The organism is Methylobacterium sp. 092160098-2 (assembly GCF_028920805.1).
Taxonomy (GTDB): domain Bacteria; phylum Pseudomonadota; class Alphaproteobacteria; order Rhizobiales; family Beijerinckiaceae; genus Methylobacterium; species Methylobacterium fujisawaense.
Map to the genome: position 1 here is coordinate 1 of NZ_JAQPZJ010000005.1, position 57194 is coordinate 57194.

The following is a 57194-nucleotide window of genomic DNA, read 5'->3' on the forward strand; positions in this document are numbered from 1 at the left end:
GTTGCGCCCCGTCACGTCGACCTGAGGCCTTTCGTGCTGTGCGGGGCGGACAAGATCCGGATCGTGCCGGGCGGTCTGACCCGGGTGGCGCTGAAGGAAGGGTCCCTGGTGGTCAATTCCAGCCAGGGCGGTGGCACGAAGGACACGTGGGTGCTCGACGCCTAAGGTCCGCGACGTCCGGACGTTCCGAGGCGCGGACACCGTGGTCCGCACGACTTGGCTGAAGACCGATGCTTTCCAGGACTGCCGACAATCTCTTCTGGCTCTCGCGCTACGTGGAGCGGGCCGACTTCGTCGCCCGTATCCTCGATGCGGCCCACCGTTTCGCCTCGCTGCCGACGAGCTACGGCGGCGGCGGGAGCAACGAGTGGGAATCCGCCCTCGCCTCGGCCGGCGACCCGGACGCGTTCAAGACGCACTACAGTGCGGTGAACGCCGACACGGTCTGCGATTTTCTGGCCTTCAGCCCGCACAACCCGTCCTCGATCCGCTCCTGCATCGAGGCGGCCCGCGAGAATGCCCGCTCGGTGCGCACGGCGCTCACCACCGAGATGTGGGACGCGATCAACGGCGCGTGGCTGGAGTTGCGCAACTACGCCGGCAAGGACCTCAACCGCGACGAGTTCGGCCGCTTCCTCGACTGGGTGAAGACCGTCTCGCTGACCTTCGATGGCTCGGCCTTCCGGACGATGCTGCGCAACGACGCCTTCTGGTTCACACGGCTCGGCACGGCGATCGAGCGGGCCGACAACACCGCCCGCATCCTCGACGTGAAGTACCAGATCCTGCTGCCGCACGACGAGACGGTGGGCGGCAGCCTCGACTACTTCCAGTGGACCACGATCCTGCGCGAAGTCTCGGCGTTCAATGCCTATCACTGGGTGTATCGCGAGAGCGTCAAGCCGCTGCTGGTGGCCGACCTGCTGATGCTCAACAAGCAGATGCCGCGCTCCTTCGCCAACTGCTACGGCGTGATCGTCGAGTATCTGGATCTCATCGCCGACGCCTACGGGCGCCGGGGCCCGAGCCAGCGGCTCGCCGGCAACATGCTGGCGAAACTGGAAGGCGAGGATATCAACCGAGTCTTCGCCTCAGGGCTGCACGAATTCGTCGAAGCGTTCATTGCCGAGAACAACAGGGTGGGCGAGGCGATCGCCAAGCAGTATCTGGTCGGCTGAACGAGACGGACAGGACAGCGCATGCGCATCCGCGTGGTTCACGAGACCATCTACACCTACGAGCAGCCGGCCCGCGGGCTCGTGCAGGTCCTGAGGCTGACGCCCCGGGATCATGACGGCCAATACGTCCGCACATGGCGGATCGACACCACCATCGACGGGCGGCTCACTGCCCGCGAGGACGGGTTCGGCAATGTCGTCCATTGGTTCACGCCGGACGAGCCGGCCGACGCCCTCACCATCCGCGTGACCGGCGAGGTCGATACCGATGACACGAACGGTGTCGTGCGCGGCACTGTGGAGCGCCTGCCGGATCAGTTCTTCCTGCGCGACACGGACCTGTGCGCGGCGAGCCCCGAGCTGCACGCCTTCGCGGAACGCGTCGCCGCGGAGGGCGACGGTGCGGTTCTGGCTCTCCTGCACAGGCTGATGGGCGCCGTCCGCGGCGCGGTGACCTACGAGCCCGGCCCCGCCTCCAGCGCGGTTCCAGCCGCCAAGGCCTTCGCGGCCGGGAGCGGCGTCTGCCAGGATCTCGCCCACGTCTTCCTCGCCGCCGCCCGCCACATCGGCATCCCGGCCCGCTACGTGGCCGGTTACCGGGCCCGGGACGACGGGCAGGCGGATGTCGAGGCGCCCCATGGCTGGGTCGAGGCCCTGGTGCCGGATCTCGGCTGGGTGGCGTTCGATCCGTGCTACGACGTCAGCCCCTCGGACAATTACATCCGCGTCGCAACGGGCCTGGACTATCTCGGCGCAGCCCCGATCCGCGGCAGCCGCACGGGGGGTGGCACCGAAACACTGGACGTGAAGCTCCGGGTCGAGCAAGGCAGGACCGCCGCCCAATCCTGATCGTTCAGACACCGGTCCGCCGGCCGTAGGAGAACCCGAAGACGATGACCTACTGCGTCGGTGTCCTGGTCGAGGAAGGGCTGGTGATGGTCGCCGACACCCGCACCAATGCGGGGCTCGACGATATCTCGACCTACAGAAAGCTGCACCATTTCAACGTACCGGGCGAGCGGGTGATGATGCTCGCCTCGGCCGGTAATCTCTCGATCACCCAGTCTGTTCTCAGCATGCTTCAGGAGGGCGTGCCCGGCGAGGAGGACGACGAGCCGCCACAGAAGCTCGTCGAAGCGCCGACCATGTTCCAGGCCGCGCAGCTGATCGGCCGGGCCATCCGACGGGTGCGGGCGATCGAGAAGGACGGGTTCGAGGCGGCCAACATCCGGTTCTCGATCTCGCTGCTGTTCGGCGGCCAGATCGGGAATGGCGAGATGCGCCTGTACCTGATCTATTCGGCCGGCAATTTCATCGAGTGCAGCACCGATGCGCCCTTCCTTCAGATCGGCGAGCACAAGTACGGCAAGCCGATCCTCGACCGGGCGGTGAGATACACGACCGAGCTGTACGACGCCCTCAAGGTCAGCCTCGTCTCGATGGATTCGACCATGCGGTCGAATCTCGGCGTGGGGCTGCCGATCGACATCGCCCTGGTTCGCCGGAACGCGCTGACGCTGGAAGTGAATCACCGGATCGAGGCTGGTGAGGGCTACTTCCACGACCTGCGCGAGCGCTGGTCGGCGGCGCTCCGGGCCGCGCATCGGGCCATCCCGCGGCCGCCTTACGGGCCGACGGACAAATAGGGCTTGCGCGAAGATCCGATCCGGCGCCGTGTCCGCGCGGACTTGCGGCTGATATCGCCCCGCCCGTCGTCCCGAGCGGAGCAAAGGGCCCCGGGTCCGTGCCGGTCGCGAGGCCCGTGCGCCGACCGGCTGGCGCCCCTCAGACGGGGGCGCGATCGGCCGAGCTCCAGGCTTTCAGGACGGCCTGCGCGGCCTCGGCCGGCTCGCGCGCTCGCATCAGCCCACCCATGACAGCGACCGCCGCCGCCCCGGCGGCCCGGCATCCGCCGATTCGGTCCGCGTCGAGACCGCCGAGCGCCACGATCGGAAGCTCGCGATCGCAGGCCGCCGCGAGCCCCGCGAGGCCGAGCGCCGGGCCGTAGCCAGGCTTGCTGGCGGTCGCATAGATCGGGCTGAGGGTGGCGTAATCGGCACCGGCCGACGCCGCCTGGGCGACCTCGTGCGCCGCATGGGCCGACACGCCGATCAGCGCCCGCTCTCCCAGCGCCGCCCGTGCCGCCGCGATGGCCTCCGGTCCCGAGCCGCCGCCGAGATGGACGCCGTCTGCCCCGAGGGCGCGCGCCAACGCGACGTCACCGCCGACCGTCAGGACGCCTTTCGCGGCCCGCACGCGCTCTGCCACGGCCTCGCCGAGGCGCCGACGGGCGTCCATCTCCAGATCGCGATCCCGGAACCAGATCCAGCGCCCGCCGCCATCGAGGATCGCCTGCACCGTCTCGGCGAGCGGCCGTGGATGCCCGTGCCGGTCCGTCACCGCGAGCAGCGGCGACGGCAGTGCCCTCACGAGCCGACGAGGCCGAGCTGCGGGCTCGATGGCTCGGCCCGGCCGCGGCGGGGAATGCGCCCGGCGCAATACGCGTCGCGTCCGGCCTCCACCGCCCGGCCCATGGCGCGGGCCATGCGCACGGGATCGTCGGCCTTGGCCACCGCGGTGTTGATCAGGCAGGCGGCGGCGCCGAGTTCCATGGCGATCACCGCATCCGAGGCGGTGCCGATCCCGGCATCGACCACGACCGGCACCTTCGCCCGGCGGCAGATCAGTTCGAGATTGGCCGGGTTGGCGATGCCCATCCCGGACCCGATCAGCGAGCCCATGGGCATCACGGCGGCGCAGCCGATATCCTCCAGGCGCTGGCATACGATCGGGTCGTCGTTGCAGTAGGGCAGCACCACGAAGCCGTCATCGACGAGATGGCGGCAGGCCTCGATCAGCTCCATCACGTCCGGGTAGAGCGTCTCCCGGTCACCGATCACCTCGACCTTGATCCAGTTGGTGTCGAGCGCCTCACGGGCGAGTTCGGCGGTCATGATCGCGTCGCGGGCCGTCTCGCAGCCGGCGGTATTCGGCAGGAAGCGCTTGCCCTTCAGGATCTTGACCGTGTCCGAGCCGTGGCCCTGCAGCGAGACCCTGCGGATCGAGGCGGTGACCACGTCGGCGCCGCTCGCCTGGACGGCGTCGCGCATGATCGCCTGCGTCGGATAGCCGGCGGTGCCGATGAACAGTCGCGACGACAGGCTCACGCCGGCGATGGTCAGGCTGTCATCCCCACCTTCGGGACGCAGCGGCGTATGGGTCTGATCCATGCTCAACCTCCCTGCATGGCGCGAACGATCTCGACGCGGTCGCCCTCCGCGATCCGGGTTTCCCCCCAGTCGCGGCGGCGCAGCACCCGGCCGTTCAGCGCGATGGCGACGCCCTGCGGGCTCTCGATGCCGCTCTCCGTGGCTTCGAGGCGGAACAGCGCGTCCACCGTCTCGGCCGCGCAGTCGCGCGGCTCACCGTTGACGACGAGCTTCATGCCGAGGCCCTCAGCGCGTCCGGCTGGCCGAAGCGCAGGCGGGTGAAGGGACGGGCGACCTCGGGTAGCGCGCCGTGCAACACCAGCGCGGCGATCGCCTCGGCGGTGACCGGGGCGAGCAGGTAGCCGTTGCGGTGATGCCCCGTGGCGGCGACGAGGCCCGGTGCGATGGTGTCGAGGATCGGCGCGTCGTCGTCCGAGGTCGGGCGGTAGCCGCTCCAGACGGCCTCGACTTCCATCTCCTCGATACCGGGCAGCACCCGGCGGGCACCCTCCAGCAGCGCGTAGAGCCCGCCCGCGGTAACGCCAGGCCGGAAGCCGCAATCCTCCACGGTCGCGCCGACGATGAGCTGGCCGTCGCTCTTCGGCGCCATGTGGACCTGCTCGGTCCAGACCATCCGCGCGAGGGTGCCGGTGCGGGCGGTGGTGCGCAGCGCCAGGGACTGGCCTTTCAGCGGACGGACCGGAAGGGCGAGCGCGTCGAGGAGCAGACCGCCCTCCCCGCTCCAGGCGCCGGAAGCCAGGATGACGGTCTCCGCGGCGACGACGCGGTCGCCGGCGCGGATCCCGGTCACGCGGCCGCCCGACCAGTCGAGGGTAGTGACGGCGGTCCGCTCCGCCAGGATCACGCCGGCCCGGCGACAAGCCTCGGTGAGGGCCTCCATGACCAGACGGGGATCGACCTGATGGTCCAGCGGGCAGTGGATCCCGGCGGTGACGGAGGGGCGCAGGCCGGGCTCCAGGCGCCGCACCTCGCTGCCCGGCAGCCAAGTGGCGTCGAGTCCCGAGCGGCGCTGCAGGTCGTAGCGGAAGCGCAGGCGTTCGACCTCGTCGCGGCCGACCGCCAGCACCAGGGTGCCGTCGGCCCGATAGTCGATGGTTCGGCCGGACTCGGCCTCAAGGGTGTCGCGGAAGCCGGGCCAGAGCCGGAGCGAGTCCAGGGCGAGCGGCAGAAGCGGGTCCGAGCCGGGCTCGTGCTCGGCGGCCGGAGCCAGCATGCCGGTGGCCGCGAGGCTCGCCCCGGCGCCGATCGTCTCCCGCTCCAGCACGGTCACCGTGCGGCCGGCCCGCGCGAGCCGCCACGCGATCGACAGACCGATCAGCCCGCCGCCGATGACAGCGACGTCGGTCCGCGCCGGCAGGACGGCGGGCGCGACGCCGCCCTCGGGATTGCGGCGGCGGCCGATCGGTGAGGCAGGTCGGTCGAAGGGCACAGGCATCTCCGCGGATTGCCGTCGCGGGGAGCGGGCCGTGCGCTTCTGCCAGAAGCTGTGGCCTGCCTTACGGGCGGCCGCGGTCCAATCCCTACGCCGGTATGAGCCGGATCAGGTTCGAAGGATTTCCGCGCCGCAGGTCCTAAGGGACGTGCCAGCGGTTTCTCAGCCCCTTGCCGGGGATCTCCCTGGAACAGACGCAGATGTGGCGTCACGGCTTGTGTCGGTCAACCCCGCGCCGCCGCCCCTGCATCATTCCCGTGACAATCCGCGGGTCGCGGTGACAGTCCAGACACCAAGCGGACCGGAATCGGCGCGCGGACAGCGGTCGCGATAGGCGGCGCGCACCATCCCTTCACGCGTCTGGGATCTGATCGCCGGGATCCCGGACCTTCTCCGGGCGCCGGCACTCCACGTCACGGGCGAATTTGCGTGCGCACAATCCTGTTGATCTGCATGCTCGGCTTTCTCGGCGTCACGGCCATCCTGAAGGTGCGCGATGGCATGCGGGCGGCGCCGGTCGCGCTCGCCGTCGCACCGCTGCCGGAGCCGGATCTCGCAGGCCGTGCCGCTGCCGGTGTGGCCCTCCAGGCTGGCCGCAACGGCCATTTCTTCGTCAACGCTCTGCTGGACGGCCGTTCACTGCCGATGATGGTGGATACCGGGGCGAGCGCCTGCGCGTTCTCCGAGGAGGACGCCGCGCGGATCGGGATCCAGGTCGCTGCGTCCGACTTCACGCGCGTCTGGAACACCGCGAACGGGACGGTTCGCGTGGCGCCGATCCGGATCGCGATCGTGCAGATCGGATCGATCACGGTGCGTGACGTCGATGCGGTCGTGATCCCGCGCGGGCTCCTGTCCACCAGCCTGCTGGGCATGTCATTCCTCAGGCGCCTGCGCGAGTTCGGCGTCTCCGGCAGCACGATGACCCTCAGGGGCTGAAACGCCCGAACGCCCATGCCGATCTCTGGGGTCGCGGTGCGCCAACGGCGGCCGGCGCGGCCCGTCTCCCCGGGATCGGCTGCGGGACCAGGTCGATCACGCGGCCGATCCTGCGCGGAAAATATTCGGTGCGCAGGCCACGGGCGGCCCGATGATGGATCGTCCCCGACCGGTTGAATAATTCAATTCTTCCCGGTTGATTTATAGATCTTAGGTCATTGTGTTTAAATATTTCTGAGTTTGACCCCGATAAAGCTGCAAATACGCCGATCAATCAGATTGATCATGGAGCAATCGGTCGTTTTGTCAATGCGCTGATGTGGTGCTAGGAGCCGTGATGACTGCGCGTTCAAGGCGTGAGTGCATGACGGGGCGGCTTCAGGATGAAGAATCGCGAATCCACGATCTGCTTATCGATGATCGTGAAGAACGAAGCCCACGTGATCCGTCGGTGCATCGACTCTGTTCGTCCGATCATCGATCATTGGATCATCGTTGACACTGGATCGACGGATGGAACACAGGATATTGTCCGTGCCGCGCTCGCGGACATACCGGGGGCCCTGGTCGAGCGCCCCTGGGTCGATTTTGCCTTCAATCGGAACGAGGCCCTGAAACTCGCGCGGCGTCACGCGCAGTACGCTCTGATCATCGATGCGGATGATGAGTTGGTCATCCCGGCCGACTTCACGATGCCGAAGTTGCATGCGCCCGGCTATCGGTTCGAGATCATCGACGAGCAGACGCGATACTGGCGCACCCAGTTGGTCAGATGCCGGGAAAACTGGCGCTACCGGGGCGTCCTGCACGAATTTCTCAGCTGCCCCGGCGTCTCCGAGACACCGGTCCTTCCCCTCGCGATGCGCCGGGGTGATGACGGCGCCCGTCACCGAGACACCGCGGCGGACGCGCGGGATATCGCCGTTCTCAAGAAGGCGTTGGCGGTCGAGACCGATCCCCACATGATCGCCCGATACACGATGTACCTCGGGACAACGTATAATGCTGCTGGAGAATACAGGAAAGCTCTCGAATGCTTTCTGAAAAGAGCAGAGCTGGGCGGATGGGACGAGGAGGTCTATTACAATCTGCTGATGGCCGCCGTGAACGCGGAGCGCCTCGATGAGCCGGAGGACAGGGTGTTGCAGCTCTACGAGCGCGCGACCTCCGTCCGCCCCGCGCGGGCGGAAGCGCGCCACGGGGCCAGTCGGTTCTGCCGGTTAAGGAAGCGGTTCGCGGACGGATATCGATACGCGGAGGCGGGCCTGGCACTCGAACTTCCGAGCGAGGGGATTTCCCTGAATCCGTGGGTCTACGAATACGGCATACTCGAAGAGTTCGCCATCAACGCGTACCATATCGGCCAGTACAGCGCGTGCGGACATGCCTGCCTGAAGATCCTCGAACGGAGGCATGTCCCGAAGGAGGTGGCCATACATGCCGGCGCCTTGGCCCGGGAGGTGATGGCGAGGATGATCGACCCGGTCTGGGGTTGCCGGCACAACCCCTACACTCTGCCGTTCGTGCCGACGTGGTGAGCCGAGCGGCGCACGGATCGGCTGCGAGCCCGGGTTCACGGCGGACGGGTGGGACGGCTTCCTGACGCCGAGAGCCGATCGAGGACGCGATCGGAGAGGGGCTCAGCTGGATTTGCGCGGGCGCAGGAACTTTGGCCGGAAGACTGCCATCGGCTCGTCGAACCCGTTGAGCCGGTGCTCGCCCAGCGGGATCGGATCCCCCCAGAGGAAGTCCACGAAGGGCTTGGACATCAGCAGCGGCTCGCCGAGGGTGCGATTCAGCTGCGCGATGCGGCTCGCGAGGTTCACGTCGCGGCCGATCACCGTGAAGTCGAGGCGGGAGCCGGACCCGACATTGCCGTAGGCGGCCTCGCCGTGGTGGAGCGCGATGCCCGCGGCCACCGGTACCGGGAACTGGTGCAGGGCGTTCGCTTCGTCGAGGGCCGCCAGGGCGTGCTGGGCCGCCGTGAGCGCACCTTTGGCCGCACCGCCGAGGTCGTCACCGGACTCCCGGAAGATCGCCAGCAGACCGTCGCCGAGATACTTCAGGACCTCGCCGCCCTCTCGCTCGATCGGCGGCACGAGGCAGTCGAAGAACACGTTGAGCAGGCCGACGGCCTCCTCGGGCGTCATGTCGGCGGAGGTCCGGGTGTAGTCGCGCATATCGGCGAACAGGATCGCCGAGCGGATCCGCGTCACCTGTCCGCGGCGGATGTCGCCGGCCAGGATCGCCCGGTGCGGCTCGTCGCCGACATAGAGCCGCAGGACGTGGTCGAGCTGCTTGTTGAGGACGCGCATCTCCATCACGGCCGCCAGCGCCGGCATGACGAAGCGCAGGATCGCGATGTCGTCGTCCCGGAACCCCTCAGGGGCCCGCGTGGCGAAGGTGATGCCGTTCTGGGTGCCGTTCGTGAAGAACAACGGCGCCACCACGTAGTGGGTGTAGCCGCCGGCCTTCAGGTCCGGAACGATCGCGTAGGCGTCGTCCGGCGTCTTGGACAGGTCGAGGATCAGCCAATCGCCGGTGGCGTGGACCGTATGGAACGGGCTGTTGAGATAGGCGTCCGTCGAGCGGGCGCCGTGCGGGAACAGCCGCACGGTGGTGCCGCCGTCCCGGGTCCAGATCCGGCCAACGCCGGCATATTCCGAATGCAGGGTGTCGATGGCCGTCGATGCCCGGTCCACCGGTACGCCGACGGCGATCAGACGCTCTGCGAGTCCGGTGAGCATCTCCTCGGCGTTGGGCATCCGCGCCCCCTCGCCGAGCAGCCAATCGCGGATGCCGACGGAGGGCTGGAGCGCGCCGAAGGGCACGTCGTCAGCCTCCGATCCGTCCGCGAAGGCCGTCGGGGATCCGGGCGGTGGCGGGCGGCGTTCGAGCATGGCGCCAGAGTGGATGCCGCGCAGCGCCGAAGCAACGCGGTCGACGGGAAAGCGCCGCGTAATCCGCGGCGTGGGCTCAGTTGTCCAGGAAGCTCCTGAGCTTCCGGCTGCGCGACGGGTGCTTCAGCTTGCGCAGTGCCTTGGCCTCGATCTGACGGATGCGCTCGCGGGTCACCGAGAATTGCTGGCCGACCTCCTCGAGGGTGTGATCGGTGTTCATCCCGATGCCGAAGCGCATGCGCAGCACACGCTCCTCGCGGGGCGTGAGCGAGGCGAGTACCCGGGTCGTGGTCTCGCGCAGATTCGACTGGATCGCCGCGTCGATCGGCAGGACGACGTTCTTGTCCTCGATGAAGTCGCCGAGGTGGCTGTCCTCCTCGTCGCCGATGGGCGTCTCGAGGGAGATCGGCTCCTTGGCGATCTTCAGGACCTTGCGGACCTTCTCCAGCGGCATGGCCAGCTTTTCGGCCAGCTCTTCCGGGGTCGGCTCGCGGCCGATCTCGTGCAGCATCTGGCGCGAGGTCCGGACGATCTTGTTGATCGTCTCGATCATGTGCACCGGGATGCGGATCGTGCGGGCCTGATCGGCGATCGACCGGGTGATCGCCTGCCGGATCCACCACGTGGCATAGGTCGAGAACTTGTAGCCGCGCCGGTACTCGAACTTGTCCACGGCCTTCATCAGGCCGATGTTGCCCTCTTGGATCAGGTCCAGGAACTGCAGGCCGCGGTTCGTGTACTTCTTGGCGATGGATATCACGAGGCGCAGGTTCGCCTCGATCATCTCCTTCTTGGCCTGCCGGGCTTCGCGCTCGCCCTTCTGGACCATGTTGACGATCCGGCGGTACTCGCCGATCTCCAAGCCCGTCTCGGAGGCGAGATCGAGGATCTGCGCGCGCAGCTCCGCCACCTGCTTCGAGCCGCGCTCGACCAGGTTCTTCCAGCCCTTGCCGCCCAGCGTGCCGACGCGCTCCATCCAGTTCGGATCGAGTTCGTAACCCTGATAGTGGCGCAGGAACTCGTCGCGGGCCACGCCGTGGCTCTCGGCGAAGCGCATCAGCCGGCCCTCGTGGCCGATCAGCTGCTTGTTGATCGAGTAGAGCTGACCGACCAGCGCCTCGATGCGGTTGTTGTTCAGCGACAGGGACTTCACGTCGGCGACGACGATGTCCTTCAGCTCGGCCTGTTTCTGATTCTGGGCCGGGGTGTTCTGCTCCCCCGCCGCCTTGCGCTCGGTGCCCTCGATCTGGAACTTGCGCAGCTTGCGGTAGTTCGCGGCGATCGCGTCGAAGGTCTCGAGGACCCGCGGCTTGATCTCGGCTTCCATGGCGGCCAGCGAGACGTTGTTCTCGAGGTCGTCCTCGTCGTCGCCGCCCTCCGGGGGCGCCGGCGGCTCGCCGTCCTCGGATCCTTCCTCGCCTTCGCCGAGCTGCGGCGCGTTCTTGCCGTCCGGCCCCGCGTAGGTCGCCTCGAGATCGATGATGTCGCGCAGGAGGACCTTGCCCTCCACGAGCTCGTCCCGCCAGATGATGATCGCCTGGAAGGTCAGCGGGCTCTCGCAGAGCCCCGCGATCATCGCTTCGCGCCCGGCCTCGATGCGCTTGGCGATGGCGATCTCGCCCTCGCGGGACAGGAGCTCCACCGAGCCCATCTCGCGCAGGTACATCCGCACCGGATCGTCGGTCCGGTCGGTCGGCTCCTTGGTGGTCGTGGCGACGGTGACGGCGCGCGCCGGCGCGACCTCGGCGACCTCGCCGCCTTCGGCCTCCTCTTCCTCGCCTTCGGCGGCCTTCTCGCCGGCCGCCTCGTCGGTCTCCTCGGCCTCGACGACGTTGATGCCCATCTCGGAGAGCTGCGACAGCACGTCCTCGAGCTGGTCCGGATCGGACTGGCCCTCAGGCAGAACCTCGTTGACCTCCTCGTAGGTCACGTAGCCGCGCTTCTTGGCGAGCTTCACCATCCGCTTGACCGAAGCATCCGTCAGGTCGAGGAGCGGCCCGTCGGTCTGCTGCTCGGGGGCAGCGTCCGTCTCGTCCCGTTCCGTTGCCTTCGTCGCCATGATCAGCCTATTGTTTCGCACGCGGCGCGTTGCGGAGGCCCCGATGGGGCCGCTCCACGCCGTCGGCGCCGCTGTATGAGATCGGCGCCGGATTGCTCCAGTCGCCTTGAGTCGTCGGTTTCCGTATGCAAGCCTGAGGCTTGACCGATTGTTAACTATGGCGAGACTCCGTCCGCCGCCACCGCCATGACACAGGGATCACGCGGCCGTCGAGTCGCTCGACACCGGTGCGTCGGCCTCCGCCTCGGCGGCGATGACGGTTTCCAGCCTCGCCTTCACTTCGCAGAGCCATGCCCATCCGGCATCGGTCGGATCGTCTTCAAACGCCTGCCGTGCTTCGCGAAGTTCGCTATGTAGCGCTCCTGCCTGCCGGTGCAAGATCATCGCCTGTCTCAGGGCGTCTGCGCGGTGTGCGGGATCGGCGTGCGGGGCCAGGGTCGTGCGGTCGCGAGAGCGGGCCAGGGCGAGGATTCTGTCAGCAGCCGCAGCAAGTCCGGCGCGATTGATGCGATTCTGCAACACTTCCGGCACCGGATGCTCGTCCTCGGCGGCGCAGGCCAGGAGGACAGATAGAATCCCTCGCGCATCCGGATCCTCGAAATCGAGATCGGCGGTCTCTTCGCCGAACTCCGCGATCATCTCGGGATGGGCGAGCAGGGTGCCCACGATGACCGCCTCGCGCACCGAAGCGGCGCCCGTGAAGCCTGCCGAGGCCGTCATGGAGGGGCTCGGACTCCCGGTGATGCGCGGCGAAACGGGCTCGCCGGGCCGGGTGAAACGCAGGCGTCCGCGCGGAGCCCCGCCGGCGGCGGCTCGCGCGCTGCGGGGTGACAGGCTCCGCAGGCGCTCTTCGATATCGTCGCGGTAATAGCGCCGCACGGTCTCGTCGCGGATCGTCGCGACGGTGGTGCGCAGGGTCTGCGTCAGGCCGGCGCGCCGCTCGGGCGTGTCGACCGGCCCCGCTTCGAGGGCGCGCCGCCACAGCAGCTCGGAGAGCGGCAACGCCGCCGTGAGCACCTGATCGATGGCCGCCGGGCCGCCCGACCGCAGCAGGTCGTCGGGATCCTGGCCACCGGGCAGCAGCGCGATCCGGAGCGAGCGGCCGGGCGCGAGGAGCGGGAGCGCGATGTCGAGGGCCCGGAAGGCCGCCCGCTGGCCGGCCTTGTCGCCGTCGAAGCAGAGAATCGGCTCGTCGGCGTGGCGCCAGAGCAGGCCGAGCTGATCCTCCGTCAGCGCGGTGCCGAGGGGCGCCACGGTCTCGGGATGGCCGGCTAGCGTCATGGCGATGACGTCGACGTAGCCCTCGACCGCGATGATCGACCCGCGCTCGTGCGCGGCCTTCCGCGCGCCGTGGAGGTTGTAGAGCGTGCGGCCCTTGTGGAAGAGCGGCGTCTCGGGGGAATTCAGGTACTTGGCGCGCACCTCCTTGGCGAGAGCCCGCCCGCCGAAGGCCACGACCCGGCCGCGTGTGTCGGTGATCGGGAACATCACCCGGTCGCGGAAATAATCGTACGGGACCGAGACGCCCTCTCCGGCCGCGATGAGGCCGAGTTCGACCATCAGCGCCTTGTCGACCCCCTGCCCGGCGAGGTGGTCGCGCAGGGCGTAGCGATCGTTCGGCGCGTAGCCGAGGCGGAAGGCTCGCTGCGTCTCGTCCTTGAGCCCGCGGCGTTCGAGATACGCGCGGGCCTCGCTGCCCTGCCCCGCCCGAAGCCGGTCCTCGAACCAGCGCGCGGCCATCTCCATGACCTCGATCGCCCCGGCGCGCTTGCGTTCGCTGGCGCGGTTGTCCTCGGTGGGGGCCGGCAGGCTGACGCCGGCCTCGCCCGCCAGCCGCTCGACCGCCTCGGGGAAGCTGAGACCCTCCGTCTCCATGAGGAAGGTGAAGATGTCGCCGTGCTTGGAGGACGAGAAGCAGTGATAGAACTGCTTCTGGTCGTTCACGTAGAAGGACGGCGTCTTCTCGGCGTTGAACGGCGACAGGCCGCGCCACTCGCGGCCGGCCTTCTTCAACTGCACGCGGCGGCCGACCACCGACGAGGCCGGCAGCCGGGAGCGGATCTCTTCCAGGATGTGGGGCGGATAGCGCACGGGGCCTGGGATGGGTTGCGTGAACCCGCACCTATAGCGCGTGAGGCGTAACGGAGTCCCTCACGCGCTCGAAATCCGGTGGAGGATTGCGGGGAGAGGCTCAGCCCTTCGCGGCCAGCGCCGCCTTCACCAGACCGCTCGCCTTGCCGAAATCCATCCTGCCCGCGAAGGTCCCCTTCAGGGCGCCGATCACCTTGCCCATGTCCTTGGGCCCGGCCGCGCCGGTCTCGACGATCGCCGCCTCGACGGCCGCCTTCATCTCGGCCTCGTCCATCTGCTTCGGCAGGAAGCTCTCGATGATGGCGATCTCGGCGCGCTCGTTGGCGGCGAGTTCCGGGCGGCCGCCCTGCTCGTAGACCGACGCCGATTCGGTGCGCTGCTTGATCATCTTCTGGAGCAGCGACAGGATCTCCTCGTCGGAGGCCGGCTCCTTGCCGAGACCCCGCGCCTCGATATCCTTGTCCTTGAGGGCGGCCTGGATCATGCGGACGGTGGCGAGCCTTTCCTTGTCGCCGGCCTTCATGGCCTCCTTCATCTCGGTGGTGAAGCGCGCGCGCAGCATCTCGGTGAACCTTCCAACGGTCGAAGCGGGGGACTGGCCTGCGGTTTGCGGGTGTTGAGCCCTGCGGGCGCCGGGACCACATTGACCCCATCGCGGGCCGCTCGCTAAGAGCGCCGCACACGATCATGCTGCAAGCCGAGAGCGCCGCAACCCGGTGCCCGCCTTCGGCCGGACATAAGCGAGACTCAGCCCATGCTGCAAGACGCCGCCGCGCATGCCCCCGAGACTCGGGCGCCCGAGCCCTGGGCCGAGCCCGTCGCGACAGCTCTGCTGGTGCTGGCTGACGGCACCATCCTGGAGGGCTTCGGCATCGGTCAGACCGGCGTGGCCGACGGCGAGGTCTGCTTCAACACCGCGATGACCGGCTACCAGGAGATCCTGACGGACCCCTCCTATGCCGGCCAGATCGTCACCTTCACCTTCCCGCATATCGGCAATGTCGGCACCAACGACGAGGATCTGGAGAGCCTGGAGGCGGCGCCGGCCTCGGGCGTGCGCGGCACGGTGATCGCCTCGGCGGTGACGAAGCCGTCGAACTGGCGCTCGTCGTCGCATCTCGACGGCTGGCTCAAGGCCCGCGGCATCGTCGGCATCACCGGCGTCGACACCCGGGCGCTCACCGCCCGGATCCGCGACCAGGGCATGCCGAACGCGGTGATCGCCAACGATCCCGAGGGCAAGTTCGACCGCGAGGCCCTGAAGGCCCGGGCGGCGGCCCTCGCCCCCATGGAAGGGCTCGACCTCGTGCCGCCGGTGACCAGCCGTGCACCGTCTGAATGGTCGGAGACCGTGTGGGCGCTCGGCAACGGCTACGGCAAGCGCGCGCCCGGCGAGGGCCTCAGGGTCGTCGCCATCGATTACGGCGTGAAGCGCAACATCCTGCGCCTCCTCGCCCAGGCCGGCTGCGATGTCACCGTGGTTCCGGCCACCACCGCGGCGGAGGAGATTCTGGCGCTGAAGCCGGACGGTGTGTTCCTGTCGAACGGCCCCGGCGATCCGGCGGCGACCGGCGCCTATGCGGTCCCGGTGATTCGCAAGCTCCTGGACGCGAAGGTGCCGACCTTCGGCATCTGTCTCGGCCACCAGCTCATGGGCCTCGCCCTCGGCGGCCGGACCGTGAAGATGGGCCAGGGCCACCACGGCGCGAACCATCCGGTGAAGGACAAGACCACCGGCAAGGTCGAGATCGTCTCGATGAACCACGGCTTCGCGGTCGATCCGAACAGCCTGCCGGAGACGGCCGTGGAAACCCACGTGTCGCTGTTCGACGGCTCGAATTGCGGCCTGACGCTCACCGACCGCCCGGCCTTCTCGGTGCAGCACCACCCGGAGGCCTCCCCGGGCCCGCGCGACAGCCACTACCTGTTCGAGCGTTTCGTAACGTTGATGCGCTCCGGCACGCCGGAGACCGTCAAGGGCGCTTGAGACCGGATCCGAGCCCGCGTTGCTCCCGCGGCCCGATCCCAATCGGGCCGCGGCGGGGCCATAAAATCCGCCAGATCGGGCAGCTTAAGAGAGCCCACGACGGCCCCTGAACGGCGGCGCATCCGCGTCCCGCGCATTCGGCCCGTCGCAGGGGATTGCCGGATGACCATCGACGAGGCGCGCGACGATTTCTCCCGCCTGCATCGCAGTTTCACGTTCCACCTTGGCGTCGCCGTGGGTCTGTCCTGGCTGACCGCCGTCTATGCCGCCTTCTACGCCCCCTGGGTGCGCAACATCCGAGCCCTCATCGATCCGACGGGCGGGCTCGACCGCGTCGAGAGCACGGAGTCCTACCTGTTCGCCTTGCCGGCGGTCCTCGCCCTCGCCTGGGTTTCTCTCTATTTCGGCCGCGAGGCGCTGCGCCGCGCGCAGACGCTCTCGAACGTCGCCGTCGAGTTCGCGGCCGCCGCCGTGGTGGCCTTCGGGGTTTTCTATCTCTCGATCGACCGGGCCGTCGCGGCGCTTCACGCCGGCCTCTGAGTCGGGACGGGGCGGCCTGGCGCCACCCCGTTTGCCTACTCGACCTTCGCGAACAGCGGTTCGAAGCGCTTGGCGGCCAGCTTGTTCTGCGGGACCGCCTTGGCCGCCTCCAGATTGTCGGGCTTGTCGCCGACCTGGACCAGGCCGACCATGCCCATGATGTAGTGCGGCGAGCACTTGATTCCGTAGAGGCCGGGCTTGTCGAAGGTCACGGTCTCCTCCTTGCCGACCACCGTCTTGAACGGCGCTGCCCCCTCGGGTGCCATGCCCTTAATCAGCTCGGCATTGTGCCCCTTGTCGGCCGGCACGAACCGCACCGTGTCGCCGGGCTGGATTTTCACGTAGGCCGGATCGAAGACCATCATCCCGCCCGGACCGCTGTTCAGGGTCTTGATGGCGACTTCCGAAGCGTTCGCGCCCAGGATCGATCCGATCAGAAGCATTGCGGAAATAGGGGCTGGCCAGAGCATCTTCGGTCTCGACTCGTTGTGGTATCGATCGACGGATCGGCCGATCGATCAAGGCCTACAAATCGCTCCGGAACCCAGCAAGAAATCTTCCCGCGCGGGCGTTCATTTATAAGAGCTCCAATTCGGCCGACCGGCGTCGCATCCATGCGTCGAACGCACCGTGAGGATGCGCGGTTGTCCCGGCCTTCCAATGCGCCCGTGGCCCGTGTAAACGCGGGGCTCAACGACAATCCCGCCACGCGCGTCCGGGAGCAGGGCTGAAGTCAGCCCTGCCCGATCGGGCGCGCTTGGCCCGACAAGGCCGCAGATGCCCAAACGCACCGACATCTCCTCGATCCTGATCATCGGTGCGGGTCCGATCATCATCGGACAGGCCTGCGAGTTCGATTACTCCGGCACCCAGGCCTGCAAGGCGCTGCGCGAAGAGGGCTACCGGATCGTCCTGGTGAACTCGAACCCCGCGACCATCATGACCGATCCGGACATGGCGGACGCGACCTATGTCGAGCCGATCACCCCCGAGATCGTCGCCAAGATCATCGAGAAGGAGCGCCCCGACGCGATCCTCCCGACGATGGGCGGCCAGACGGCGCTGAACTGCGCCCTGTCGCTCCAGAAGATGGGCGTGCTGGCGAAGTACGGCGTGCAGATGATCGGCGCCACCGCGGAGGCGATCGACAAGGCCGAGGACAGGAGCCTGTTCCGCGACGCCATGACCAAGATCGGGCTCGACACCCCGAAATCGGCGCTGGCCAACGCCTCAACGGCCAAGAAGGCCGACCGGCAGGCCTACCTCGCCGAGATCGCCCGCATCGAAGCCGCCAACGCGGAGCCGGAGGCGCGGCAGAAGGCGCTGGCCGCCTTCGAGAAGAGCTGGGCCGCGGGCGAGACCGACCGGCGCAAGCGCTACGGCGAGCATGCGATCGGGCAGGCGCTGATGGCGCTGGCCGAGGTCGGACTGCCGGCGATCATCCGCCCGTCCTTCACCATGGGCGGCACCGGCGGCGGCATCGCGTACAACCGCGAGGAATTCCTCGACATCGTCGAGCGCGGCATCGACGCGTCTCCGACCAACGAGGTGCTCATCGAGGAGAGCGTGCTCGGCTGGAAGGAGTACGAGATGGAGGTCGTTCGAGATAAGAACGACAACTGCATCATCGTCTGCTCCATCGAGAACATCGACCCGATGGGCGTCCATACCGGCGATTCGATCACCGTCGCCCCGGCGCTGACGCTCACCGACAAGGAATACCAAGTGATGCGCGACGCATCGCTGGCGGTGCTCCGCGAGATCGGTGTCGAGACCGGCGGCTCTAACGTGCAGTTCGCGATCAACCCCGAGAACGGGCGCATGATCGTGATCGAGATGAATCCGCGGGTGTCGCGCTCCTCGGCGCTGGCCTCGAAGGCCACCGGCTTCCCGATCGCCAAGGTCGCCGCCAAGCTCGCGGTCGGCTACACGCTCGACGAGATCGCCAACGACATCACCGGCGGCGCGACCCCGGCCTCGTTCGAGCCGACGATCGACTACGTCGTCACCAAGATCCCGCGCTTCGCCTTCGAGAAGTTCCCGGGCGCCGAGCCGACGCTGACCACCGCCATGAAGTCGGTGGGCGAGGCCATGGCGATCGGCCGCTGCTTCGCCGAATCACTCCAGAAGGCCCTGCGCTCCCTGGAGACGGGGCTGACCGGCCTCGACGACATCGAGATCGAGGGCCTCGGCAAGGGCGACGACCACAACGCCATCAAGGCGGCGATCGGCACGCCGACCCCGGACCGGCTGCTCAAGGTCGCGCAGGCCCTGCGGCTGGGTGTCAGCCACGAGCAGGTCTATGCCTCGTGCAAGATCGATCCGTGGTTCCTGGAGCAGCTGCAGGCGATCATCGACCTGGAGAACCGGGTGAAGGCGCATGGCCTGCCGAAGACCCCCGGCGCCTTCCGCCAGCTCAAGGCCGCCGGTTTCTCGGATGCGCGCCTCGCCGTCCTCGCCAAGACCGACGAGGCCGCGGTCAGCGCGGCTCGGCGTGCGCTGTCCGTGCGCCCGGTCTACAAGCGCATCGACACCTGCGCGGCCGAGTTCAAGTCGCCCACCGCCTACATGTACTCCACCTACGTGGCGCCCTTCGCGGGCGCGGTGGTGGACGAGGCGCAACCCTCTGACCGCAAGAAGGTCGTGATCCTCGGCGGCGGCCCGAACCGGATCGGCCAAGGCATCGAGTTCGACTATTGCTGCTGCCACGCCTGCTACGCGCTGTCGGAGGTGGGCTACGAGACCATCATGGTCAACTGCAACCCGGAGACGGTCTCCACCGACTACGACACGTCCGACCGGCTCTATTTCGAGCCGCTCACCGCCGAGGACGTGCTGGAGATCATCGAGACTGAGAAGCAGGCCGGCACGCTGCACGGCGTCATCGTGCAGTTCGGCGGCCAGACCCCGCTGAAGCTCGCCCGGGCCCTTGAGGCCGCCGGGGTGCCGATCCTCGGCACCTCGCCCGACGCCATCGACCTCGCGGAGGACCGCGACCAGTTCAAGCGGCTGCTGGACAAGCTCGGGATGAAGCAGCCGAAGAACGGCATCGCCTATTCGGTGGAGCAGAGCCGGCTCGTGGCGGCCGATCTCGGCCTGCCCTTCGTGGTGCGCCCGAGCTACGTGCTGGGCGGCCGCGCCATGGCGATCATCCGCGACGAGACGCAGTTCGCCGACTACCTCCTCGATACCCTGCCGAGCCTGATCCCCTCCGAGGTCAAGGCCCGGTACCCGAACGACAAGACCGGCCAGATCAACACGGTGCTGGGCAAGAACCCGCTCCTGTTCGACCGCTACCTGTCGGATGCGGTCGAGGTCGATGTCGACGCGGTCTGCGACGGCAAGGACGTGTTCATCGCCGGCATCATGGAGCACATCGAGGAGGCCGGCATCCATTCCGGCGACTCGGCCTGCTCCCTGCCGCCGCGCTCCCTCTCGCCCGAGATCATGGACGAGCTGGAGCGGCAGACCAAGGCGATGGCGCTGGCGCTCAACGTCGTCGGCCTGATGAACGTGCAGTACGCCATCAAGGACGGCGTCATCTACGTGCTGGAGGTGAATCCGCGCGCCTCGCGCACCGTACCGTTCGTCGCCAAGGTCATCGGCGAGCCGATCGCCAAGATCGCGGCCCGGCTCATGGCGGGCGAGGCGCTGTCCACCTTCGGCCTGAAGCCGAAGACCCTGCCGCACATCGCCGTCAAGGAAGCGGTCTTCCCGTTCGCCCGCTTCCCCGGCGTTGACGTGCTCCTCGGTCCGGAGATGCGCTCCACCGGCGAGGTGATCGGGCTCGATACCAGCTTCGGCGTGGCCTTCGCCAAGAGCCAGCTCGGTTCGGGCACGCAGGTCCCGAAGGCAGGCGCCGTGTTCGTCTCGGTGCGGGATGCCGACAAGGCCCGCATCCTGCCGACCATGAAGCTCCTGTCCGATCTCGGCTTCACCATCCTGGCCACGGGCGGCACGCAGCGCTATCTGGTCGAGAACGGCGTTCCGGCCGAGCGGATCAACAAGGTCCTCGAAGGCCGGCCGCACGTGGTCGACGCGATCAAGAACGGCGGCATCCACCTCGTGCTGAACACCACCGAGGGGGCCGGCGCCCTCTCGGACTCGCGCTCGCTCCGGCGTGCGGCCCTCTTGCATAAGGTGCCGTATTACACCACTCTAGCCGGCGCGATGGCCGCGGCCGAGGGGATCAAGGCCTATCTAGAGGGCGATCTCAAGGTTCGCGCGTTGCAGGAATACTTCGCGGCCTGAACCTGAGGGTTCCGCTGACTTTATCTCGTGGCCCGGAGAGAGTGCTCCACTCTCGGCCGGGCCTCTTCATTGTGGCGCGAGACGATGACGATAGACAAGGTTCCGATCACGGTGCGCGGCTTCGCAGCCCTCGAAGAGGAGCTGAAGCACCGGCAGCAGGTGGAGCGTCAGCGCATCATCCAGGCGATCGCCGAGGCCCGTGCCCTGGGCGACCTGTCGGAAAATGCCGAATATCACGCCGCCAAGGAGGCGCAGTCCCATAACGAGGGACGCGTGATGGAGCTGGAGAGCATGATCGCGCGGGCCGAGATCATCGACGTCACCAAGCTCTCGGGCAACAAGATCAAGTTCGGCGCCACCGTGAAGCTCGTCGACGAGGACACGGAAGAGGAGAAGACCTACCAGATCGTCGGCGAGCCGGAAGCCGACGTGCGCTCCGGGCGCGTGTCGATCACGTCTCCGATCGCCCGCGCCCTGATCGGCAAGGGCGTCGGCGACACCGTCGAAGTCACCACCCCCGGTGGCGGCAAGTCCTACGAGGTCGTCGCCGTCCAGTACGGCGGCTGAGGCATGCGCCCGCGTTCCTGGGGCTGGCTTGCCGGCCTGATTCTCGGTGTCGTCGCGGGATCCGCGGCGGCAGGCGATTTTCCCGCCACCGCCGTCTTCTCCGACATCCGGGTCGATGTGCGGCCGCTCGTGGACAAGGGCGCAGGCCTGCAGGCCGAGGCGCTGGCTTCCGATCTCACATCGGCCCTGCGGAAGAATTTCGCCGGTCGCATCGGCGGCCGCGGGCCGCGCCTCGTCGTGGTCGTCACCAGTCTGTCGCTGCGCCCCTATGTCGGCAGTGGCGACCGGCCCGGCTTCGGCAGCAATTTCCAGACCGACTACATGGAGGGCGAAGCCCTGCTGGTCGGGCCCAAGGGCCAAGTGCTGGGACGCTATCCGCAGATGACCGCGACGCCGTCCAGCTACGGGGGCGCGTGGTACGATCCGCAATTCGAGCAACGCCGGCTGGCCGCGATCGCCGACATTTATGCCCAGTGGCTCGCCCGCGACCTGCCGCGGGATTAGAGAAGGGCCGTCCGCCCCGGCCCGCGGCGTAGGGCGTTTCCGGTGAGGAGCATGGCAAGCATCGACGTGACGGAGTCGCAGACCGCGCCGCTCAGCCGCTTGGACTCGCGGCCCGGGCGCCTGCCCGAACTCGCCCGCGCCCGCGCCTGGATCGTCACCGACGGCAAGGCCGGCGACGAGAACCAGTGCGTCGGCATCGCCGAGACATTGGGTCTCGCCTTCGAGACCCGTAAGGTGCCCGCCTCCGGGCCGTTCGGGTGGATGGCCCCGTGGGGGCCGATCGACCCCCGTGAGGGCCCGCGCCGGCGCGCCGGCGCCCTGTCGGGCCCCTACCCCGACATCCTGATCGCGTCCGGGCGCCGGTCCGTGCCCTACCTGCGGGCGGTGCGCCGCGCTACGGGCGGCCGGACCTTCACGGCCTTCCTGAAGGATCCGCGGATGGGCGCGGACAGCGCCGACTTCATCTGGGTGCCGGATTACGACGACCTTCGCGGCCCGAACGTCTTCACGACCCTCACGGCTCCGCATCTCGTCACGGCCGCACGACTGGCCGCCGCCCGGGCCCACCCGGATCCGCGCCTCGCGCGCCTCGACGGCCCGCGGGTGGCGGTCCTGGTCGGCGGCGACAGCCGGCATCTGAGCTACCGCAAGACCGACATGATCCGTCTCGTGGAGGATCTGCGCGGGCTGGCGGCGCAGGGCTGCCGGCTCATGGTGACGATATCCCGCCGGACGCCCAACCCGCTCCGCGAAGCCGTGAAGGCCCTTGCGGCAGAGACCGGCGGCTTCCTCTGGGACGGGTCCGGCGACAATCCCTACGTCGCCATGCTGGCGCTCGCCGAGGCGATCGTGGTCACCTCCGACTCGGCCAACATGGTGAGCGAAGCGGTGGCGACCGGCGCGCCGGTCCTGCTGTTCGACCTGCCGCGCACCTATATTCGGCATCGGCGGATGTTCGCCGGGCTTGCCATCGCCGGAGCGCTGCGGCCGTTCACCGGTCAGTTGGCGGAGCTGACGTACAAGCCGATCGACGCGACGCCGGTGATCGCTCAGGCGCTCGCCGACGTCTATGCCGCACGACGCGCGGCCGGACCGGCCTGAGGAGGCCGAGACAGATGGCCCACACGTACGCCAAACGCGTGATCGTCGGCTCCGGGCACGCCGCCGGCACGGTGGGCTTCTGTGCCGCCCGGCCCGACATGAAGCCCATCCCCGCGCCGCCCATTCAGCCGGCCACGGCGATCAGCGACGGGTCTTTGCCCATGCGCCACGGTGGCTCCCGGAGCGAGACGCCCGGCACCGCCGGGACCGAGATCCCGAACGTGCTCGTGACGATCTCCGAACCGCTGGTGTCTCGGATGTGTGTGGATCCTAACACCTGCCCGGCGAACGACGACCGTCCGCGGCCCGTGCTTGAAGCTGCGGCGTAGAGCACATTCAAGACATCTCCGCTCCCTCGCTACGTCCAGGCTCGCCATGACCACTCACAAGACGAAGGTCCTCATCATCGGGGCCGGACCGGCCGGCTACACCGCGGGCATCTACGCCGCCCGGGCCAACATGAAGCCCATCCTGGTGACGGGCATCCAGCCCGGCGGCCAGCTGACGATCACCACGGACGTGGAGAATTATCCGGGCTTCGCGACCGCCGTTCAGGGGCCCGACCTGATGGAGCAGATGCGCCTGCAGGCCGAGCACGTCGGTACCCGGATCCTCTCCGACACCATCGTGTCGGTCGACTTGTCTCAGCGCCCCTTCGTGGCCCAGGGGGATGGCGGCGACACCTACGTCGCCGATACCCTGATCGCCGCCACGGGCGCCCAGGCCCGCTGGCTCGGCCTGCCCTCCGAGATCGAGTTCAACGGGGCAGGCGTGTCAGCCTGCGCGACGTGTGACGGCTTCTTCTATCGCGGCAAGGAGGTCGTCGTGATCGGCGGCGGCAACACCGCCGTCGAGGAAGCCCTGTACCTCGCCAACCTGGCCTCGAAGGTCACCGTCATCCACAGGCGCGACCGCTTCAGGGCGGAGCCGATCCTGCAGGATCGGCTGTTCGCCCATCCGAAGATCGCGGTCATCTGGAACCATGTGGTCGAGGAGGTCCTCGGCCGAAGGGAGCCGGTGAAGGCCGTCACCGGCGTGCGGTTGCGCGACACCGGCAGCGGCGCCACGCGGGACGTGCCTGCCGACGGCCTTTTCGTCGCCATCGGTCACGACCCGGCGACGAAGCTCTTCGCTGGCCAACTCGAACTGCTGGAGGGCGGCTACATCAAGATCGTGCCGGGCACGACGCGGACCAGCGTCGAGGGCGTCTACGCCGCTGGCGATTGCGCCGAGTTCGTCTACCGGCAGGCGGTGGTCGCCGCCGGTATGGGCTGCATGGCGGCGCTCGAGGCGGAGAAGTTCCTCGCCGAGCACTCCCCGGATCCGAAGGTCAGGACCGAGGAGTTGCAGGAGCCGGAGATGATCGGCGCCTACGACTAGGCGAGCGGACGCGCGCCCTGCATCCAGCGCCGCACTGACGTGGCGGCGCCGGGCTTCGACGCGCTGGAGGTCACGACCCTGGCGCGCGCATGGCCCGGCGGCCCCATCCTCTGGCTCTTGCCCCAGGGTACCAGCCCGTCCTTTCTTGCCTGAAGCGGCCTCAAAACGCTCCTCGGCACCGCGCAAGCCGACCTTTACGGCTCGAAGCGTTCCCGGAACGGCGTGCCTCGCCTCCACGACACCGACAGGTCCCCGAGGACCGAACTTGGCCGGAGGCGGTCAGTCCGCTTCGGCCGTCGGGTGTGGGTAAGCGGACGTTCTGCGGGCGTCGGAAGAAGGTCTCGAAGCGATCCGAGGCCGCTCGCCCAGATCGCCAACCTGGAGATCCGCAATGCGGACGCGGTGCTCGAGACCGACATCCGCGTGCCGGGTGAAGTCCCCGACGGCAAGCCTCCGCCGGAAATCCACGCGCCGATCGTCCCCGAACGCACCGCGATCGAGGCGAAACGTCCGCCAGCTATTGCATAGCTACCGCCCGCGCTGGGGCAGAGAACGCGACAGCCGATCCCTTCAAAAATGATACTAAACATCTAAATTGAACATGGTCGCGGCGCACTGAGGATCCGGGGATGCCGAGAGTTTCGCAGGAGCAGGCCAAGCTTAACCGCCAGCGTGTGGTCGAGGTCGCGGCGACCCTGTTTCGTGAGCGGGGGCTCCATGGCGTCGGCGTCGCCGACATCATGGGTGCCGCGGGGCTCACCCATGGCGGCTTCTATGGCCAATTCGCCAACAAGGACGCGCTGGCGGCTGAAGCCTTCGAGACCGCGCTGACCGACAATGGGCGGGGACAGTTGGACAGCCTCGTGTCCAACTATCTGTCGATCGCCCATGTGCGCGCCCCCGGGATGGGCTGTCCCGTCGCCGCGCTCGCCAACGACGTCGCACGGGAAGCCCCGGACAGCCCGGTCCGATCCCGCTTCACGCGAGGCGTGCGCGGGATGGTGGACCTGATGGCGGCCCTCGTGCCCAAGACGCCGAAACAGAAGAGGCGGCAGCGTGCGCTGTCCTCGCTCGCGACGCTGGTCGGTGCCGTAGTCCTGGCCCGCGCGGTCGACGATGAAGCGCTGGCCGAGGAGATACTCGGAGCGGCTCGCGCCTCGCTGGGTGCCGAAGCGCCCGAACGCGATACGCCGGCGGGACCCTCCAACAGCGGATAGGGGCACGCCTCCGCGGCGACAGGGCACGCTTTCCCCTTGCCATTATAAATTATGATCATAATTTATATGGGGAGCGGTTGCGATGCAGGCCGCGTCGGTAGGAGACCACCGTGCAGCAGAGCGAAACCAGGATCGCGGTCGTGACAGGGGCCGCTTCGGGCATCGGCCTCGAGACCGCGAGAGCTTTGAAGGCCGCGGGCTACCGGGTGTTCGGCACGAGCCGAACGGTCGACCGTGTCGTGGAAGGCGGCATCACGATGCTGCCCTGCGACGTCACCTCGGATGCGTCGGTCGCGGGCGCTGTCGAGGCGATCTTCGCCCGGACGGGGCGGATCGATGTGCTGGTCAACAACGCCGGCTTCGGCATCAGCGGCGGCGCGGAGGAATCCACCACCGCGCAGGCTCAGGCCCTGTTCGACGTCAACCTGTTCGGCGCCATCCGCATGACCCGCGCCGTCCTGCCCCTGATGCGGGCAAGCGGTGGCGGTCGCATCGTCAACATCAGCTCGGCCTTCGGGCTCGTCCCGGCCCCGTACATGGCGCTCTACGCTGCGAGCAAGCATGCGCTCGAAGGCTATTCCGAATCCCTCGACCACGAGGTCAGGACCCAGGGCATCCGGGTCGTCCTCGTCGAGCCCGCCTATACCCGCACGGCCTTCGACCGGAACCTCGTCACGCCGGATGCGACGCTCGCCGTCTACGACGCCGCGCGCGCCGGCCAGGAGCGGCTGATGCGCGACGTCATGGTGGTTGCCGACGCGCCGGGGATCGTGGCCGAGAGGGTCGTGACGGCGGCGACCGCGGCGGTACCGAAGAGCCGGTACACCGCCGGCAAGATGGCCCGGCGGGTCAGCCTGCTGCGCCGTTTCGTGCCCGCAAGCGCCTTCGATAAAAGCTTCCGCAAGCAGATGCGGCTCCCGCAATGACAGGGGAAGCACCTCCGCTCGGACGGCAGCGCGCGGTGCCGCCGGACAGGGCGGGCGAGACGGCGCTCTTCGCCGCCGGCATGGGCTGACGGGCGGCGCCGGAGGCCGAGACATTCCTCGCCAGCCGCACGATCGACGAGAGCCCGGTCCAGGCCGGCGCAGCGGAATGCCGGCGGCACAGGCCGCGGCGCTTCGCCCGCAGCGCCCACCATTTCAACAACTTCCCGCCTTCACCGCTTGCGTCGCATCATGCGCTGTGTGCATAGGAGTGCTGACTGCGCCGGGATGCACCGATTGCATGCCCGCGCGGTGCCGCGAGCGGTCATCCGCCCACGGCGCCGCGCAGTTCGCCCGGTGATCTGCCCGCCGCTTCGTGCCCATCCTGACCCGGGCGCGACCCGCGGGCGCGCGCTGGTAGGGGTTCTTGCCTTGGACTGGGATAAGATCCGGATCTTCCTCAACGTCGCGGAGGCGGGGAGCTTCACCAAGGCGGGTGACGATATCGGGCTCAGCCAATCGGCGGTGAGCCGCCAGATCAGCGCCCTGGAGCGCGAGCTGAAGGCGCCTCTGTTCCACCGCCATGCCCGCGGCCTGCTGCTGACCGAACAGGGCGATCTCCTGTTCCGCGCCGCCCGGGACATGAAGCTGCGCCTGGAGAATACCCGCGCCCGGCTCGTGGAAACCTCCGAGCGTCCGACCGGCGATCTCAAGGTCACCACCACGGTGGGCCTCGGCACCTCCTGGCTGTCGCAGCGCGTGGGCGAGTTTCTCGACCTGTACCCGGATGTGCGCATCGAGCTGATCCTCACCAACGAGGAACTCGATCTCGCCATGCGCGAGGCCGATGTGGCGATCCGCATGCGGCGACCGGCCCAGCCGGACCTGATCCAGCGCCGGCTGTTCACCGTGCACTACCATGCCTTCGCGAGCCCGGATTACGTCAAGCGCTTCGGCGAGCCCAAGACCATCGAAGAACTCGACGATCACCGCCTCGTCTCGTTCGGCGGAAACGAGCCGTCGTACCTGCTCGCGGCCCACTGGCTGGCGGATGCCGGCCGCGATGGCCGGGACCGGCGTCAGGTCCACCTGACCGTCAACAACATCGGCGCCCTCCAGCGCGCGATGGAGGCGGGAGCCGGGATCGGGATTCTGCCCGACTACGCGGTGGATGGCGGCCAGCAGCTCGTGCAGGTGCTGCGCGAGACCGAGATGCCGAGCCTCGAGAGCTACCTCGTCTATGCCGAGGAGATGCGCTCGGTCGCCCGGGTCCAGGCGTTCCGCGACTTCCTGGTCTCCAAGGCGCAGCGCTGGACCTACTGAGCATCCGATGCTTGAGTCGCGTCTTCTCACGGAGACGATTCGATGCGCGCTGCCCTCTACGCTCTGATCCTCGTCGCGGGTTCGACCAACGCGATGGCGGATGACTGCGCGGAAGCTTGGTACCAGCGCAACCTGATCTACAAGCAGGCCGGCTATTGTTTCAGCACGCCACGGGCGATCCGGACCTTTGGCAATACCGATTGCCGGTACGACGCCATGGACCGCATACCGCTCTCGCGCCAGGAACAGGCGACCGTGGCGGAGCTGCAGGCCTTCGAGCGCGCCCATGGCTGCCCGCGCTAGCGTGCGCGCCGCCGCAGTGGACGCCGATACCGCGTACAGACGCGTGACGACCCGGATCTGAAGCCCCGCCCGGTGGGGCGAGGCTCGGGCGGGTTTGCCTAGGCGGGTGTCGCCGAGCAGCCCCTCACACGAACAGGCGTTCGCCTTCGAGGCCCTTGTAGAGGCCGGCGACCTGCTCGCCGTAGCCGTTGTAGATCAGCGTCGGCACCCGCTGGTCGGTCCCGAGTACCCGCTCCGTGGCCTGGCTCCAGCGCGGATGCGGCACGGCCGGGTTCACGTTGGCCCAGAAGCCGTACTCGGAGGCCTGCAGCCCCTCCCAGAAGGTCTTCGGCCGGTCGGCGGTGAAGGAGATCTTCACCAGCGACTTGGCCGACTTGAATCCGTATTTCCACGGCACCGCGACGCGGATCGGCGCCCCGAACTGGTTGGGCAGCGGCTTGCCGTAGACCCCCGTCACCATGAAGGCGAGATCATTGCCGGCCTCGGCCAATGTCAGGCCCTCCGTGTAGGGCCAGGGGTAGAAGAAGGCCCGCTGGCCCGGGGCCATCGCCTTGTCCATGAAGGTCTCGAAGCGGATGTACTTCGCGCCCGAGGCGGGCTTGGCGAGCGCCACGAGCTTCGCCAGCGGGAAGCCTGTCCAGGGCACCGCCATGGACCACGCCTCGACGCAGCGGTGGCGGTAGAGCCGCTCCTCCAGACCCACCTTCCGGATCAGGTCGTCGACGCCGATCTCAAACGGCTTCTCCACGAGGCCGTCGATCTTCAGGGTCCAGGGTTGCGTCTTGAGGGCGTTGGCTGCCGGTAGCACCGTCTTCGACGTGCCGAACTCGTAGAAATTGTTGTAGTCGGCGCTGAAGCGCTCGGGCGTCAGGGGCCGGTCGAGGGTGTAGGCCGGGTTCTGGGGCGCCGGATAGAGCGACGGGTCGCCTGCGGCCGCCAGGGCCTGACGGGGGCCGAGGAGCGAGCCGGCCGCGAGCCCGGCCGCACCGCCGATCAGGGCCCGCCGGTTGATGAAGACGGCCTCCGGCGTCGCCAGATGCTCCGGAATCTCCCAACCGCGCTTGCGCTTGATCAACATGGCCGTCTCCTCGGATGTCCTGCGCGCACAACCCACAGATCGGCCGCAGCCGACAGGGGCGCAAGCGCCGCAGCCTCACCTTTCGGCGACCCGCATCCCGGCGTTACGCCGCAGGTGAGCGGCACCTGGACGCAGGCGGGTGCCCGACGATCGGCCGAGGCTCAGGCCGGCGGGGTCTCGTCGCGCAGCATCCGCCGCAGCACCTTGCCGACATTGGTCTTGGGCAGCGTCTCGTGGAACACCACGCGGCGGGGCACCTTGTAGCCGGTGAGCTGGGTGCGCGCATACGCCCGCAGGGCCTCGGGGGAGACCGACGGATCCTTCAGGACCACGTGGGCCACCACCATCTCGCCGGTTTCCTCGCTCGGTGCGCCGACCACCGCGCATTCGAGCACGGCGGGGTGGGCCGCCAGGACGTCCTCGACCTCGTTGGGATAGACGTTGAAGCCGGAGACCAGGATCATGTCCTTCATCCGGTCGACGATCCGGATCTGGCCGTCCGCCTGCAGGATCGCCACGTCGCCCGTCCGGAAGAACCCGTCCGCCGTCATCGCCCGGGCCGTCTCCTCCGGTCGGTTCCAGTAGCCGCGCATCACCTGCGGGCCGCGCACGCAGATCTCGCCGGGCTGCCCGATCGGGACCGGTTCGCCGGCGACGTCGCGGATCGAGACCTCGGTGGAGGGCAGCGGGTAGCCGATCGTGCCGGAGAAATCCCGCATCCCGTGCGGATTGACGCACACGACCGGGGAGGTCTCGGACAGGCCGTAGCCCTCGATGATCGTGTTGCCGGTCAGCGCCTTCCAGCGCTCGGCGACCGCCCGCTGCACGGCGGTCCCGCCGCCGACCACGAAGTCGAGGTTGGCGAAATCCACCGTACCGATCTTCGGGTGGTTGATCAGCACGTTGAACAGGGTGTTCACGCCCATCAGGTGGGTGAAGCGGGTGCAGCTCAGCGTCTTGACCATGCCGTCGCAATCGCGCGGATTGGGGATCAGGAGGCAGGATCCGCCGCTGCGCATGAACTGGAAGAAGCACGCCGTGAGCGCGAAGATGTGGTAGAGCGGCAGGGCCGTGACCACGCAGCGCGGGACGCTCGGATCCTTCGAGTTGAACCAGAGCTGCGACTGCTCGACATTCGCCATGATGTTGCGGTGGCTCAGCATCGCCGCCTTGGCGATGCCCGTGGTGCCGCCGGTATATTGCAGGAAGGCGAGGTCCTCCGGTTCGACCGGGACCGTCGCCCGCGGCATCGACCGGCCCCGGCGCAGGACGGTGGCGAAGGGGATCGCGAGGCCCTCCGGAAGGCGGAACGGCGGCACGGCCTTGCGCACATGCCGGCTGGCGAGCGTGATCACGTGGCCCTTGAGCCCGAGCCCGTCGCCCGGGCCCACGAGGACGACCCGCTCCAGGGCGACGTCCGGCAGGGCTGCCGCGACCGTGGCGCCGAAATTCTCCAGGACGATCAGGATCCGCGCACCGGAATCGTTGATCTGCTGCGCGCATTCCCGGGGTGTGTAGAGAGGGTTGGTGTTGACCACCGTCCCGCCCGCCAGGAGAACGCCGAAGATCGCGACCGCATAGGCCGGGACGTTCGGCAGCATGATCGCAACGCGGTCGCCCTTTGCCAGGCCCTGTCCGCGCAGCCAGGCCGCGAGGTCGCGCGCCTGCTGGCCGAGGGTCGCGTAGGTCATGGTCGAGCCGAAGCACAGCATCGCCGGCCGGTCGGCGAAGGCGGCCATGCTGGATTCGAACAGGCCGACCAGGGTCCCGAGGGCCGCGACGTCGATCTCCGCCGGAACCCGGGACGGGTAGGAGGCCAGCCAGGGTCGGTCGGAGGACCCGCCGCTTGGCGTGGCCGGCGACGCGCCGGCCGTAGCGGCTTGAGCGCCGTGCTCGATCACGTTCGCCTCGTGCATCGCGATGCCTCCCGCGGGCCCGACTCTCGGTGGCCGGGTCTCGCTACGCCTGTCGCGCAGACTCTGCGGGAACGGAGGCCGGCCCGCAAGGCAGGGGGCTCAGACGCCCCGACGATGCCGGCGCAATGTCGCCAGAGCGGTGTGGGGCAGAGCAGCGGCGATCAGCAGGCCCGCGGCGAGCGCGGCTTCCTCCGGTCGCATCGCCCGGCGCGGCCAGGGGCCGACGCCCAGGTCGCCGGCGAGGCCGATCAGGATCGCGCCGAACCACAGGGCCAGGAAGGCGAGCGCTCCGAAGCCGATCCGGCGCAGGCGCGGCCGCAGGGGCCGGTTGGCCGCGACCGCGAACAGCCCGAGGACGCCGCCGAACAGCAGGGCACCCACAGCGGCGCCGAGTCCGAAAGCCAGCCACAGGGGCTGATGCGTGAGGAACGCCATGCCGCCGGTGGCGAAGGCACCGCGCAGGATGAGGCCGCCGAAGGTGGGATAGAGCCCGGCGGCGAGAAGGGCAGCCGCCCCCGCGAGGCCGAGCAGGACCCGGCGCGGGACGGAGGCCGGACCCGGCTCCGCCGCCGCGCGCGCGAGATGCCCCAGCCCGTAGACCAGCGCGAAGGCGAAGAGCGGGTAGCGGCCGATGAAGTAGCCGAAGATCCAGGGCTCGAGGGCCTCCGGCACGAAACCACGCTGGCTCAGGCCGGTGACGGCGACGAGCGCCAGGGCGGCCAGCATGGCGAGAATCGGCCCGACGGCTGCCAGGAGGAGGCCGCCGACGCGGCCTCCGGACGTCCCGTCACCCGGATCGGCCCGATCGCGCGCGGCGTTGGCGAGTGCGGCCATGCTGAGATTGCCCGGACCGGCGCGCGGCGTCTGGACCGTCGCGGCCGCCTTAGCGGGCCTCGTAATGGTCGCGAATCAGCCGGTCGAGGAGGCGCACGCCCCAGCCCGCGCCCCAGCTGCGGTTGATCTCGCTGGCGTTCGACGACATCGCCACGCCCGCGATGTCGAGATGCGCCCACGGCACGTCCTCGACATAGCGCTTGATGAACGAGGCCGCGGTGGCGGCGCCGCCGTGACGGCCGCCGGTGTTCTTCATGTCGGCGAACTTGGAATCGATCGCCTTGTCGTAGGCCGGGATCAGCGGCATCCGCCAGACCTTCTCGCCCGTCGCCTCGCCGGCGGCGTGGATGTTCCCCGCCAGCGTGTCGTCGTTCGAGAACATGCCGGCGATGTCCTGGCCCAGCGCCACGATGATCGCGCCCGTCAGCGTCGCGAGGTCGACCAGCGCCTTCGGCTTGGTGCTGCGGATGACGTGGGTGATCACGTCGGCCAGCACCAACCGGCCCTCGGCGTCGGTGTTGATCACCTCGATGGTCTGGCCGGACATTGAGGTCAGGATGTCGGAGGGGCGGTAGGAGCCGCCATCCGGCATGTTCTCCACGATGCCGATGGCGCCGACCACGTTGCAGCGCGCCTTGCGCGCGGCGAGGGCATGCAGGGCACCGACCACGGCGGCCGCGCCGCCCATGTCGCCCTTCATGTCCTCCATGCCGCCGCCGGGCTTGATCGAGACGCCGCCGGAATCGAACACGACGCCCTTGCCGATGAGGGCCACGGGCGGCTCCGCCGCGGGGCCGCCGTTCCAGCGCATGATCACGATCCGCGGCTCGCGGGCCGAGCCCTGCGCCACCGCGAGCAGCGCGCCCATGCCGAGTTCCCGCATCCGGGCCGGCTCCAGCACCTCGATCTCGACGCCGAGCTTGGCGAGTTCCGAGGCGCGGCGGGCGAATTCCGCCGGGAAGAGCACGTTCGGCGGCTCGTTCACGAGGTCGCGCGCCAGGATCACGCCGTCGGACAGGCTCCGGGCGCCCTCGCCCTCGCGGGCGGCCGCGCCGTGATCGGCGAGCAGCAGGGTCAGCGCGGTGACGGACTTGTCGTCGGCGTCGGGCTTCTTCTTGGTCTTGTAGCGGTCGAACGCGTAGGTCCGCAGGCGCGCGCCGAGGGCGAACTCGCCGGCCTGCGTCGGCGTGACCGTCGTGCCGGGCCAGTCGAGCACGACCCGGGCGGTCCGCCCCGCCACCTTGCCGGCGGTGAAGCCGCCGAGCGCCGGCCAGTCGGTCTTGGCCCGATCCTTCTCGGAGCCGAGGCCGACGACCACGAGGCGGTCGGCGCCGACGCCCGAAGGGGCCGGCAGCGTCAGGGCGCTGAGCGCGCGGCCCTTGAACTTCTCGGAGGCCGCGGCGCGGGCCACCAGATCCGCCCCGGAGGCGCCGAGCACTTCCCGGGCCGCCGATCCGAGCGACAGGTCGTCGCCGACGAAGACCACGAGATCGCCGGATCCGCCGGGGCCCTGGCCGCTCTGCTCCAGGGGACCGAAACCGATCTCGATACCGTCCGCCATACCCGTCGCCCTGCCCGTTATCCCGGAGCCGTACTACGTACCCGCGCGCCGAGGCGCGGGCCATCCGCTCTGTGTAGCCGCTGAGACGGAGAACGCAACGCGGCGTGACAGCCCTGGAATCGCCCCTTTTGTCGGGTCCCTGCCGCTCCGAGGGCGCAAGAGGATGGGACCATCATGCCGGATTTGAAGGATCCGGCACGACGGGCTCGAGCTTTGGATTCGCATCGTCTTTGCCCGAAAGCCGGCACAACCTTTCGGGACGATGCTGAAGCGGGACTGCCGGGCCGATGAGGCAGATCGAGCGCTACATCTTTCGGATCGCCCTGGGCGCCACCCTCGCCTGCCTGATCGGGCTGACGGGCACGATCTGGCTGACGCAGGCCCTGCGCGAGCTCGACCTCGTGACCGCCAAGGGCCAGACGCTGCTGGTCTTCCTCTTCGTCACGGGCCTGTCCCTGCCGACGCTTGTGGTGGTGATCGCCCCCGTCGCCCTGTTCATCGGCACGATCTACGCCCTCAACAAGTTGAACGGCGATTCCGAGCTGATCGTCATGTCGGCGGCCGGGATGCCGCCCCGCTCGCTCCTGCGCCCCTTCCTGACCCTGGCGCTGTTCGTCAGCTTCCTGGTGGGATTCCTGGTGGTGGTGGTGATGCCCGCGAGCTTCCAGGAGCTGCGCGACGTGATCACCCGGGTCCGCGGCGACTTCATCGCGAACGTCGTCAAGGAGGGGCAGTTCACCCAGCTCGACAACGGCATCACCTTCCACTTCCGCGAGCGCGGCCCGGGGGGCACCCTGAAGGGGCTGTTTATCCAGGACCGGCGTGAGGCCGGGAAGACGAAGGTCTACCTCGCCGAGCGCGGCAACGCGGCCGACGTCGAGGGACAGAGCTATCTGATCCTGGAGAACGGCAGCGTCCATCAGCAGCAGAAGGATTCCCGCGATTCGTCGATCCTGACCTTCGAGCGCTACACGATCGACCTCGCCGCCTTCGCGCCCCCGGATTCCGACACGATCTACAAGCCCCGGGAGCGATCGACGGCGCAGCTCATGTTCCCCGACACGACCGAAGGCTACTACAAGCTGCAGAAGGGCCGGTTCCGGGCGGAGCTGCACGACCGGCTTTCCGCCTGTCTCTACCCGCTGGCCCTGGTCTTCATCGCCTTCGCGGCGCTGGGCGACCCACGCACGACACGGCAGGGGCGCGGCGTCGCGGTCGCCGGGGCGATCCTCGCCGTGGTGGCCCTGCGCATCGGCGGCTTCGCGGCGGTCAGCGCCGCCGCGCGCAGCCCGGCGGCCGTGGGGGCGGTCTACGGCGTGCCGCTTCTGGCGATCGTCCTGTCGAGCCTCCTGATCTTCTTCGGACCGCGGGTGCGCGCATTCAACGCCGCCCTGGCCCGCTTCGTGCGCGGCCTGTTCCGCGGCCCGCGCCTGGCGCCGGCGGCCTGAACCCGATGATGCTGATCGGCCCCACCCTCGGGCGGTATTTCGCCGCCCGGTTCCTCCGCACGGTGCTCGGCGTGTTCGTCACCGTGTTCGCCCTGGTCTACACCCTGGACTTCGTCGAGCTCCTCCGCCGCGCTGGCGAGGCCCAGGGCGCCTCCGCGGGGCTGATGGCGCAGCTCTCGCTCTATCGCACCCCCGCGGTGGCCGAGGGCGTCCTGCCTTTCGCGATCCTGTTCGGCTCCATGGCGGCCCTGCTCCAGCTCTCGCGCAAGCTGGAGCTGGTGGTCGCGCGGGCGGCCGGGATCTCGGCTTGGCAGTTCCTGCAGCCCGGCTTCTTCGTGGCCCTCACCCTCGGTGCGCTGGCGGTCGGCGTCTACAACCCGGTCTCGGCGCTGCTGAAACAGCGCTCCACCGAGATCGAGGCGAAGATCTTCGCCAAATCCACCAAGGCGAGTTCGGGCAAGGACCTCTGGATCCGCCAGAAGGGCCTCGACGGCGAGGCGATCCTCCGCGCCGAGACCGCCATCGAGGGCTCGACCACCCTCGCCGGCGTGTCGGTCTTCACCTTCGACGCGGCCGGCAAGTTCGCCGAGCAGCTCGTCGCGGCCCGCGCCACGCTGCACGACGGCTACTGGGAACTCTCCGATGTGCGCGTTCTCACACCGGACACGCCCCCTGAGTCGTTCGACACCTACCTGATCGCCTCGAACCTCGACCCCGCACAAGTGCGTCAGGGGTTCACGCCCCCCGAATCTGTGCCTTTCTGGCAACTTCCCACAACGATCGCGCGGACCGAGCGGGCCGGTTTGGACGCCACCCGATACCGGCTCCAGTACGATGTCCTGTGGGCAAGGCCGGTGCTGTTCGTGGCCATGGTCATCGTCGCCGCAACCGTTTCCTTACGGTTCTTCCGCTTTGGTGGTGTCGGAAAACTCGTGCTCGGTGGCGTCGCGGCCGGCTTCGCTCTCTACGTGGTCCGACAGGTCATGGAGGGGCTCGGGGCGTCCGGACTCGTCGCCGCACCGGTGGCGGCCTGGTTCCCGGCCGTGGTAGGCAGTCTTCTCGGTACGCTCACGCTTCTGTACCAGGAAGACGGCTGACTTCCGCGAGCCTTCGCGGGACGGGAGACGGGTGTTGAGGTTGGTGGCGGCAGACGTCACAGGGGTTGGGACGCGCGTTGCGTAAGGTCGCCGACATCCTGCGGAAGGCTGGTTTCCGAGCTGTGCTGGCGCTCGCCGCGCCGCTGGCGGGGGGCCTGTCCGCCTATGCCCAGGGCCTGCCCGCCGTGACGGCCGGCAAGCCCGGCGACAAGCTCCTCGTCGAGGCCGACGAGCTGATCTACGACAACGACCACGGCACCGTGACGGCGCGGGGCAACGCCGAGCTGCATTACGGCCCGCGGACCCTGCAGGCCGACCGCGTGCGCTACGACCGGACTTCCGGCCGGGTCTTCGCCGAGGGCAATGTCCGCCTCACCGAGGCCGATGGCGGCGTCGTGACCGGCGCGCGCATGGAGCTCACCGACGACTTCAAGACCGGCTTCGTGGATGCCTTCCGCGGCCAGCAGACCGTCCAGCGCAAGTTCGAGACCGTGCGCACCCGGTTCTCTGCGCCCCGGGCCGAGCGCCTGAACGGCGAGCAGACGAGCTTCGAGTCCGGCAGCTACACGGCCTGCGAGCCGTGCAAGGACAACCCTGAGACGCCGCCGCTGTGGCAGATCAAGGCGAAGAAGATCATCCACGACAACGAGACCCACACGGTCTACTTCGACGACTCGACGCTCGAGATCGCCGGGATCCCGGTGGCCTACCTGCCGTATTTCGAGGCGCCGGATCCGACGGTGAAGCGCAAGACCGGCTTCCTGACGCCGCGCTTCATCACGACGACCGCCCTCGGCAACGGCGTGTCGCTTCCCTACTTCATCAATCTGGCGCCGAACTACGATCTGACGGTGACGCCGACGCTGCTCAGCCGGCAGGGCCTGCTCGCGCAGGGCGAGTTCCGCCAGCGGATCGACAACGGCTTCTACAACATCCGCCTGTCGGGCATCTCGCAGACGACGCCCTCGGCCTTCCTGCCGAGCCCCCTCGGCGCCGGCGAGCGCGATTTCCGCGGCTCGGTGGAGTCGCAGGGCCGGTTCTACATCAACCCGCGCTGGCGTACGGGTTGGGACCTCGTCGGCGTCACCGACAAGTGGTTCCTCGACAATTACCGGATCCGCAACCAGAACATCACCACGGACTATTTCCGTGAGGCGACCTCGACGGCGTACCTGATCGGCCAGGGCGACCGCTCGTGGTTCGAGGCGCGGGGCTACTACTTCAAGGGCCTGTCGAGCTTCGACTGGCAGAAGCAGCAGCCGATCGTCGCCCCGGTCATCGACTACGACAAGCGGGTCAACGGTCCCTCGGAGATCGGCGGCGAGGTGCGCTTCCAGGCGAACATCACCAGCCTGACCCGCGAGACCACGCAGTACCAGGGCCTGCCACGGACCTCGAGCTACCTGTTCTCGCCGAGCGTCAACGGCGTCAGCTTCCCGCTCTACCAGACCTGCACGGTCTTCCAGCGCGGCCTCTGCGCGATCGACGGGCTCGCCGGCACCAACACCCGCGCCTCCGCGGAACTGTCCTGGCGCCGCAGCTTCATCGACGACTGGGGCCAGAAGTTCACGCCGTTCGCGTATCTGCGCACGGACGCGTTCTTCACCAATCCGAGCTTCTCCGGCTACCAGAACGATCTCGCGCCGCAGGTGGCGAAGATCGACGACGGCTTCGCCGGCCGGGTCATGCCGGCGATTGGCCTCGATTACCGCTACCCGTTCGTCGCCAATTTCGGCGCGCTCGGCGTCCACACCCTGGAGCCGATCGGCCAGATCATCGCGCGCCCGTCGGAGACCCGGATCGGCCGCCTGCCGAACGAGGACGCGCAGAGCCTCGTCTTCGACGACACGTCGCTGTTCGAATGGGACAAGTTCTCGGGCTACGACCGGGTCGAAGGCGGCGTGCGCACCAATCTCGGCGGCCAGTACTCCGTCGTGACCCCGTCCGGCTGGTACGCGAACGTGCTGTTCGGCGAGTCCATCCAGCTCGCGGGCGTCAACTCGTTCCGTCGCGGCGACATCGCCAATACCGGCCTGGATTCCGGGCTCGAGACGCAGCGATCGGACTTCGTCGGCCGGTTCCAGGTCTCGCCGAACCAGAACATCACGTTCATCAGCCGTGCCCGGTTCAACCAGGCCGACTTCCACGTGGCGCGGTTCGAGACCGGCGTGACGGCACGGTTCGCGCCGTTCGCGCCGCTGACGCTGTCAGCCTTCTATTCCTACTACGAGGCGCAACCGCTGCTCGGCTACAGCCATTACCGTGAAGGCGTCACGGCGTCCGCGACCTACAACATCACGCCGAACTGGTTCGTGTCGGGATCGCTGCTCGTCGACCTCACGCACTACCTGGACGTGCGCAACACCTATACGGATGCCCTGAGCTCCTATCTGGCGAACCCGATCGGAACCGTGCCGATCTACCAGAATCCGGGGCGCTTCTATCTCTCGGGGGCGAGCTTCGGCGGCGGCTATCAGGACGAATGCACCACCGTCTCGCTGAACTACATCAATTCCCCGATCGCGACGGCCACCGGCGTCCGCGAGCGCAACCAGACCGTCCTGCTGCGGGTCGAACTCAAGACGCTGGGTGAGGCGGATCTGCGCCAGAACGTCGGCACCGCCACCACCGCGGACGGCATCGCCTCGGTGCGGTAAAGTCCCGCTCTCCGCGTCTGTGGGCCTCAGGATCCGTGGACCTGCGATCTCCGGCGGCTCGGACCCGTGGCGCCGAGGATGCGCCCGCGGCCCGCCGGCGCTATAGACCGCCCATGCCGCCCCTCGCCCTCACCCTCGGAGATCCTGCCGGCATCGGTCCGGAGCTGGCGCTCAGCGCGTGGCTCGGACGGGGCGGCACGGAGCCGCTGCCGCCATTCTTCCTCGTGGCCGATCCGGACTTCGTCGAGCGCCTCGCCCACCGCCTCGGCCGCCCCGTTCCGGTGGCCGAGGTCGATCCCGAGACCGCCGCCGAGGTGTTCCCGCGCGCCCTCCCGGTGGTGTCGCTGCCGAGCGGCGCCCGCGTCGCCGCCGAGCCGGGCGTGCCCGATTCCGTCAATGCCGGCGCGACCATCGAGTCGATCACGGCGGCGGTGGCGTTCGTGAAGGCCGGACGCGCGAGCGCGGTGGTCACCAACCCCATCGCCAAGTTCGTGCTGACCCGGACGGGGTTCGCCCATCCGGGCCACACCGAGTTCCTGGCCGCCCTCTCGGTCCCGCCCGGCCAGACGCCGCCCAGGCCTGTGATGATGATCTGGAGCCCGGAGCTCTCGGTGGTTCCGGTGACGATCCACGTGCCGCTGAAGGACGTGCCGGCTCTCCTCACCCAGGACCTCGTCGAGGAGACCGCCTTGATCGTCGCCCGGGACCTGCGCGACCGGTTCGGTCTGCCGGAGCCGCGCCTCGTCCTCGCGGGCCTCAACCCGCATGCGGGCGAGGCTGGGACGATCGGCCATGAAGACCGCGACGTCCTCGCCCCCGCGGTGGCGCGGCTGCGGGCACAGGGCATCGACATCCGCGGGCCGCTCCCGGCCGACACCCTGTTCCACGCCCGCGCCCGGACCGCCTACGACGTCGCCCTCGCGCCCACGCACGACCAGGCCCTGATCCCGATCAAGACCATCGCGTTCGACGACGGCGTGAACGTCACCCTCGGCCTGCCCTTCGTGCGGACCTCACCGGACCACGGCACGGCCTTCGATATCGCCGGTCAGGGCATCGCCCGGCCCGACAGCCTCGTGGCGGCTTTGCGCCTCGCTGATCGGCTGGCCGCCAACGCGGCGGTGCGACGCGGTCCGTTGGGCGGTGCCGAAATCATCCCGTTCAGCGTCTATGCCGGGCGGCCGCGATCCCCGGGCGCCCACCACTTCGACGCCGAGGACGAGCTGTGAGGGAGCCATCATGAGCGCCGGGGACGGTCTTCCGCCGCTGCGCGACGTCGTCGCCCGCCACGGCCTGGAGCCGAAGAAGGCGCTCGGCCAGAACTTCCTGTACGACCTCAACCTGACCGGGCGGATCGCCCGGTCAGCGGGTCCCCTCGCGGGTGTGACCGTGGTGGAGGTCGGCCCCGGTCCGGGCGGCCTGACGCGCGCGCTCCTCGCCGAGGGCGCCGCCCGCGTCGTGGCGATCGAGCGCGACCCGCGCGCCCTGCCGGCGCTCGCCGAGATCGCCGCCCATTATCCGGGACGCCTCGAGGTGGTCGACGCCGACGCCCTCGCCTTCGATCCGAGGCCGCTGGTGGGCGATGGTCCCGCCCGGATCGTCGCCAACCTGCCCTACAATGTCGGCACGGCGCTGCTCACCGGCTGGCTCGACGGCGAAGCCTGGCCGCCCTGGTGGGATCAGGCCGTGCTGATGTTCCAGCGGGAAGTCGCCGAGCGCATCGTCGCCAGCCCCGAGGAGCGGGCCGATTACGGCCGGCTCGGCGTGCTCTGCGGCTGGCGGACCGATGCCGAGATCCTGTTCGACGTCAGCCCTTCGGCGTTCGTGCCGCCACCGAAGGTGACGTCGAGCGTGGTGCGGCTTGTGCCGCGGGCGGAGCCCTTGCCCTGCCGCGCCGGTGCGCTGGAAGCCGTCACCCGCGCGGCCTTCGGCCAACGCCGGAAGATGCTGCGTCAGAGCCTCAAGGCGCTGACGCCCGAGCCCGGCATCCTGCTGGCCGCGGCCGGGCTCGTCGAGACGGCGCGGGCCGAGGAAATCCCGGTGGCAGGCTTCGTCGATCTGGCGAACCGGTGGGACGCGCACAGAAAAGCCGGCACCGCGGGGGCGGCGCCGGCTTGAAAGCCTGCACGGCGGCTCCGGCCCGAAGGCCGGAGCGCGGCGCAATCAGCGGGTCTGCTGGATCGCCGAGAGCACCCAGCCGCGCCCGGGCTGGCGCAGGAAGGTCCAGAGCTCCGTCGCCTCGGACGTATCCGTCGAGACGACGCGGCCGCTAGCCCGCTCCACCATCACGTCCTTAAGGGCGTAGCGCATCGCCACGGTGGCGTAGTCGGTGCGATCCTCACCCCAGGCTTCCGCAAGATCGCCCTGCAGCAGCTTCACGTCCGAGATCGTGTTCACCACGCCGCGGGCCGCGTTGTTGCGCAGCTCCTCATCGAAGTAGCCGACCATCTCGGGCGTCGACAGGTTGCCCAGCGTCACCCGATCCTCGCGGGAATAGGCATCCTGAACGTCGCCGAGCAGCCGCTCGAACGCCTGATAGTCGGCCGGGCCGATCTGGACCGGGCGTGTCTGCGGCGGCCGCTGGCCACCGCCGAACATGCCGGCGGCGGGGCCGGCCGGAGCACCGCCCATCGGGCCGCGCGCGCCGGGCTCTTCGTTGAGCGACGAGCGGGCATAGGGGGCACCGGCGCCGGCCGGCTCGTTCCGGCGGCGGAAGAAGCGCAGGGCCAGCATCACCACGAGCACGACGAGCCCGACCTGGAACAGCAGGCCGATCATCGAGGCGAGGCCACCGAGGCCGCCGAAGAAGCCGCCGCCGAGGAGTGCGCCGATCAGGCCGGCACCCAGCAGGCCCGCGAAGAAGCCGCCGCCGAACCGCCGGCCGGGCGCGGCCGGAGCCTGCATGCCGGGGCTGCCCATGCCGGGGGACGGCGCGGTCTGCGAACGCTGCATGGTCATGCCGCCGCCCGGGGCCGTCGGCGTGGCCGAGGGGGCCGTGTAGGTGCGCGAGCCACGGGATCCGAACGATCCGCCGCCGCCCGGACGGGCTTCGACGACGGGCGCCGCGACGGTCAGCGCAGCGGCCAGCGCCAGGAGGGCGGCCACACGCCGGCGGCGCGAAATCTCAGTAAACATGTACACGCCTCAGAGGACGAGAACCGAAGAGCGCGGAGCGCCAGTGACGATATGGGAACGGCCCGGCTCGGGTTTTAGTCCTGCCCGACGGCGCCGGGATGACGTTTTCCACGGGAGCGCCCCCCGTCCATGGACGCGGTGAACGGCGATCCGGCCGAGCCGGGCACGCCGAAGGCCTGCTGCCCGGGGTTGCGTTGCGCCGCGCGTCGGACCCGGCGGCTCAGTGGAGAGTGCGCTCGGGAGCCGCCGGAAAGACGAGGCGCACCTGGGTCCCCTCCCCGCTGCGGCTGTCGAGGGTGATGGTGCCGTTCTGGCGCTTCATCAGCCCATGCACGATCGCGAGGCCCGCGCCGCGCCCCGCCTCGTGACTGGTCTGAAACGGCGCCAGGGCCCGGGTGAGCATCTCGGGCGACATGCCCAGCCCCGTATCCCCGACCGCGATCCCGACGCTGCCGAGGCCCGGCTGCTGCAAGGACCGGTCGCCGGGATCGATCCGAAAGGTCGACAGAGTCAGCGTTCCCCCGGACGGCATGGCCTCGCAGGCATTGGCGACGAGATGCCGCAAGGCGAACTCAATCTGGGTCGGATTGCTGATCGCCCGGGGCAGGCCCGGCGTCGCCGCGACGGTGAGACGGATGCCCGGCGGCAGATCGGGCTCGAGGCGGCCTGCGAGATCCGCCACGATCGCGTCGAGGTCCACCGCCCGGACGTCGGGCGCGATGCGTCGGGAATAGGCCAGCAGGTGCCGGGTCAGGATCGCCGCCCGCTCGGTGGCGTCGGCTGAGCGGGCGATTGCCCGCTGGATGAACGGCTCCTGCCGGTCTCCGAGGCGACGTTTCAGCCCGTCGATGTAGCCGATCAGGATCTGCAGGAAGTTGTTGAACTCGTGCGCCACGCTGTTGGTCAGCAGCCCCAGTGCCTCGCGCTGGCGGGAGAGGGCGAGCGCCCCCTCGGCCTCGCGGCGCGCCGTGACGTCGAGGATCTGGCCGATGCGGTTGCGGGTACCGGGAAGCGGCGCCGTGTCCAGATGGGCCCAGAAGGTGGTCCCGTCCGCGCGTGCGGCCAGGAATTCCTGACTCGCGGGGCCGGCGGGATCGAGCGCCGTCGTGCGATGGGCCAGCATGAGGTCCAGACCCTGCGCGGCGAGCCGCTCGGCCGGATACCCGGCGAGATGCTCCAGGGCCGGGTTGGCGTGGAGGACACGGCCCTGCGGATCAAGCAGGAGGCTGGGCGTCGGCAGCGCGTCGAGGAGCGAGCGGGCCTCGCCGCCGAGCGGCTCCCCCCTGCCCGCACTGTGATCCGTCCCGGGCTGCACCATGCTGCGTTCGCGCTCAGCGGATGCGGAAGGTCCGCGACGGGCCAGCGATAGCGATGAACGGCGTCATGGCCAAGCGCCGGCCGCCGTGAGCACCGTCTACTGGCGCACCCACATGACCCGCGCCATCCAAGCGATCTCGCCGAGATTCAGGACTCGGTCCTCGTGTTCGGGGTTCAGGGAGGCCAGCTCCACGGTCCGGGCCGTGCGCCGCTTCAGCTCCTTGGCCAGTACCTCGCCGCCATGCAGGCGGACCACGACGCGGTCGCCCTTGCGGACGCTGGCCGTGGGCGACACGATCAGCACGTCGCCGTCCCGGAACAGCGGCAGCATGGAATCGCCCTGGATCTCCAGCGCGAAGGCCCGCTCCTCGCCGAGATCTGGAAACTCGATCTCCTCCCACCCCGCGCCGCCAGTGGGCATGCCCTCGTCGGTGAACAGGCGGCCGGCGCCGGCCTGCGTCAGGCCGATCAGCGGAACCATGGTGCGGGCGGGAATCTCCCGCGCCTCGATGAGCCGCAGGAACTCGTCGAGGCTCGATCCGGTCGCAGCCAGGACCTTGGACACCGATTCCGTGGAGGGCCAGCGCTTGCGGCCGTCGGCGCCCACGCGCTTCGAGCGGTTGAAGCTCGTGGCGTCGAGGCCGGCGCGGCGGGCGAGCCCGGAGGCCGAGTAGCCGTGGCGCTCGGCGAGCCGGTCGATGGCGTTCCAGATCTGCTCGTGCGACAGCATCGCGGACTCGGAGGCTCACCCTCAGCGGGCCGGCACCCCCGTCTCACCAGCCGGGATCCGGCTGCCTCGGGGGCACGGAGACGGTTTGTCCGCCGGGTCCGTTCAAAACCCGCCGGGTACGCACGGAGATACTTGACAATTTACTTTCCGGATCCGCTCTGCCGGTCCGGACAGGGCTGTGTGACGTCCAGCCTAGTTGTAGGAAAGTAGAACTACGGGCGTCGGATTGCAATCGCTCCTCGAATCGGCAGAGCGCATCGGTGTTGCCGCCGGCGCCCGGCGCCTCTATCGACGCGTCGGTTCCGGGGAGCTTCGATGCCGCTCATCTACAAGATCTGTCCGCGTGCCCTGTGGCGCGAGGCCGAGGCCGCGGGCCAATTCACGGGGGCGCCGATCGACCGCCAGGACGGCTTCATCCATTTCTCGACGGCCGCCCAGGTCGCCGAGACGGCCGCCCGACACTTCGCCGGACAGGACGACCTGCTCCTCGTTGCAGTCGAGGCCGAGGCGCTCGGCGACGGCCTGCGCTACGAGCCCTCCCGGGGGGGCGACCTGTTCCCGCACCTCTACGGTCCGCTGCCGCTCTCGGCCGTGGTCGCGGTGGACGAAATGCCGCTGGACGGCGACGGGCGGCACGCATTTCCGGCCGGGATCCTGCCGGCATGATCGACGCCGCCTTCCCGCTCGTCCGGCCGCTCCTCCATCGCCTTGACGCGGAGCGCGCGCACGACCTGACGCTGCGCGCCCTGGCGCTCCTTCCGGCGGCTGGCCCGCCGACGGACGACCCGCGGCTCGCCGTCGACCTGCTCGGGCGCCGCTTCCCCAACCCGGTCGGCCTCGCCGCCGGCTTCGACAAGGGCGCGCGCGTTCCCGACGCGTTGCTGAGCCTCGGCTTCGGCTTCGTCGAGGTGGGCGGGGTGGTGCCGCGACCGCAGCCCGGCAACACGCGGCCGCGGGTGTTCCGCCTGACCGCCGACCGGGCGGTGATCAATCGCTTCGGCCTCAACAGCGAGGGGGTGTCGGTGGTGGCCGGCCGGTTGCGTGCCCGGAAAGGCCGCTCCGGGATCGTCGGCGTCAACATCGGCGCCAACAAGGAGTCCACCGACCGCCTCGCCGACTACGCGGCCTGCACCGCCGCCCTCGCGCCGCTGGTCGATTTCGTCACCGTCAACGTCTCCTCGCCCAACACCCCGGGCCTGCGCGACCTCCAGGGCGAGGCCTTCCTCGACGAACTGCTCGCCCGGACGGTCGAGGCCCGCGACGCGGCGGGTGCCGACGCGGCGATCCTCCTGAAGATCGCCCCCGACATGGCGTTGGACGCCCTCGACGCGGTCTGCGCAACGGCGCAACGGCGCGGCGTTCAGGCCCTCGTCGTGTCCAACACCACCGTGGCCCGTCCGGCGAGCCTCCGCGAGCAGGGGCTCGCTCGGGAGACCGGCGGGCTGTCGGGCCGGCCGCTCTTCGGCCCGGCGACCCGGATGCTGGCCCAGACGCGCCTGCGGGTCGGAGACACGATTCCGCTGATCGGCGTCGGCGGCGTGGATTCGGCGGAGGCCGCCTGGGCCAAGATCCGGGCCGGGGCCAGTCTCGTGCAGCTCTACTCCGCGCTCGTGTACGAGGGCCCGGGACTGGTCGGGCGCATCAAGGCGGGCCTGCTGGCGCAGATGGACCGGGCCGGCGTCACCAGCCTCGCCACGGTGGTCGGACGGGACGCCGCGGAACTCGCCCGCACCGCGTGAGAGGGGACGCGCCAGTTTAGAAAGGCTTTGCGGAGTGGGAGCTTAGCCTGTGCCCCATGCATGAGGGGCCTGCGCCCGCACGCCATTGTGAGGGACCTGGAGAGCCGCTTATCTCGCGTCTGCGAGACACGTCGCGTCAGCCAATCCAGGACGGTTCATGGCCCAATCTGAAGGGTCTTCCAAGCGCTCATCCGCCGCCGGCGGCTGGGGTGCTCTGAAGAGCTGCGGCAAGCACCTGCTCGGCAGCCGCGCGCCCCTCACCGGCGCCCGCGCGCTGTTGAAGGCCAACCAGCCCGACGGGTTCGACTGCCCCGGCTGCGCCTGGGGCGACCCGGAGCACGGCTCGTCTTTCGAGTTCTGCGAGAACGGCGTGAAGGCGGTCTCCTGGGAGGCCACCGACAAGCGCACGAAGCCGTCCTTCTTCGCCAAGCACACGCTGACCGAGCTGCGGGACTGGAGCGACTACGCCCTCGAGGGCCAGGGCCGCCTGACGCATCCGATGCGCTACGACGCGGCGAGCGACCGCTACCTGCCGGTGAGCTGGGACGCGGCCTTCGCGGAGATCGGCGCGACCCTGCGCGGGCTCGACCATCCGGACCAGGCCGAGTTCTACACCTCGGGCCGCGCCTCCAACGAGGCCGCCTACCTGTACCAGCTCTTCGCCCGGGCCTACGGGACCAACAATTTCCCCGACTGCTCGAACATGTGCCACGAGGCGAGCGGCGTGGCGCTGATCGATGCGATCGGCATCGGCAAGGGCACGGTCCTGCTGGAGGATTTCGAGAAGGCGGACGCGATCTTCTGCGTCGGCCAGAATCCCGGGACCAACCATCCGCGGATGCTCGGCGACCTGCGCCGGGCGGCCGAGCGCGGCGCCCAGGTCGTGGTGCTCAACCCGGTGCGCGAGCGCGGCCTGGAGCGGTTCGCCGATCCGCAGAACACCGTCGAGATGCTCCGCGGCTCGAGCCGCCCCATCGCCAGCCACTATCTGCAGCCGCGTTCGGGCGGCGACATGGCGGCCTTCCGGGGCATCGCCAAGATCGTGTTCGCCCGCGACGCCGAGGCCCTGGCGGCCGGCCGGCCGTCGCTCCTCGACCAGGCCTTCCTGGAGCACCACACCGCCGGTCTCGACGCCTATCGGTCGGCCGTTGAGGCGACTTCCTGGGACGCGATCCTCGACCAGTCCGGCCTCACGATGGACGAGATCGCCGCCATGGCGGACGTCTATCTCGGCGCGCAGCGGGTCATCGCCACCTGGGCGATGGGCGTGACCCAGCATCGGCACTCGGTGGCGACGATCCGGGAGATCGCCAACCTCCTGTTCCTGCGCGGCCATATCGGCCGCCCCGGCGCGGGCCTGTGCCCGGTCCGGGGCCACTCGAACGTGCAGGGCGACCGCACGGTCGGCATCAACGAGCGCCCCTCCGCGTCCTTTCTGGACGCCCTGGAGCAGCATTTCGGCCTCGCCATGCCGCGCCGGCACGGTCACAACGTGCTCGCGGCGATCCGCGCCATGCGGGACGGCACGTCCAAGGCCTTCATCGGGCTCGGCGGCAACTTCCTGCGGGCGACGCCCGACACGCCGGTGGTGGCGCAGGCGCTGGCGTCGTGCCGGCTCACCGTCCACATCGCCACGAAACTCAACCACGCCCATCTGGTGCCCGGCGCGGTCGGCTACCTGCTGCCCTGCCTCGGCCGCACCGAGATCGACCGGACCGAAGAGGGCAAGATCCAGATCGTGACCGTCGAAGATTCGATGAGCATGGTCCACGGGTCGGGCGGCATCAACAAGCCGGCCTCGAAGGAGCTGCGGTCCGAGATCGCCATCATCGCCGGGATGGCGCAGGCGACTCTCGGCGCCTCCGCCATCGACTGGGCCGGCTTCGCCGCGGATTACGACCGGATCCGCGAGGCGATCGCCGCCACGATCCCGGGCTTCACCGGCTACAACACCCGCGTGCGCAAGCCCCGCGGCTTCATGCTGCGCAACCTCGCCGCCGAGCGGGTATTCGAGACGGCCACCGGCCGGGCCAATTTCTCGGCGGATGCCCTTCCGGCCGAAACCGAACATCAGGCCGCCCGGAAGGCCCGTGACACGTTCGTGCTGCAGACGTTCCGCAGCCACGACCAGTACAACACCACGATCTACGGGATGGATGACCGCTACCGCGGCGTCTACGGCGAGCGCCGCGTCCTGTTCGCCCATCCGGACGACCTTGCGGCGATCCGCGACCGGCTCGGCGAGCGCGTCGACATCGTGGGCACGCACGACGACGGCATCACCCGCCGCGCGGAGAATTTCCGCCTCGTGCCCTTCGACATGCCGCGGGGATCGCTGGCCGGCTACTATCCGGAGCTGAACGTGCTGGTGCCCCTGTCGACCTTCGGCGAGAAGAGCGACACGCCGACCTCCAAATCCGTGCTGGTGACCCTGCAGGCGCCCGTGGCCGCGTGAGCCAGGGCCCCGACGAGGCGGCGTTCGTCGCCGCCCTCGACCGGGTTTCGGCCGCTCATCCCGGCCTCGACCCGCTGTCGGCGGGTCTCCTGGCGGCGCTGGATCTCGGCCTGCCGGGCGACAGCCGCGCCTTCGCCCGCACCGTCGGGGTGGAGCACGCGCTCGTGCTGCGGTCGCTGGTCGGCCTGGAGGAGGCCGGGCTCGTCGTGGTCACGGCGCGCGATGGGCGCACCCAGCGGACGCGCTACGAATCCGCCGGATGCGCCACATGATGAACAAGTGCGGACCCGTCATCACGAGGGTCGCGCGATGACCCAGGCCCGCGCGACACGGCAGAGGGTGGCGCTGCGGGCTGGAAGACGGTTCAGAACCCCTTCGCCTTGATCGCCTCGGCCCAGGTGACCGCCCGGCGGTTCACGCCGAGGTGCTGCCGCTCGTAGAGCCGACCCTCCAGCTTGATCGCGCCGCGCTTGGCATATTCCGGGCGCTCGAACGCCTCGATCACCAGCTTGGCCCGGCGCACCTCCTCCTCGGTGGGGGCGAAGGACGTGTTGGCGGGCTCCAGCTGCGTCGGGTGGATCAGCGTCTTGCCGTCGAAGCCCAGGTCGCGGGCCTGACGGCACTCTTCGCGACAGCCTTCGGTATCGGCGATGTCGTTGTACACGCCGTCGAGGATGGCCAAGCCCTCCGACCGGGCCGCGGCCAGCGCCATCATCATCCAGGGCAGCATCGGCACGCGGCCGGGCACGATCTTGGCCCAGGTGTCCTTGGCGAGGTCGTTGGTGCCCAGCACAAGGCAGGTCAGGCGGTTGCGCGGATCGCGCTTGGCCCGTGCGATCTCCTGGATGTTGAGGATCGAGGCCGGCGTCTCGATCATCGCCCAGATCGCGATGCCCTCCGGGGCGTCGAGGGATTCGAGCCGGTCGGCGATGCTCTCTAGCACCGCCGGCGACGAGACCTTCGGCATCAGGATCGCGTCGGGCTTGGCTTCGATGGCGGCGTGGAGATCCGCCTCACCCCAGGGGGTCTGCGGGGCGTTGACCCGGATGATCAGCTCGCGGCTGCCGTAAGCGCCGCTCTTCACGGCTGCGCAGACCTGCTCCCGGGCGATCTCCTTTTCCTCCGGACCGACGGCATCCTCGAGGTCGAGAATGATGCTGTCCACCGGCAGGGTCTTGGCCTTGTCGAGCGCCCGCTGGTTCGAGCCGGGCATGTAGAGCACGCTCCGGCGCAGGCGCAGATCGGTCGTCGTGGCCATCGGCTTCTCCCTCCTGGGCCGTCGCGCGGCCTCCTGTCGTTGCACTGCACCCTAAAGCACGAAACCGGCCGCGCCACACCCTGACGATCGGGGCCGGTGAGTTCCCGGGCGGTTTGATACCGCGGCCTCTCTGCGCAGATCGAAGCCGCGGTTTGGTCATGTTCCGCCGCTTAAAGGCCGGACGAAACCAATTCTTGGAACCCGGAAACTCGACGATGCGCAAAGTCTTGGTCACCCTGGCCTTGCTCGGGACATTGGCGGCACCCGAGGCGGCCCGGGCCCAGAGCCGGACCACCCTCGGCGTCGGCTCCGGCGCGGTCGCGGGGGCGCTGGTCGGCGGGCCGATCGGTGCCGTCGCGGGCGCCGTGGTCGGCGGCTTCGTGGGGAACTCGACGGAGCGCGGGCGCCGCCATGTCCGCCGGGGCCGCCGCTACGGCTCCGCGGCGCCGCGCCGGTCCTACCCGCGTCGGGCGGAGGCCGTCATGCCGCGCACCACGGGCACCGTCGCCCGCGCCGCGCCGTCCGCCCAGCCCACCACCTGGAAGGATCCGCGCTAGCAGGCCGCTCGCCTCGCACGGACGCGGAATCCGCCTAGGCCGCCTGTTCGCGTGCGGATGACGCTGGTTCCCGGAACGTGTCCCGGGCGAGGCCCGGGAAGGCGATCGCCTGTCCGAGGCCCCGGGCGCCCAGGAAGCCCACGAAGGCGAGCCACAGCCCGGTATTGCCGAGGCCCAGGCTCTCGACCAGCACGAGGATCGCGCAATAGGCGGCGAGCGCGCACGCCATCAGGTTGCGCATCGCCCGGGTCCAGGTCGCGCCGATGTAGATCCCGTCATACGCGAAGGGCGCAGCGGCGGCGAGCGGCGCCAGGGCCGCGAGGACGAGGTAGGAGCGCGCCGCCTCGCGCACCGGCCCGTTCGTCGTCACGGCATCGATGAGGGCCGCGCCGCCCGCCAGCGACAGCAGGCTGACCGCGAGCCCGAAGCCGAGGCACCAGCGCAGGCACAGGGTGGCGGCCGCATCGAACGCGTCCGCGTCCCGGGCGCCCACCGCCTGGCCGCAGAGGGTCTCGGCCGCCGTGGCGAAGCCGTCGAGGAAGAACCCGCCGATCAGGAAGAGATTCCACAGGACCGAGTTCGCCGCCAGCACCACGTCGCCCTGCCGGGCGCCCAGCGCCGAGAACAGCACGATGCTGGTGATCAGGGCGAGCGTCCGCAGGATCACGTCGCCGTTGACGCTGACCGTCCGGCGAAGCGCCGTGGCGTCGCGGAGATCGCGCAGCGGCACCCGGAACGGCCGCGCGCCGAGGCGCGCCAGGAGGACCAGCCCGAGGCCGAGCCCGAGGGCCTCGGCGCCCAGCGTCGCCAGCGCCGCCCCGGCGAGCCCGAGGCCGAAGCCCAGGACCAGGGTGAGCGTCAGCGCGACATTGGTCAGGTTGATCGCGACCTGCAGCAGCAGGCCCAGATCGGTGCGCCCGCGCCCCAGGACCGAGCCGAGCACGCCGTAGCTCGCCAGCACGAAGGGCGCGGACAGGATGCGGATGTGGAAATAGGTCGCAAGGCCCGCAATCACGGCCTCGCTCGCTCCGCTGATCCGGAAGGCGAGCTGGGCGAGCGGCCCCTGCAGGACCACCAGGACGAGGCCGATCAGGGCGCCCGCCGCCAGCGCCCGTGCGAGGATGCGGTCGACCTCCGGCTCGTCTTGTCCGCCGACCGCCTGCGCGGTCAGGCCGGCGGTCGCCATGCGAAGCGCCCCGAACGACCAGAAGATCGCGTCGAAGATCACCGCGCCGAGGGCGATGGCGCCGAGCAGCGCCGCGTCGCCGAGCCGGCCGATCACCGCCGCCCCGACGAAGCCGAGCATCGGCGTCGTGACGTTGGCGACCGTCATCGGCAGCGCCAGAGCCAGGACGCGGCGGTTCGTCGGGCGGCCGGGGCTGGCGGCGTGCATCAGGCCTCACGCTGGTAAGCTGCGCCGTCCGCGCAAAGCCGGACGAGGGCATCGGCGGGTCAGGCTCCCAGGCTCCGCTCCGCGGCGCCGGGATGACGGGCCTGACCGTGCCGGTCGGCCTCGGATTCGGTCAGCGCGAGACGGCGAAGAGGCGCGCGATCAGCCAGAGCGGCACGACCACGATCGCCCCGGCAAGGATCCAGCCGCCGAAATCGTGGAGCGAGGCGAGCCCGACATCGATCAGCGCCCGCGCCGAATCATAGACGTGCCAGAACAGCCGCCCGGGCGTGAGGCCGAGCATCGACATGAAGGCGCCGACCAGCACCGACAGGAACAGCAAGCGCAGGAACACGCCGGCGGGCGAGCCGCCGAGGAAGCGCCGGAGCGCCGAGGGTCGTGACCGGTAGGTCTCCGCCCCGTAGGGGGCGTTCGGCGGCGCGCCCTGCTGATAGCCTTGCCGGCGCCGGTCGTGATCGACGAGCATTGCGTCCTCGTGAAGCCTCAGGGCCTTCGGATCGGCGACGAAGCGGGCGGAACCGTGGCCGGCGCACCACACCGCGTCGAAACCGGAACGCGGATCGGGCGTTGGCGGGTTTCTCCTGCGCCGTGCAGATGGCAAGCGGCGACGCGCACGCCAAGATGCAGGGCCAAGATGCAGGACGGGGTGGGGCGCGACGCCGGGTTGTCGCAGCGCCCCCTCGACCAAAGGGAGAACTCCCGGGATATGGGAGTGTTGTGAGAGGCTCGAGTGCCGACGGGACCATACGCACGATGATCGACCACGCCCTGTTCGACCCGGCGACGATCGATCCCGAGACGATCCGGATCAACGCCGAGATCGTGGCGGCGCATGCCGCCCTGCCCGATCCCTGGTCGCTGCCGATCGCCGAAGTCCGCGAGCGCCGCCGCCTGGGCACCAAGGCGGCGCCGGCCATGCCGCACAGCGCCCGGGCGGAGTGGCTGACGATCGACGGGCCCGGTGGTCCTCTCAAGCTCCGCGTGGTCCGGCCCAAGCCCGGTACGAAGCTGCGCGGCGCCTATCTGCACATCCATCGCGGCGGCTGGGTCTGGGGCTCCGCCGACGAGCAGGATCCCTGGCTGGAGCGGATCGCCGACACCTGCGGCTTCGTCGCCCTCTCGGTGGAGTACCGGCTCGCCCCGGAGCATCCCTATCCGGCGGCGCTGCACGATTGCGAGGCGGCGGCCCTCTGGCTGGCCGGCCCCGGCAAGGTCGAGTTCGGCATTCACGCCCTGACGATCGGGGGCGAGTCGGTGGGCGCGCACCTCGCCGTGATGGTGCTGCTGCGGCTGCGCGACAAGCACAACCTGCCGCGGGCCTTCCGGGGCGCCAACCTGAATGCCGGCTTCTTCGACCTCGGCCTCACCCCATCGGTCCGGAACTGGGGCGAGGAGCGGCTCGTCGTGAACACCCGCGACCTGACCAAGTTCGCCGACGGCTATGTCCGCGAGGGTATCGACCGGCGTCGGCCGGACGTGTCGCCGATCTATGCCGACTTGAAGGGGCTGCCGCCGGCCCTGTTCACCATCGGCACTGCCGATCCCCTCCTCGACGACACGCTGTACATGTCGGCGCGCTGGGCGGCGGCCGGCAATGGCGGCCACACCGCGGTCTATCCCGGCGAGTGTCACGTGTTCGCTCGCTATCCGAGCCCGATGAGCGAGAGGGCCTTGGAACTGATCGACCGTTTCCTGATGGCGCTCGCCTGAGCGACCTGTCCGAGGTCCTTCCGGAGCGGTTCCAGGCCTGGTTCGCGGCCCGCGGCTGGGCGCCCAGGCCGCACCAGCTCGATCTCCTGCGGATCGCCGGCGCCGGCCGGTCGGCCCTCCTCGTGGCGCCGACCGGGGCCGGCAAGACGCTGGCCGGCTTCCTGCCCAGCCTCGTCGCCCTCGCTGAGCGCGGGACGCAGAAGCTGAAGCCGGCGGGGCTCCACACCCTCTACGTCTCGCCGCTCAAGGCGCTGGCGGTGGACATCGCCCGAAACCTCGACGCGCCGATCGCCGAGATGGGGTTGCCGGTGCGCGTCGAGACCCGCACCGGCGATACCCCTGCGCACAAGCGCACCCGTCAGATCAGCCGTCCGCCCGACATCCTGCTGACCACGCCCGAGCAGCTGGCGCTGCTGATCGCCCACCGCGAGGCGGCCGAGTTTTTCTCCGGATTGCGGTGCGTGGTGCTGGACGAGTTGCACGCGCTGGTGACGTCCAAGCGCGGCGACCTGCTGTCGCTGGCGCTGGCGCGTCTGCATCGCCTGAGCCCGGGGCTCGCGGCGATCGGGCTGTCCGCGACGGTGCGCGAGCCGGATGAGCTGCGGAAATATCTGGTGCCGCAGGGGCCGCTTCCCTTCCCCCCGTCTGCGGGTGCGCCTCCCACTTTGCACGACGAAACGGCCGACACGGTTGTGGGACCGGGCGTGGGTCCCCTCTCCCGAGCGGGAGAGGGTGAAGAACGAGAACTCACAGAACCTGACTCGACCGCGACGCCCGGCGCCGACGTGCCTGATCCTGAGACTCCTCGTCCCTCACCCCAGCCCTCTCCCGCTCGGGAGAGGGGGCAGGTCGCGCCCCCCATGGCCGATCTCGTCACGGTGGCGGGCGGCGCGAAGGCGGATCTGCGCATGCTCGATCTCGGCCGGGCGCTGCCGATCTCCGGCCACACCGCGTGGCACTCGATGCCGGCCATCTACGAGCTCATCAAGGAGCACCGGACCACGCTGGTCTTCGTGAACACCCGGCTTCAGGCCGAGTACACCTTCCAGGAGCTGTGGCGGCTCAACGAGGACGCGCTGCCGATCGCGATCCATCATGGCTCGCTGGACGCGCAGCAGCGCCGCCGGGTCGAGGCCGCCATGGCGGCGGGTCAGCTGCGGGCGATCGTCTGCACCGCGACCCTCGATCTCGGCATCGACTGGGGCGACGTCGATCTCGTGGTCAATGTCGGTGCGCCGAAGGGCGCGAGCCGGATCATGCAGCGGATCGGCCGGGCCAACCACCGCATGGACGAGCCCTCGAAGGCCTATCTCGTCCCGGGCAACCGCTTCGAGATGCTGGAGTGCCAGGCGGCGCTCGACGCCGTCGAGGAAGCCGCGCAGGACACCCCCGATGCCCGCCAGGGCGCCCTCGACGTCCTCGCCCAGCACGTGCTCGGCATGGCCTGCGCCGACGCCTTCGACCCGGTCGATCTCTACGACGAGATCGTCTCGGCGGTGCCTTATGCCGGGCTCACCTGGGAAGCTTTCGAGCAGGTGGTCGATTACGTCGCCACCGGGGGCTACGCGCTGCGCGCCTACGAACGCTTCGCCAAGATCCTGCGCGGCCCGGACGGGCTCTGGCGCGTGCGCGACGCCCGCACCGCGCAGGCCTATCGGATGAATGTCGGCACCATCGTGGAGGCGGCGCGGGTCCGGGTCCGTCTGGGCCGGACCCTGCGCGGCAAGCCCGGCACGGTCCTGCCGAAATCCGGCCGGGTGCTCGGCGAGATCGAGGATGAGTTCGCCGAGACGCTGACCGTCGGCGACACCTTCCTGTTCGCGGGCGAGACCCTCCGCTTCGAGGGCCTCGCCGAGGACGAGTGCCTCGTGACCCGCGCCCCGCCCGGCACCGACCCGGCGATCCCGTCCTACGCGGGCGCGAAATTCCCGCTCTCGACCTTCCTCGCCGCCCGGGTCCGGGCACTCATCGCCGACCCGTTCGCGTGGGATCGCCTGCCCAAGCAGATCGGCGAGTATCTGGTCCAGCAGCGCCGCCGCTCGGTCCTGCCGGGTGAGCGCGATCTGCTCGTAGAGACGTTCCCGCGGGGCAAACGCTACTATCTGACCGCCTTCCCATTCGAGGGCCGCCTCGCGCACCAGACGCTCGGCATGCTGCTCACCCGCCGGCTGGAGCGCGACGGCCTGCGGCCGCTGGGCTTCGCGGCCAACGATTACGGCATCGCGATCTGGACGACCCGCGACGTTTCCGAACGCGCCGCCCGCGATCCCGACTTCATCGGCGACCTCTTCGCGGTCGACATGCTCGGCGACGATCTGGAGGCGTGGCTCGACGAATCGGCCATGATGAAGCGCACCTTCCGGCAATGCGCCGTCATCGCCGGGCTGATCGAGCGCCACCATCCGGGGCAGAAGAAATCCGGCCGGCAGGTCACGATCTCGACCGATCTGATCTACGACGTACTGCGCAAGCACCAGCCCGACCACCTCCTGCTGCGGGCGGCGCGGCAGGATGCGGCAACCGGACTCCTCGACGTGAGGCGCCTCGGCATGATGCTAGAGCGCATCCAGGGGCGAATCATCCACAGGTCTCTCGACCGGGTCTCGCCGCTCTCCGTATCCGTGATGCTCGAGATCGGGCGCGAGCGGGTCTACGGCGAGGGCGCCGACGAGATCCTGGCCGAGGCCGAGGCGGAGCTTCTCCAAGAGGCTCTGTCCTGACCGTCGATCCGCCCTCCCCCGACGACACCGAGGATGCGATCTTGGCGGCCGGCCTGAGACTCGAGAAGACTCACAAGCACCCCACCCTGATGCTCGCGGGCGAGACCCTGGTGCTCGATCTCTGCGGCGGCCTCTGGCTGCCGGAGCACCGGACGCTGATCGTGTCCGACCTCCACCTGGAGAAGGGCTCGTCCTACGCGGCCCGATCCGGCCAGTTCCTGCCGCCCTACGACACCCGCGAGACGCTCGCCTGCCTCCACGAGGCGGTGGCGCGTCACGAGCCCGCCCGCGTGGTCGCCCTGGGCGACTCCTTCCACGACGCCCGCGGGCCCGAGCGCATGGAGCCGGGCGACCGCGCCTTGGTGGCGGCGCTGCAGGAGGGCCGGGACTGGGTCTGGATCGCCGGCAACCACGATGCGGCCGTGAACGAAGGCGTCGGCGGGCGCTACGCCGACGCGCTGACCCTCGGCGGCCTCGTCCTGCGCCACGAGCCGAGCCCGGAGCCCGTTCCCGGCGAGATCGCCGGCCATCTCCATCCCTGCGGGAAGGTCGCGATGCGGGGGCGTGCCGTCCGCCGCCGCTGCTTCGTCACGGATGGCACGCGGCTGGTGATGCCGGCCTTCGGCGCCTATGCGGGCGGGCTGAACGTGCGCGACAAGGCCATCGAGGGCTTGTTCCCGAAGGGATTCACCGCCCACCTCCTCGGCGACGGCCGGGTCTTCGCCATCGGCCGGGCGCAGCTCGCCCGGGACTGAGCGCGCCCGTCATCCCGCGCAAATTCGCGCGGCGCGTCGTCTCGATGCGCCGCGCCGACGGGATCGCCTCGCTTCGTTCGGCAGGACGGCGCCGCGGCGAGGCGCCCGGTCTGATCCGGCCTCAGGCCGTCTTCATGAACCGGGTCACGCTGTCCGACAGGCTTGCCGAGTGGCCCGCGAGGCTCTCGGCGACATCCTGGACGGCCCGGGCGAGCTGACCGGTGGCATTGGCGGCCTCGGAAACACCGCCGATATTGCCCGCCATCTCGTGGGTGGAGACCGCCTGCTCCTCGACGGCGCTCGCCATCGCCAGGGTCAGCTTGGACAACTCGCCCACCGCCGCGGTGATCATCTCGATCGCTCCCACCGCCTCGCCGGTGGCGCTCTGGATCGCCGAGACCTGCTGTGTGATCTCGCCAGTCGCCTTGGCGGTCTGCTCTGCGAGCGCCTTGACCTCGGAGGCCACCACCGCGAAGCCGCGGCCGGCGGCCCCCGCCCGCGCCGCCTCGATGGTCGCATTCAGCGCCAGGAGATTGGTCTGGTCGGCGATCGACTTGATCATGCTGACCACCGCGTCGACCTTGCGGGCATTCTCGGCGAGCTGGCGCATGGTCGCGTCCGTGGTCCCGGCCTGCGCGGCGATCTGCTGCGCGCGCTCCGAGACGCGCCCGACCTGACCGGAAATCTCCTGGATCGCGCCGTTCATCTGCTCGGAATTTGCCGCGACCGACGAGGCCTTGTGCCGTGCGGATTCGGCGGACTGCATCAGCCCTTCGGCCGAGTTCTGCATCTCCTGGATGGCCGAGCCCACCGCCTCGACCACCCGCTTGACGTCGGTCTCCATGTTCACCTGCGCGGTGACCACGGCCCAGGTCAGCATCGGCCCGAGAT

Annotated in this window: 51 protein-coding genes, 1 pseudogene and 1 riboswitch (1 of these 53 running past the window's edge); of the genes and pseudogenes, 32 read left to right on the forward strand and 20 right to left on the reverse strand. The window is 69.5% G+C overall.

The window, feature by feature from the left end:
• From PQI07_RS36180 to PQI07_RS36195, 4 genes and pseudogenes are all read left to right on the forward strand, one after another.
• Positions 1 to 165 (forward strand): annotated as a pseudogene (locus tag PQI07_RS36180) (circularly permuted type 2 ATP-grasp protein); the annotation flags it as partial.
• Between the two features lie 65 nt (positions 166 to 230).
• On the forward strand, positions 231 to 1178 hold the full coding sequence (locus tag PQI07_RS36185) for an alpha-E domain-containing protein (protein ID WP_043356057.1): 948 nt from the start codon (positions 231 to 233) through the stop codon (positions 1176 to 1178).
• Between the two features lie 21 nt (positions 1179 to 1199).
• Positions 1200 to 2027 carry a transglutaminase family protein gene (locus PQI07_RS36190; protein ID WP_043356055.1) on the forward strand — a complete coding sequence of 276 codons (828 nt, stop codon included), beginning with the start codon at positions 1200 to 1202 and terminating at the stop codon, positions 2025 to 2027.
• Between the two features lie 44 nt (positions 2028 to 2071).
• Positions 2072 to 2824 (forward strand): proteasome-type protease, encoded by a 753-nt coding sequence (locus PQI07_RS36195; protein WP_274929273.1) that lies wholly within the window; start codon positions 2072 to 2074, stop codon positions 2822 to 2824.
• 139 nt (positions 2825 to 2963) lie between these two features.
• On the opposite strand, the gene PQI07_RS36200 is transcribed toward PQI07_RS36195, so the two are convergent.
• The 4 genes from PQI07_RS36200 to thiO are packed head-to-tail and all read right to left on the reverse strand — an operon-like array spanning position 2964 to position 5843.
• Positions 2964 to 3608 (reverse strand): thiamine phosphate synthase, encoded by a 645-nt coding sequence (locus tag PQI07_RS36200; protein WP_274929274.1) that lies wholly within the window; start codon positions 3606 to 3608, stop codon positions 2964 to 2966.
• Positions 3605 to 4408 carry a thiazole synthase gene (locus PQI07_RS36205; RefSeq protein ID WP_043356050.1) on the reverse strand — a complete coding sequence of 268 codons (804 nt, stop codon included), beginning with the start codon at positions 4406 to 4408 and terminating at the stop codon, positions 3605 to 3607. The genes PQI07_RS36200 and PQI07_RS36205 overlap by 4 nt, the downstream gene beginning before the upstream one ends.
• Before the next feature lie 2 nt (positions 4409 to 4410).
• Complete coding sequence (gene thiS, locus PQI07_RS36210) at positions 4411 to 4623, reverse strand: sulfur carrier protein ThiS (RefSeq protein ID WP_274929275.1); 213 nt, start codon at positions 4621 to 4623, stop codon at positions 4411 to 4413.
• Positions 4620 to 5843 (reverse strand): glycine oxidase ThiO, encoded by a 1224-nt coding sequence (gene thiO / locus PQI07_RS36215; protein ID WP_274929276.1) that lies wholly within the window; start codon positions 5841 to 5843, stop codon positions 4620 to 4622. Before thiO ends, thiS begins: the two co-directional genes overlap by 4 nt.
• A gap of 64 nt (positions 5844 to 5907) precedes the next feature.
• Positions 5908 to 6036, reverse strand: a riboswitch (TPP riboswitch).
• 233 nt (positions 6037 to 6269) lie between these two features.
• Here thiO and PQI07_RS36220 point away from each other — a divergent pair.
• Together PQI07_RS36220 and PQI07_RS36225 are read left to right on the forward strand one after the other, a co-directional pair.
• A complete protein-coding gene (locus tag PQI07_RS36220; protein ID WP_274929277.1) occupies positions 6270 to 6779 on the forward strand; it encodes a TIGR02281 family clan AA aspartic protease in 510 nt (169 codons plus the stop codon).
• A 416-nt stretch (positions 6780 to 7195) separates the two neighbouring features.
• Positions 7196 to 8317, forward strand: a complete 1122-nt coding sequence (locus tag PQI07_RS36225; protein WP_274929278.1) for a glycosyltransferase — start codon at positions 7196 to 7198, stop codon at positions 8315 to 8317.
• Between the two features lie 102 nt (positions 8318 to 8419).
• Here PQI07_RS36225 and PQI07_RS36230 read toward each other — a convergent pair whose 3' ends face one another.
• The 4 genes from PQI07_RS36230 to PQI07_RS36245 form a co-directional block, all read right to left on the reverse strand.
• Positions 8420 to 9679 carry an adenylate/guanylate cyclase domain-containing protein gene (locus PQI07_RS36230; RefSeq protein ID WP_075379617.1) on the reverse strand — a complete coding sequence of 420 codons (1260 nt, stop codon included), beginning with the start codon at positions 9677 to 9679 and terminating at the stop codon, positions 8420 to 8422.
• Positions 9680 to 9755: 76 nt separating this feature from the next.
• A complete protein-coding gene (gene rpoD, locus PQI07_RS36235; protein WP_043356038.1) occupies positions 9756 to 11738 on the reverse strand; it encodes an RNA polymerase sigma factor RpoD in 1983 nt (660 codons plus the stop codon).
• 198 nt (positions 11739 to 11936) lie between these two features.
• A complete protein-coding gene (gene dnaG / locus PQI07_RS36240; protein WP_053610008.1) occupies positions 11937 to 13829 on the reverse strand; it encodes a DNA primase in 1893 nt (630 codons plus the stop codon).
• A gap of 100 nt (positions 13830 to 13929) precedes the next feature.
• Positions 13930 to 14391 carry a GatB/YqeY domain-containing protein gene (locus PQI07_RS36245; protein ID WP_043356034.1) on the reverse strand — a complete coding sequence of 154 codons (462 nt, stop codon included), beginning with the start codon at positions 14389 to 14391 and terminating at the stop codon, positions 13930 to 13932.
• 192 nt (positions 14392 to 14583) lie between these two features.
• On the opposite strand from PQI07_RS36245, the gene carA reads away from it, so the two are divergent.
• Complete coding sequence (gene carA, locus PQI07_RS36250; protein WP_179698218.1) at positions 14584 to 15816, forward strand: glutamine-hydrolyzing carbamoyl-phosphate synthase small subunit; 1233 nt, start codon at positions 14584 to 14586, stop codon at positions 15814 to 15816.
• A gap of 162 nt (positions 15817 to 15978) precedes the next feature.
• Positions 15979 to 16356, forward strand: coding sequence for a hypothetical protein (locus tag PQI07_RS36255; RefSeq protein WP_274929279.1), 378 nt, complete (start codon positions 15979 to 15981; stop codon positions 16354 to 16356).
• A gap of 35 nt (positions 16357 to 16391) precedes the next feature.
• On the opposite strand, the gene PQI07_RS36260 is transcribed toward PQI07_RS36255, so the two are convergent.
• Complete coding sequence (locus tag PQI07_RS36260; RefSeq protein ID WP_236952857.1) at positions 16392 to 16799, reverse strand: pseudoazurin; 408 nt, start codon at positions 16797 to 16799, stop codon at positions 16392 to 16394.
• A gap of 334 nt (positions 16800 to 17133) precedes the next feature.
• Between PQI07_RS36260 and carB the strand changes: the two genes are divergently transcribed.
• From carB to PQI07_RS36315, 11 genes are all read left to right on the forward strand, one after another.
• Positions 17134 to 20607, forward strand: coding sequence for a carbamoyl-phosphate synthase large subunit (gene carB, locus PQI07_RS36265; RefSeq protein ID WP_182591977.1), 3474 nt, complete (start codon positions 17134 to 17136; stop codon positions 20605 to 20607).
• Positions 20608 to 20697: 90 nt separating this feature from the next.
• The gene (gene greA, locus PQI07_RS36270) at positions 20698 to 21174 is read left to right on the forward strand and encodes a transcription elongation factor GreA (protein ID WP_170861838.1); all 477 of its coding nucleotides are present in this window, start codon (positions 20698 to 20700) and stop codon (positions 21172 to 21174) included.
• 3 nt (positions 21175 to 21177) lie between these two features.
• Positions 21178 to 21678 carry a hypothetical protein gene (locus tag PQI07_RS36275; protein ID WP_043356024.1) on the forward strand — a complete coding sequence of 167 codons (501 nt, stop codon included), beginning with the start codon at positions 21178 to 21180 and terminating at the stop codon, positions 21676 to 21678.
• Positions 21679 to 21729: 51 nt separating this feature from the next.
• A complete protein-coding gene (locus tag PQI07_RS36280) occupies positions 21730 to 22779 on the forward strand; it encodes a mitochondrial fission ELM1 family protein (RefSeq protein WP_043383257.1) in 1050 nt (349 codons plus the stop codon).
• A 14-nt stretch (positions 22780 to 22793) separates the two neighbouring features.
• Positions 22794 to 23108, forward strand: a complete 315-nt coding sequence (locus tag PQI07_RS36285; protein ID WP_274929280.1) for a hypothetical protein — start codon at positions 22794 to 22796, stop codon at positions 23106 to 23108.
• Between the two features lie 46 nt (positions 23109 to 23154).
• Complete coding sequence (gene trxB / locus PQI07_RS36290) at positions 23155 to 24159, forward strand: thioredoxin-disulfide reductase (RefSeq protein WP_053610012.1); 1005 nt, start codon at positions 23155 to 23157, stop codon at positions 24157 to 24159.
• Positions 24160 to 24561: 402 nt separating this feature from the next.
• Positions 24562 to 24687 (forward strand): hypothetical protein, encoded by a 126-nt coding sequence (locus PQI07_RS36295; protein WP_274929281.1) that lies wholly within the window; start codon positions 24562 to 24564, stop codon positions 24685 to 24687.
• Between the two features lie 101 nt (positions 24688 to 24788).
• On the forward strand, positions 24789 to 25376 hold the full coding sequence (locus tag PQI07_RS36300; protein ID WP_053610013.1) for a TetR/AcrR family transcriptional regulator: 588 nt from the start codon (positions 24789 to 24791) through the stop codon (positions 25374 to 25376).
• Positions 25377 to 25486: 110 nt separating this feature from the next.
• Positions 25487 to 26302: an oxidoreductase gene (locus PQI07_RS36305; protein ID WP_274929282.1), complete on the forward strand. Its 816-nt coding sequence runs from the start codon at positions 25487 to 25489 to the stop codon at positions 26300 to 26302.
• Positions 26303 to 26731: 429 nt separating this feature from the next.
• A complete protein-coding gene (locus tag PQI07_RS36310; RefSeq protein WP_043356004.1) occupies positions 26732 to 27622 on the forward strand; it encodes a LysR family transcriptional regulator in 891 nt (296 codons plus the stop codon).
• Between the two features lie 42 nt (positions 27623 to 27664).
• Positions 27665 to 27925, forward strand: coding sequence for a YARHG domain-containing protein (locus PQI07_RS36315; RefSeq protein ID WP_043356002.1), 261 nt, complete (start codon positions 27665 to 27667; stop codon positions 27923 to 27925).
• Positions 27926 to 28049: 124 nt separating this feature from the next.
• Here PQI07_RS36315 and msrP read toward each other — a convergent pair whose 3' ends face one another.
• The 4 genes from msrP to PQI07_RS36335 form a co-directional block, all read right to left on the reverse strand.
• The gene (gene msrP, locus PQI07_RS36320; protein ID WP_043356000.1) at positions 28050 to 29003 is read right to left on the reverse strand and encodes a protein-methionine-sulfoxide reductase catalytic subunit MsrP; all 954 of its coding nucleotides are present in this window, start codon (positions 29001 to 29003) and stop codon (positions 28050 to 28052) included.
• 161 nt (positions 29004 to 29164) lie between these two features.
• Positions 29165 to 30919, reverse strand: coding sequence for an AMP-binding protein (locus tag PQI07_RS36325; protein WP_274929283.1), 1755 nt, complete (start codon positions 30917 to 30919; stop codon positions 29165 to 29167).
• Positions 30920 to 31018: 99 nt separating this feature from the next.
• A complete protein-coding gene (locus PQI07_RS36330) occupies positions 31019 to 31753 on the reverse strand; it encodes a hypothetical protein (RefSeq protein ID WP_274929284.1) in 735 nt (244 codons plus the stop codon).
• 49 nt (positions 31754 to 31802) lie between these two features.
• Positions 31803 to 33314 carry a leucyl aminopeptidase gene (locus PQI07_RS36335; RefSeq protein WP_274929285.1) on the reverse strand — a complete coding sequence of 504 codons (1512 nt, stop codon included), beginning with the start codon at positions 33312 to 33314 and terminating at the stop codon, positions 31803 to 31805.
• 287 nt (positions 33315 to 33601) lie between these two features.
• Here PQI07_RS36335 and lptF point away from each other — a divergent pair, with 287 nt between their 5' ends.
• The 5 genes from lptF to rsmA all read left to right on the forward strand — a co-directional run bounded on the left by lptF (position 33602) and on the right by rsmA (position 40634).
• Complete coding sequence (lptF, locus tag PQI07_RS36340; protein ID WP_274929286.1) at positions 33602 to 34762, forward strand: LPS export ABC transporter permease LptF; 1161 nt, start codon at positions 33602 to 33604, stop codon at positions 34760 to 34762.
• 8 nt (positions 34763 to 34770) lie between these two features.
• Positions 34771 to 35859 (forward strand): LPS export ABC transporter permease LptG, encoded by a 1089-nt coding sequence (gene lptG, locus PQI07_RS36345; RefSeq protein WP_274929295.1) that lies wholly within the window; start codon positions 34771 to 34773, stop codon positions 35857 to 35859.
• 77 nt (positions 35860 to 35936) lie between these two features.
• A complete protein-coding gene (locus tag PQI07_RS36350; protein WP_274929287.1) occupies positions 35937 to 38516 on the forward strand; it encodes an LPS-assembly protein LptD in 2580 nt (859 codons plus the stop codon).
• Between the two features lie 113 nt (positions 38517 to 38629).
• On the forward strand, positions 38630 to 39745 hold the full coding sequence (pdxA, locus tag PQI07_RS36355; RefSeq protein ID WP_043755657.1) for a 4-hydroxythreonine-4-phosphate dehydrogenase PdxA: 1116 nt from the start codon (positions 38630 to 38632) through the stop codon (positions 39743 to 39745).
• A 10-nt stretch (positions 39746 to 39755) separates the two neighbouring features.
• Complete coding sequence (gene rsmA, locus PQI07_RS36360) at positions 39756 to 40634, forward strand: 16S rRNA (adenine(1518)-N(6)/adenine(1519)-N(6))-dimethyltransferase RsmA (protein ID WP_274929288.1); 879 nt, start codon at positions 39756 to 39758, stop codon at positions 40632 to 40634.
• 45 nt (positions 40635 to 40679) lie between these two features.
• Here the strand turns inward: rsmA and PQI07_RS36365 are convergent, their stop codons facing one another.
• From PQI07_RS36365 to PQI07_RS36375, 3 genes are all read right to left on the reverse strand, one after another.
• The gene (locus PQI07_RS36365) at positions 40680 to 41651 is read right to left on the reverse strand and encodes a TIM44-like domain-containing protein (protein WP_274929289.1); all 972 of its coding nucleotides are present in this window, start codon (positions 41649 to 41651) and stop codon (positions 40680 to 40682) included.
• Between the two features lie 220 nt (positions 41652 to 41871).
• Positions 41872 to 42969, reverse strand: coding sequence for a two-component system sensor histidine kinase NtrB (locus PQI07_RS36370; protein ID WP_043383223.1), 1098 nt, complete (start codon positions 42967 to 42969; stop codon positions 41872 to 41874).
• 96 nt (positions 42970 to 43065) lie between these two features.
• Complete coding sequence (locus PQI07_RS36375) at positions 43066 to 43698, reverse strand: S24 family peptidase (RefSeq protein ID WP_043355978.1); 633 nt, start codon at positions 43696 to 43698, stop codon at positions 43066 to 43068.
• A gap of 315 nt (positions 43699 to 44013) precedes the next feature.
• Between PQI07_RS36375 and PQI07_RS36380 the strand changes: the two genes are divergently transcribed.
• From PQI07_RS36380 to PQI07_RS36395, 4 genes are all read left to right on the forward strand, one after another.
• Positions 44014 to 44364 (forward strand): DUF952 domain-containing protein, encoded by a 351-nt coding sequence (locus PQI07_RS36380; protein WP_043755651.1) that lies wholly within the window; start codon positions 44014 to 44016, stop codon positions 44362 to 44364.
• Positions 44361 to 45437, forward strand: coding sequence for a quinone-dependent dihydroorotate dehydrogenase (locus PQI07_RS36385; protein ID WP_274929290.1), 1077 nt, complete (start codon positions 44361 to 44363; stop codon positions 45435 to 45437). The genes PQI07_RS36380 and PQI07_RS36385 overlap by 4 nt, the downstream gene beginning before the upstream one ends.
• 157 nt (positions 45438 to 45594) lie before the next feature.
• Positions 45595 to 47892, forward strand: a complete 2298-nt coding sequence (locus PQI07_RS36390; protein WP_043383213.1) for an FdhF/YdeP family oxidoreductase — start codon at positions 45595 to 45597, stop codon at positions 47890 to 47892.
• On the forward strand, positions 47889 to 48164 hold the full coding sequence (locus PQI07_RS36395; RefSeq protein WP_043383211.1) for a hypothetical protein: 276 nt from the start codon (positions 47889 to 47891) through the stop codon (positions 48162 to 48164). The genes PQI07_RS36390 and PQI07_RS36395 overlap by 4 nt, the downstream gene beginning before the upstream one ends.
• Before the next feature lie 92 nt (positions 48165 to 48256).
• Here PQI07_RS36395 and PQI07_RS36400 read toward each other — a convergent pair whose 3' ends face one another.
• Positions 48257 to 49150 (reverse strand): HpcH/HpaI aldolase/citrate lyase family protein, encoded by an 894-nt coding sequence (locus PQI07_RS36400; protein WP_043383208.1) that lies wholly within the window; start codon positions 49148 to 49150, stop codon positions 48257 to 48259.
• A 215-nt stretch (positions 49151 to 49365) separates the two neighbouring features.
• Here PQI07_RS36400 and PQI07_RS36405 point away from each other — a divergent pair, with 215 nt between their 5' ends.
• Positions 49366 to 49707, forward strand: coding sequence for a YMGG-like glycine zipper-containing protein (locus tag PQI07_RS36405; protein ID WP_043383204.1), 342 nt, complete (start codon positions 49366 to 49368; stop codon positions 49705 to 49707).
• Positions 49708 to 49741: 34 nt separating this feature from the next.
• Here PQI07_RS36405 and PQI07_RS36410 read toward each other — a convergent pair whose 3' ends face one another.
• On the reverse strand, positions 49742 to 51100 hold the full coding sequence (locus tag PQI07_RS36410) for an MATE family efflux transporter (RefSeq protein WP_274929291.1): 1359 nt from the start codon (positions 51098 to 51100) through the stop codon (positions 49742 to 49744).
• 130 nt (positions 51101 to 51230) lie between these two features.
• Complete coding sequence (locus PQI07_RS36415) at positions 51231 to 51584, reverse strand: DUF6460 domain-containing protein (RefSeq protein ID WP_043351744.1); 354 nt, start codon at positions 51582 to 51584, stop codon at positions 51231 to 51233.
• 287 nt (positions 51585 to 51871) lie between these two features.
• On the opposite strand from PQI07_RS36415, the gene PQI07_RS36420 reads away from it, so the two are divergent.
• From PQI07_RS36420 to pdeM, 3 genes are all read left to right on the forward strand, one after another.
• Positions 51872 to 52828, forward strand: coding sequence for an alpha/beta hydrolase (locus PQI07_RS36420; RefSeq protein WP_274929292.1), 957 nt, complete (start codon positions 51872 to 51874; stop codon positions 52826 to 52828).
• 122 nt (positions 52829 to 52950) lie between these two features.
• Positions 52951 to 55548: a ligase-associated DNA damage response DEXH box helicase gene (locus PQI07_RS36425; RefSeq protein WP_446721020.1), complete on the forward strand. Its 2598-nt coding sequence runs from the start codon at positions 52951 to 52953 to the stop codon at positions 55546 to 55548.
• Between the two features lie 41 nt (positions 55549 to 55589).
• Positions 55590 to 56303 (forward strand): ligase-associated DNA damage response endonuclease PdeM, encoded by a 714-nt coding sequence (pdeM, locus tag PQI07_RS36430; protein WP_043351737.1) that lies wholly within the window; start codon positions 55590 to 55592, stop codon positions 56301 to 56303.
• Between the two features lie 121 nt (positions 56304 to 56424).
• On the opposite strand, the gene PQI07_RS36435 is transcribed toward pdeM, so the two are convergent.
• On the reverse strand, positions 56425 to 57194 hold the 3' portion of the coding sequence (locus PQI07_RS36435) for a methyl-accepting chemotaxis protein (RefSeq protein ID WP_274929293.1). 691 nt of this gene lie beyond the right edge of the window; only the last 770 of its 1461 coding nucleotides appear in the window; its start codon lies off the right edge, out of view; the stop codon is at positions 56425 to 56427.

Coding starts and splice junctions, on each gene's coding strand:
- PQI07_RS36365 (WP_274929289.1), bottom strand. CDS start 41,651: ATGTTTACTGAGATTTCGCGCCGCCGGCGTGTGGCCGCCCTCCTGGCG.
- PQI07_RS36330 (WP_274929284.1), bottom strand. CDS start 31,753: ATGGCCGCACTCGCCAACGCCGCGCGCGATCGGGCCGATCCGGGTGAC.
- PQI07_RS36245 (WP_043356034.1), bottom strand. CDS start 14,391: ATGCTGCGCGCGCGCTTCACCACCGAGATGAAGGAGGCCATGAAGGCC.
- PQI07_RS36390 (WP_043383213.1), top strand. CDS start 45,595: ATGGCCCAATCTGAAGGGTCTTCCAAGCGCTCATCCGCCGCCGGCGGC.
- PQI07_RS36225 (WP_274929278.1), top strand. CDS start 7,196: ATGATCGTGAAGAACGAAGCCCACGTGATCCGTCGGTGCATCGACTCT.
- PQI07_RS36375 (WP_043355978.1), bottom strand. CDS start 43,698: ATGCTGTCGCACGAGCAGATCTGGAACGCCATCGACCGGCTCGCCGAG.
- PQI07_RS36380 (WP_043755651.1), top strand. CDS start 44,014: ATGCCGCTCATCTACAAGATCTGTCCGCGTGCCCTGTGGCGCGAGGCC.
- PQI07_RS36325 (WP_274929283.1), bottom strand. CDS start 30,919: ATGCACGAGGCGAACGTGATCGAGCACGGCGCTCAAGCCGCTACGGCC.
- PQI07_RS36405 (WP_043383204.1), top strand. CDS start 49,366: ATGCGCAAAGTCTTGGTCACCCTGGCCTTGCTCGGGACATTGGCGGCA.
- PQI07_RS36335 (WP_274929285.1), bottom strand. CDS start 33,314: ATGGCGGACGGTATCGAGATCGGTTTCGGTCCCCTGGAGCAGAGCGGC.
- rsmA (WP_274929288.1), top strand. CDS start 39,756: ATGAGCGCCGGGGACGGTCTTCCGCCGCTGCGCGACGTCGTCGCCCGC.
- rpoD (WP_043356038.1), bottom strand. CDS start 11,738: ATGGCGACGAAGGCAACGGAACGGGACGAGACGGACGCTGCCCCCGAG.
- PQI07_RS36370 (WP_043383223.1), bottom strand. CDS start 42,969: ATGGTGCAGCCCGGGACGGATCACAGTGCGGGCAGGGGGGAGCCGCTC.
- PQI07_RS36315 (WP_043356002.1), top strand. CDS start 27,665: ATGCGCGCTGCCCTCTACGCTCTGATCCTCGTCGCGGGTTCGACCAAC.
- PQI07_RS36195 (WP_274929273.1), top strand. CDS start 2,072: ATGACCTACTGCGTCGGTGTCCTGGTCGAGGAAGGGCTGGTGATGGTC.
- pdxA (WP_043755657.1), top strand. CDS start 38,630: ATGCCGCCCCTCGCCCTCACCCTCGGAGATCCTGCCGGCATCGGTCCG.
- PQI07_RS36280 (WP_043383257.1), top strand. CDS start 21,730: ATGGCAAGCATCGACGTGACGGAGTCGCAGACCGCGCCGCTCAGCCGC.
- PQI07_RS36255 (WP_274929279.1), top strand. CDS start 15,979: ATGACCATCGACGAGGCGCGCGACGATTTCTCCCGCCTGCATCGCAGT.
- PQI07_RS36415 (WP_043351744.1), bottom strand. CDS start 51,584: ATGCTCGTCGATCACGACCGGCGCCGGCAAGGCTATCAGCAGGGCGCG.
- thiO (WP_274929276.1), bottom strand. CDS start 5,843: ATGCCTGTGCCCTTCGACCGACCTGCCTCACCGATCGGCCGCCGCCGC.
- thiS (WP_274929275.1), bottom strand. CDS start 4,623: ATGAAGCTCGTCGTCAACGGTGAGCCGCGCGACTGCGCGGCCGAGACG.
- carA (WP_179698218.1), top strand. CDS start 14,584: ATGCTGCAAGACGCCGCCGCGCATGCCCCCGAGACTCGGGCGCCCGAG.
- msrP (WP_043356000.1), bottom strand. CDS start 29,003: ATGTTGATCAAGCGCAAGCGCGGTTGGGAGATTCCGGAGCATCTGGCG.
- lptG (WP_274929295.1), top strand. CDS start 34,771: ATGCTGATCGGCCCCACCCTCGGGCGGTATTTCGCCGCCCGGTTCCTC.
- PQI07_RS36300 (WP_053610013.1), top strand. CDS start 24,789: ATGCCGAGAGTTTCGCAGGAGCAGGCCAAGCTTAACCGCCAGCGTGTG.
- carB (WP_182591977.1), top strand. CDS start 17,134: ATGCCCAAACGCACCGACATCTCCTCGATCCTGATCATCGGTGCGGGT.
- PQI07_RS36400 (WP_043383208.1), bottom strand. CDS start 49,150: ATGGCCACGACGACCGATCTGCGCCTGCGCCGGAGCGTGCTCTACATG.
- PQI07_RS36385 (WP_274929290.1), top strand. CDS start 44,361: ATGATCGACGCCGCCTTCCCGCTCGTCCGGCCGCTCCTCCATCGCCTT.
- PQI07_RS36410 (WP_274929291.1), bottom strand. CDS start 51,100: ATGCACGCCGCCAGCCCCGGCCGCCCGACGAACCGCCGCGTCCTGGCT.
- PQI07_RS36420 (WP_274929292.1), top strand. CDS start 51,872: ATGATCGACCACGCCCTGTTCGACCCGGCGACGATCGATCCCGAGACG.
- PQI07_RS36185 (WP_043356057.1), top strand. CDS start 231: ATGCTTTCCAGGACTGCCGACAATCTCTTCTGGCTCTCGCGCTACGTG.
- PQI07_RS36260 (WP_236952857.1), bottom strand. CDS start 16,799: ATGCTTCTGATCGGATCGATCCTGGGCGCGAACGCTTCGGAAGTCGCC.
- PQI07_RS36230 (WP_075379617.1), bottom strand. CDS start 9,679: ATGCTCGAACGCCGCCCGCCACCGCCCGGATCCCCGACGGCCTTCGCG.
- PQI07_RS36205 (WP_043356050.1), bottom strand. CDS start 4,408: ATGGATCAGACCCATACGCCGCTGCGTCCCGAAGGTGGGGATGACAGC.
- PQI07_RS36285 (WP_274929280.1), top strand. CDS start 22,794: ATGGCCCACACGTACGCCAAACGCGTGATCGTCGGCTCCGGGCACGCC.
- PQI07_RS36190 (WP_043356055.1), top strand. CDS start 1,200: ATGCGCATCCGCGTGGTTCACGAGACCATCTACACCTACGAGCAGCCG.
- PQI07_RS36275 (WP_043356024.1), top strand. CDS start 21,178: ATGCGCCCGCGTTCCTGGGGCTGGCTTGCCGGCCTGATTCTCGGTGTC.
- trxB (WP_053610012.1), top strand. CDS start 23,155: ATGACCACTCACAAGACGAAGGTCCTCATCATCGGGGCCGGACCGGCC.
- lptF (WP_274929286.1), top strand. CDS start 33,602: ATGAGGCAGATCGAGCGCTACATCTTTCGGATCGCCCTGGGCGCCACC.